At 60.8% G+C, this 42,336-nt stretch carries 37 protein-coding genes, 1 tRNA gene and 2 pseudogenes; 22 read left to right on the top strand and 18 right to left on the bottom strand.

What is annotated here, in order from left to right; translation table 11 throughout:
* Positions 1-193 precede the first annotated feature (193 nt).
* Positions 194-1,714: a threonine ammonia-lyase, biosynthetic gene (gene ilvA, locus RIFP1SYM_RS04140; RefSeq protein WP_005959872.1), complete on the bottom strand. Its 1,521-nt coding sequence runs from the start codon at positions 1,712-1,714 to the stop codon at positions 194-196.
* Between the two features lie 245 nt (positions 1,715-1,959).
* On the opposite strand from ilvA, the gene rpiA reads away from it, so the two are divergent.
* Entirely contained in the window at positions 1,960-2,616 is a 657-nt protein-coding gene (gene rpiA, locus RIFP1SYM_RS04135) for a ribose-5-phosphate isomerase RpiA (protein WP_005959871.1), read from the top strand.
* Positions 2,617-2,737: 121 nt separating this feature from the next.
* Here the strand turns inward: rpiA and RIFP1SYM_RS04130 are convergent, their stop codons facing one another.
* The 4 genes from RIFP1SYM_RS04130 to rplM form a co-directional block, all read right to left on the bottom strand.
* Positions 2,738-3,694, bottom strand: coding sequence for a porin (locus RIFP1SYM_RS04130; RefSeq protein WP_005959870.1), 957 nt, complete (start codon positions 3,692-3,694; stop codon positions 2,738-2,740).
* Positions 3,695-4,290: 596 nt separating this feature from the next.
* Positions 4,291-4,364, bottom strand: a tRNA-Gln gene (locus RIFP1SYM_RS04125).
* Positions 4,365-4,404: 40 nt separating this feature from the next.
* Positions 4,405-4,794, bottom strand: a complete 390-nt coding sequence (rpsI, locus tag RIFP1SYM_RS04120; RefSeq protein WP_005959869.1) for a 30S ribosomal protein S9 — start codon at positions 4,792-4,794, stop codon at positions 4,405-4,407.
* Positions 4,795-4,820: 26 nt separating this feature from the next.
* Positions 4,821-5,249, bottom strand: coding sequence for a 50S ribosomal protein L13 (gene rplM / locus RIFP1SYM_RS04115; RefSeq protein WP_039959702.1), 429 nt, complete (start codon positions 5,247-5,249; stop codon positions 4,821-4,823).
* 349 nt (positions 5,250-5,598) lie between these two features.
* On the opposite strand from rplM, the gene RIFP1SYM_RS04110 reads away from it, so the two are divergent.
* From RIFP1SYM_RS04110 to mgtE, 16 genes and pseudogenes are all read left to right on the top strand, one after another.
* The gene (locus RIFP1SYM_RS04110) at positions 5,599-6,564 is read left to right on the top strand and encodes a calcium/sodium antiporter (RefSeq protein WP_005959867.1); all 966 of its coding nucleotides are present in this window, start codon (positions 5,599-5,601) and stop codon (positions 6,562-6,564) included.
* A 47-nt stretch (positions 6,565-6,611) separates the two neighbouring features.
* On the top strand, positions 6,612-7,610 hold the full coding sequence (locus RIFP1SYM_RS04105; protein WP_005959866.1) for a KpsF/GutQ family sugar-phosphate isomerase: 999 nt from the start codon (positions 6,612-6,614) through the stop codon (positions 7,608-7,610).
* Between the two features lie 201 nt (positions 7,611-7,811).
* A complete protein-coding gene (kdsC, locus tag RIFP1SYM_RS04100; protein WP_005959865.1) occupies positions 7,812-8,333 on the top strand; it encodes a 3-deoxy-manno-octulosonate-8-phosphatase KdsC in 522 nt (173 codons plus the stop codon).
* Positions 8,334-8,339: 6 nt separating this feature from the next.
* Positions 8,340-8,903 carry an LPS export ABC transporter periplasmic protein LptC gene (lptC, locus tag RIFP1SYM_RS04095; protein WP_005959864.1) on the top strand — a complete coding sequence of 188 codons (564 nt, stop codon included), beginning with the start codon at positions 8,340-8,342 and terminating at the stop codon, positions 8,901-8,903.
* Between the two features lie 4 nt (positions 8,904-8,907).
* Positions 8,908-9,393 (top strand): lipopolysaccharide transport periplasmic protein LptA, encoded by a 486-nt coding sequence (lptA, locus tag RIFP1SYM_RS04090; RefSeq protein ID WP_139042058.1) that lies wholly within the window; start codon positions 8,908-8,910, stop codon positions 9,391-9,393.
* The gene (gene lptB / locus RIFP1SYM_RS04085; RefSeq protein WP_005959862.1) at positions 9,390-10,115 is read left to right on the top strand and encodes an LPS export ABC transporter ATP-binding protein; all 726 of its coding nucleotides are present in this window, start codon (positions 9,390-9,392) and stop codon (positions 10,113-10,115) included. Before lptA ends, lptB begins: the two co-directional genes overlap by 4 nt.
* 164 nt (positions 10,116-10,279) lie before the next feature.
* Positions 10,280-11,755, top strand: coding sequence for an RNA polymerase factor sigma-54 (locus RIFP1SYM_RS04080; protein ID WP_005959861.1), 1,476 nt, complete (start codon positions 10,280-10,282; stop codon positions 11,753-11,755).
* A gap of 64 nt (positions 11,756-11,819) precedes the next feature.
* Complete coding sequence (gene hpf, locus RIFP1SYM_RS04075) at positions 11,820-12,149, top strand: ribosome hibernation promoting factor (RefSeq protein ID WP_006474662.1); 330 nt, start codon at positions 11,820-11,822, stop codon at positions 12,147-12,149.
* Between the two features lie 17 nt (positions 12,150-12,166).
* Positions 12,167-12,637 (top strand): PTS IIA-like nitrogen regulatory protein PtsN, encoded by a 471-nt coding sequence (gene ptsN / locus RIFP1SYM_RS04070; RefSeq protein WP_005959859.1) that lies wholly within the window; start codon positions 12,167-12,169, stop codon positions 12,635-12,637.
* Positions 12,634-13,611, top strand: a complete 978-nt coding sequence (gene hprK / locus RIFP1SYM_RS04065; protein ID WP_005959858.1) for an HPr(Ser) kinase/phosphatase — start codon at positions 12,634-12,636, stop codon at positions 13,609-13,611. Before ptsN ends, hprK begins: the two co-directional genes overlap by 4 nt.
* 85 nt (positions 13,612-13,696) lie before the next feature.
* A complete protein-coding gene (gene rapZ / locus RIFP1SYM_RS04060; RefSeq protein ID WP_039959703.1) occupies positions 13,697-14,551 on the top strand; it encodes an RNase adapter RapZ in 855 nt (284 codons plus the stop codon).
* Positions 14,548-14,961 carry a PTS sugar transporter subunit IIA gene (locus tag RIFP1SYM_RS04055; RefSeq protein WP_005959856.1) on the top strand — a complete coding sequence of 138 codons (414 nt, stop codon included), beginning with the start codon at positions 14,548-14,550 and terminating at the stop codon, positions 14,959-14,961. Before rapZ ends, RIFP1SYM_RS04055 begins: the two co-directional genes overlap by 4 nt.
* On the top strand, positions 14,958-15,227 hold the full coding sequence (locus tag RIFP1SYM_RS04050) for an HPr family phosphocarrier protein (RefSeq protein WP_005959855.1): 270 nt from the start codon (positions 14,958-14,960) through the stop codon (positions 15,225-15,227). The genes RIFP1SYM_RS04055 and RIFP1SYM_RS04050 overlap by 4 nt, the downstream gene beginning before the upstream one ends.
* Positions 15,224-16,651 (top strand): phosphoenolpyruvate--protein phosphotransferase, encoded by a 1,428-nt coding sequence (locus RIFP1SYM_RS04045; RefSeq protein WP_005959854.1) that lies wholly within the window; start codon positions 15,224-15,226, stop codon positions 16,649-16,651. Before RIFP1SYM_RS04050 ends, RIFP1SYM_RS04045 begins: the two co-directional genes overlap by 4 nt.
* Complete coding sequence (locus RIFP1SYM_RS17325) at positions 16,533-16,961, top strand: putative PEP-binding protein (RefSeq protein ID WP_005959853.1); 429 nt, start codon at positions 16,533-16,535, stop codon at positions 16,959-16,961. Before RIFP1SYM_RS04045 ends, RIFP1SYM_RS17325 begins: the two co-directional genes overlap by 119 nt.
* A gap of 115 nt (positions 16,962-17,076) precedes the next feature.
* A pseudogene (gene mgtE, locus RIFP1SYM_RS04040) lies at positions 17,077-18,439 on the top strand (magnesium transporter).
* A 337-nt stretch (positions 18,440-18,776) separates the two neighbouring features.
* Here mgtE and pmbA read toward each other — a convergent pair.
* The 9 genes from pmbA to RIFP1SYM_RS03995 all read right to left on the bottom strand — a co-directional run bounded on the left by pmbA (position 18,777) and on the right by RIFP1SYM_RS03995 (position 30,401).
* The gene (pmbA, locus tag RIFP1SYM_RS04035; protein ID WP_006474655.1) at positions 18,777-20,111 is read right to left on the bottom strand and encodes a metalloprotease PmbA; all 1,335 of its coding nucleotides are present in this window, start codon (positions 20,109-20,111) and stop codon (positions 18,777-18,779) included.
* Positions 20,112-20,167: 56 nt separating this feature from the next.
* Positions 20,168-21,610, bottom strand: coding sequence for a metalloprotease TldD (gene tldD / locus RIFP1SYM_RS04030; protein WP_006474653.1), 1,443 nt, complete (start codon positions 21,608-21,610; stop codon positions 20,168-20,170).
* 72 nt (positions 21,611-21,682) lie between these two features.
* Positions 21,683-22,513, bottom strand: a complete 831-nt coding sequence (locus RIFP1SYM_RS04025; RefSeq protein WP_005959848.1) for a carbon-nitrogen hydrolase family protein — start codon at positions 22,511-22,513, stop codon at positions 21,683-21,685.
* Between the two features lie 190 nt (positions 22,514-22,703).
* A complete protein-coding gene (locus RIFP1SYM_RS04020) occupies positions 22,704-24,200 on the bottom strand; it encodes a YhdP family phospholipid transporter (protein ID WP_039959698.1) in 1,497 nt (498 codons plus the stop codon).
* A 16-nt stretch (positions 24,201-24,216) separates the two neighbouring features.
* Positions 24,217-26,568: a YhdP family phospholipid transporter gene (locus tag RIFP1SYM_RS04015; RefSeq protein WP_005959846.1), complete on the bottom strand. Its 2,352-nt coding sequence runs from the start codon at positions 26,566-26,568 to the stop codon at positions 24,217-24,219.
* A 10-nt stretch (positions 26,569-26,578) separates the two neighbouring features.
* Complete coding sequence (gene rng / locus RIFP1SYM_RS04010; RefSeq protein ID WP_005959845.1) at positions 26,579-28,051, bottom strand: ribonuclease G; 1,473 nt, start codon at positions 28,049-28,051, stop codon at positions 26,579-26,581.
* 9 nt (positions 28,052-28,060) lie between these two features.
* The gene (locus tag RIFP1SYM_RS04005) at positions 28,061-28,666 is read right to left on the bottom strand and encodes a Maf family protein (protein WP_005959844.1); all 606 of its coding nucleotides are present in this window, start codon (positions 28,664-28,666) and stop codon (positions 28,061-28,063) included.
* A 269-nt stretch (positions 28,667-28,935) separates the two neighbouring features.
* The gene (rlmH, locus tag RIFP1SYM_RS04000; RefSeq protein WP_006474648.1) at positions 28,936-29,406 is read right to left on the bottom strand and encodes a 23S rRNA (pseudouridine(1915)-N(3))-methyltransferase RlmH; all 471 of its coding nucleotides are present in this window, start codon (positions 29,404-29,406) and stop codon (positions 28,936-28,938) included.
* 113 nt (positions 29,407-29,519) lie between these two features.
* Positions 29,520-30,401: a fructosamine kinase family protein gene (locus tag RIFP1SYM_RS03995; protein WP_006474646.1), complete on the bottom strand. Its 882-nt coding sequence runs from the start codon at positions 30,399-30,401 to the stop codon at positions 29,520-29,522.
* Between the two features lie 438 nt (positions 30,402-30,839).
* Here RIFP1SYM_RS03995 and RIFP1SYM_RS03990 point away from each other — a divergent pair, with 438 nt between their 5' ends.
* On the top strand, positions 30,840-33,044 hold the full coding sequence (locus RIFP1SYM_RS03990) for a primosomal protein N' (RefSeq protein ID WP_039959696.1): 2,205 nt from the start codon (positions 30,840-30,842) through the stop codon (positions 33,042-33,044).
* Between the two features lie 117 nt (positions 33,045-33,161).
* Complete coding sequence (locus RIFP1SYM_RS03985; protein WP_005959840.1) at positions 33,162-34,787, top strand: methyl-accepting chemotaxis protein; 1,626 nt, start codon at positions 33,162-33,164, stop codon at positions 34,785-34,787.
* Positions 34,788-34,797: 10 nt separating this feature from the next.
* On the opposite strand, the gene RIFP1SYM_RS17850 is transcribed toward RIFP1SYM_RS03985, so the two are convergent.
* On the bottom strand, positions 34,798-34,956 hold the full coding sequence (locus tag RIFP1SYM_RS17850) for a hypothetical protein (RefSeq protein ID WP_006474643.1): 159 nt from the start codon (positions 34,954-34,956) through the stop codon (positions 34,798-34,800).
* A gap of 170 nt (positions 34,957-35,126) precedes the next feature.
* On the opposite strand from RIFP1SYM_RS17850, the gene RIFP1SYM_RS03980 reads away from it, so the two are divergent.
* The 3 genes from RIFP1SYM_RS03980 (at position 35,127) to RIFP1SYM_RS03970 (ending at position 39,393) form a co-directional block, all read left to right on the top strand.
* Positions 35,127-36,815, top strand: a complete 1,689-nt coding sequence (locus tag RIFP1SYM_RS03980) for a methyl-accepting chemotaxis protein (RefSeq protein ID WP_005959838.1) — start codon at positions 35,127-35,129, stop codon at positions 36,813-36,815.
* Positions 36,816-37,023: 208 nt separating this feature from the next.
* Entirely contained in the window at positions 37,024-38,784 is a 1,761-nt protein-coding gene (gene argS, locus RIFP1SYM_RS03975; protein ID WP_005959837.1) for an arginine--tRNA ligase, read from the top strand.
* Positions 38,785-38,787: 3 nt separating this feature from the next.
* Positions 38,788-39,393: an SPOR domain-containing protein gene (locus tag RIFP1SYM_RS03970; RefSeq protein WP_005959836.1), complete on the top strand. Its 606-nt coding sequence runs from the start codon at positions 38,788-38,790 to the stop codon at positions 39,391-39,393.
* 27 nt (positions 39,394-39,420) lie between these two features.
* On the opposite strand, the gene RIFP1SYM_RS03965 is transcribed toward RIFP1SYM_RS03970, so the two are convergent.
* From RIFP1SYM_RS03965 to RIFP1SYM_RS03955, 3 genes and pseudogenes are all read right to left on the bottom strand, one after another.
* On the bottom strand, positions 39,421-39,699 hold the full coding sequence (locus tag RIFP1SYM_RS03965; RefSeq protein WP_005959835.1) for a FeoC-like transcriptional regulator: 279 nt from the start codon (positions 39,697-39,699) through the stop codon (positions 39,421-39,423).
* Positions 39,696-42,058: pseudogene (gene feoB / locus RIFP1SYM_RS03960) on the bottom strand (Fe(2+) transporter permease subunit FeoB). Before feoB ends, RIFP1SYM_RS03965 begins: the two are co-directional and overlap by 4 nt.
* Before the next feature lie 19 nt (positions 42,059-42,077).
* Positions 42,078-42,335 carry a FeoA family protein gene (locus RIFP1SYM_RS03955; protein ID WP_005959832.1) on the bottom strand — a complete coding sequence of 86 codons (258 nt, stop codon included), beginning with the start codon at positions 42,333-42,335 and terminating at the stop codon, positions 42,078-42,080.
* Position 42,336: the final 1 nt, after the last annotated feature.

Here is a 42,336-nt window from a genome sequence, read left to right as displayed (position 1 = left end):
GAAGGTAGCAAAGAAAAGCGCTAAGAAGAAGGCGACAAAGAAGGGAACGGATCAACGATTTTCCAAACCGAGGAAAGTAAAACCTCGCAAAAAGGCTTCAGCAAAGAACCGATAGTCTGTGGCGGCTCAACATCCACACAGGCAGCCTATAGCCCCCCATTAAAACGGGGGGCTGATGAGCAAGCCAGAAAGCTCAATCCACCCCCGCGAACAATCTATAGGCCGGATTCTCGGTCTCCTTCCAAAAAGGATAACCCAGGCCATTAAGCAGACGCTTAAACTCCGCCCTTTCACGAGTGGGTACTTGTATGCCCATCAGCACTCGCCCAAATGCAGAACCATGATTGCGGTAATGGAACAGGCTGATATTCCACCGGCGCCCAAGGCTGCTTAGAAAAAACAGCAACGCGCCAGGACGCTCGGGAAACTCGAATCGCACTAACTGCTCATCCACTATACCGTGGGCATGCCCACCCACCATATAGCGAATATGTAACTTGGCCGTCTCATTGTCAGTCATATCGACGATAGCATAACCACTACCACGAAACCGCTCCAGGAGATCCTCCCGCTCCTGGTCGCCGCCTGATAATTCTATGCCAACGAAGATCTGTGCCGTTGTGGCATCGGAATAACGGTAGTTGAACTCGGTGATGCTACGCTTGCCAAGCATCTTGCAGAAACGCAGAAAACTCCCAGCACGCTCAGGAATCTGGACGGCAAACAGCGCCTCGCGCCGCTCACCCACTTCAGCCCTCTCCGCCACATGCCGCAAGCGATCAAAGTTGATATTTGCGCCACTCTCGATGGCTACCAGCGACTTACCTTCTATCCCATGCTGCTTCACATAGGCCTTCATGCCGGCAACCGATAGCGCACCAGCAGGCTCGGCAATCGCGCGCGTATCATCAAAAATATCTTTGATGGCCGCACAGATCTCATCTGAACTGACCAGCACAACCTCATCCACTACCTGCTTGGCGATGCGAAAGGTCTCTTTGCCAATCTGTCTGACTGCCACACCATCAGCGAAAATCCCCACCTGCTTGAGAGTGACCCGACGATTAGCCTCTAGCGCTTTATAAAGCGTCGGTGCATCATTGGGCTCTACACCGATCACCTTCACCTCGGGACGCACATACTTCACATAGGCGCCAATTCCCGCGATCAGGCCACCACCACCGACCGGCACAAAGATCGCCTCCGGCGGTTGCGGATGTTGTCGAAGCACTTCCATCGCAATCGTCCCCTGCCCTGCAATCACGTCTGGATCATCAAACGGATGGATAAAGACTAACCCCTTCTCTTTTACAAGCTCCTGGGAGTGTGCATAGGCATCATCGTAGGAATCACCGATCAATACCGTCTTTGCACCGAGGTTTTTAACCGCCTGCACCTTTATCGGCGGGGTCGTTAGTGGCATCACGATCAATGCCTGAATATTCAACTTTTGTGCAGCGAGCGCCACGCCCTGTGCATGATTGCCCGCCGAAGCAGCAATCACCCCGCGCTCCCGCTCCTTCGGAGTCAGATTGAAAATCTTGTTATACGCCCCGCGCAGCTTGAAAGAAAAAACCGGCTGCAGATCCTCCCGCTTAAGAAACACGCTGTTGTTCAAACGGGACGACAGCAGCTTCGCTCTCTCCAGCGGGGTCTCTTGGGCGACATCATAGACACGCGCCCGCAGGATTCTCTCAATGTATTTCTGAGGCATAATTTACTTCCAAATCTACAACACACCTGACATGGCAGGATTGCGCCGGTATCATATTTTTCCAAAGTTGCACAAGCAACAGCGCTGATCAAGATGACACAAGCGCCAAACCTCGTGCTAGCAGATTACAGGCAAGATGGTCGAACCGTATACAGGCAGACCAATGCTGAGTCGCCCTCTCCTATAGGGAGACCTCAGTTTTTGCCGCCTCCCAACCTTTTAGCCTCTCGACAGGAGACCCCTAAATGAATGCAGATGATATGAAAAAACTCGCGGCCAAGGCCGCACTGGAGTACGTGGATGGAGGTATCATCGGCGTCGGCACCGGATCAACAGTCAATCATTTCATTGACTATCTGGCCACCATCAAGAGCAAGATCGATGGTGCCGTTTCCAGCTCTGAAGTCTCCACCGAACGCATGAAATCGCACGGCATACCGGTGATGGACCTGAACGCCGCCGGCGAACTCGAGCTCTACGTTGATGGCGCGGATGAATCCGACCACAACCTCGCCCTAATCAAGGGCGGCGGTGGTGCGCTGACCCGAGAAAAGATCGTCGCCGGTGCCAGCAAGAAGTTCGTCTGCATAGCCGACGGCAGCAAGCTGGTCGACATTCTTGGCAGATTCCCGCTGCCGGTTGAGGTGATTCCGATGGCGCGCAGCCATGTGGCACGTCAGCTGGTCAAGCTCGGCGGCACCCCGGTTTGGCGCGAAGACTTCATCACCGATAACGGCAATGTCATCCTCGATGTGCACAACCTGGAGATCATGAAGCCGATCGAGATGGAACAGCGCATCAATAACATCGCTGGGGTGGTCACCGCTGGCATCTTCGCCCTACGCCCGGCCGATGTACTGATCCTTGGTACCGAAGAGGGCACAAAGACAATTACCGCCTGACTGCCCACGCCTAATCCGAGCAACCGGCGCATCCCGCCGGTTTTTTTGTCCGCCAATCAATCTTGCGGCAATAAAAAACGGGGCCCGAAGGCCCCGTCTTCAACACAAGACTAAGTCAGACTTAGAACTTGGTGTTCAGCTGCAGGCTGAACTTGGACATGTCGTTGGCAGTAGCCGCGTCGAAGTCCTTGTTGGTGTAGAGCACCTGGGCATCGGTACGCTTGGAGAAGTTGAACTGGTAGCCCAGCGCGTAACCGTCAGCGTCAGCACCACTGGAAGCGCCATCACCGTCGATGCTGTTGTAAGCAGCCTTGATGGTGTGAGCACCCATCTTGTAGGCACCGTTGAGGGTGTAGGCAGTGGTATCGGAATCAGCAGTACCACCGATATCACTACGCGTCTCATAGACCAGAGTAGCGGAGAAACCGCTCATGCCCAGCATGCCCAGACCGATACGGGTCTGCTTCTCGTCGTTACCGCCGGTCAGATCGCCGTCCAGCGCCTCGTAGGCCAAGGAACCGTACCAAGGACCATTGCTGTACATGGCAGCCACAGAGATGGCATCCTGGAAGTCATCGGTAGCAGTGGTCTGAACTACAGCACCGGCAACGGTGAAGCCGCTCATGGAAGGAGAGACATAGGCGATGGCGCCGTCAACACGACGATCCATAATGATGCCCATGTGGGTGCCGCCCATGTCGTTGTCACCAATGGTGTCGGCGAACAGGTCCAGCTTGCCGGTGGACATCTTCATAGGAGTGTCGTGACGGCCAGCCAGAGCGGTACCAAAACCACCAGCCAGACCGACATAGGCATTACGACCGCTCAGGCCGCCGAAAGCTGAACCGGTAGCAACACCGAACTCCATCTTATAGATGGCTTTCAGGCCGTCGCCCAGATCCTCAGAGCCCTTGATGCCCAGACGGGAAGATTCGTCGTACATGCCCCAAGAATCGGCAACATCGGCATCGATCTTGGTGGAGGCAACACGAACCTTGCCGTAAACGGTGGCGTCAGCCATGGCAGCCATAGGAGCGACCAGAGCAGCGGCGATAGCCAGAGAGAGGACTTTCTTCATTTGTATAACTCCCGCGAGTTGTTGTTAAAAACTGTTTGCGTGGGGAAATACTATGCCGACAAAAAACCGAATGCAAGGCTTTTTTTGCTTTTTTACTACACTTTTATCCAGCTGTTGCAAAAAAGACACAACCAGATGCCAAGAGCTATTTAACAAAGGACATCAATTAGATAGCAAATATTCCGCATAAAATATCTAAAGATATTCATCGACATAAGAAAGCATTCCAACAAAAAAACCGGCGCAAAAACCCACAAGTCCCTCCAACACCAACCCTAGCACACACACCTGGCAAGCGACCCGCAGCAACTCAGGATGCAGCAAACCAAGCGATCCGCATCGATCACAGCCGATGCGCCTCACTACGCTCAGCACATCCTACATCTCTATATTTACGGGATTCCGAGGCGGATAATAGCCTTGAGCCATTAACCATGTAGGCAACATGGATATAGAGACAACCCGTGGCCACCACATGCAAGCAATTAAAATCACAGATAATGTCGGGCACAGCCCGATCTATACATGCGTCATATCTAAATTGGCGGGTTAATAACGCCAGACAAGAAAAACCCGCCGAAGCGGGCTTTTGGTGTTGGCTGGGGATGGAGGATTCGAACCTCCACATACGGAGTCAGAGTCCGCTGTCCTGCCGTTAGACGAATCCCCAGTAGACGGAATGCAGCCCCCAGAAGAAGGGGGCTGAAAAATCAGCGCTTGGAGAACTGCGGACGTTTACGCGCCTTGTGCAGACCAACCTTCTTACGCTCGACGGCACGAGCATCACGGGTCAGAAAGCCCGCCTTGCGCAATGCGACATGCAGAGACTCATCATAAGAGTTCAGGGCACGTGCGATACCATGACGGATAGCGCCTGCCTGGCCGGTGGTACCACCGCCGCGGACAGTTACTTTCACATCAACCTTGTCCGCCATCTCCGCCATCTCAAGCGGCTGACGCACCACCATACGCGCTGTCTCACGGCCAAAATATTCGTCAAGCGGACGATTGTTGACCACGATCTTACCGCTGCCAGCGGAGAGAAATACGCGGGCGGCGGAGCTTTTGCGGCGCCCGGTGCTGTTTTGAGTCTCTGACATTCTATATATACCTGGGCTTCTAGCTATCAGACTTCCAGCGGCTGTGGCTGCTGAGCCTGATGTGGGTGTTCTGGGCCTGCGAAAACACGCAGCTTCTTGAACATGGCGCGACCCAGCGTATTCTTGGGCATCATGCCTTTGACTGCGTGCTCAATCGCCCTTTCAGGCGCCTTCTGCAGCAGTTTCTCAAGGCTGATGGACTTCAGGTTACCAATGTATCCCGTGTGATGGTGATACATCTTATCCTTCAGCTTGTTGCCGGTCACACGGATCTTCTCGGCGTTGACTACAACGATGTAGTCGCCAGTATCCACATGGGGCGTGTATTCCGGCTTATGCTTGCCGCGCAGGCGGCGCGCAATCTCGCTGGACAAGCGACCAAGGGTCTTATCGGTCGCATCGATCAGGTACCAGTTACGACGTACCTCATCCGGCTTTGCACTAACGGTTGTCATTCCAAGTTGCTCCAGTGGAGAAACAATTGTCATCTGAAAAAGAGCGCGAATCTTACAGCAACATATCGCGCCACACAACCCCATCCTTCTGCCTTCGCAAAAAAAAAGCGCAACGAGTGACGTTGCGCCTTAATAATAACCACCAAAAGGAGGATGGAGGAGTCTGATTCCGTATACACAAAATCAGCATTGCTAATTATCTAATTATAATGCCCGCCCCGTCAACCCCAAATACGACAACAATTATCACCCCTGCCGATAGCTGCAGCCGCCAGCTTGGACTTTCCCTGCGGGGTCTGGAAAAATCCCCACTGATTTCCACTCCCGACCCTCAATACTATAGAAACAGATGCTGCTCGACCTTACCGCCATCTTCATCGGCCTTGCCATCCTCGTCTGGGGCGCCGACCGGTTCGTCTCAGGCGCAGCTGCCCTCGCCAGCAACCTGGGCGTCGCCCCCATGCTGATCGGCCTGACCATCGTCGGCTTCGGCACCTCCGCCCCGGAGATCATCGTCTCCGCCGTCTCCACCCTGGATGGCAACCCGGGCCTCGCCATCGGCAACGCACTCGGCTCCAATATCGCCAACATCGGACTGATCCTCGGCGTCACCGCACTGATTGTGCCGCTCACCGTCCACTCCGGCGTACTCAGGCGCGAATACCCGGTGCTGCTGGCGGTCAGCCTACTGTCGTTCCTACTGATGCTCGACGGCGAGCTGAGCCAGTTTGATGGCATGATCCTGCTGGGCGGACTGGTGTTGCTGCTTGCCTGGATGATCCACACCGCCAGGACCGGCTCCGCCAGTGATCCGATGGTGGGCGAGTTCGACGCCGAAATCCCTCACGACATGCCCACTAAGATGGCGCTGCTGTGGCTCGCGCTGGGGCTGATGGCACTCCTAATCAGTTCACGCATGCTGGTGTGGGGGGCGGTCAACATCGCCACCGCCTTCGGTATCAGCGACCTGGTGATCGGCCTCACCATCGTCGCCCTGGGCACCAGCCTGCCGGAACTGGCAGCCAGCATCACCAGTGCCCTCAAGGGCGAAGACGACCTGGCCATCGGCAACGTGGTCGGCTCCAACCTCTACAACCTGCTGGCGGTACTCTGCCTGCCCGGCCTACTCGCCCCCGGCCCGTTTGACCCGGCCGCCCTGACCCGCGATCAGCCGATGATGCTCGGCCTGACCGTGGCGCTGTTCGCCCTGGGCTACAGCTTTGGCAAGAACGGCCGACTCACCCGCTTCGAAGGCTTGCTGTTGGTGGCGGCATTTGTCGGCTATCAACTCTTCATATTTAATAGCCTGCGATAAGCCCTCCCGACCGGCAGACAGCAGAACGATTTCCAACAGGATCAGGTATGCGAGACAATCGACCGCTCCCCCGCGAGGATGCAGAAAAGCTGCGCCAGCTGGCCTTGGCAGTGATCGAGACCGAGGCCGACGCAGTGACCGCACTGGCCGGGCGCATCGACACCGCCTTCGAGCGCGCCTGCACCTTCATCCTCGACTGCCGTGGCCGGGTAGTGGTGACTGGCATGGGCAAATCGGGGCACATCGGCAGCAAGATCGCCGCCACCCTTGCTAGCACCGGCAGCCCCGCCTTCTTCGTCCACCCCGGCGAGGCGAGCCACGGCGACCTCGGCATGATCACCCCACAGGACGTAGTGCTGGCCCTCTCTAACTCCGGAGAGACCGGCGAACTGCTCACCATCCTGCCACTGATCAAACGCCTCGGCGCACCGCTAATCGCGATGACCGGCAACCCCAGCTCGACCCTGGCACGGGAGGCGAACGTGCACCTCGATGTCGGCGTCGACAAAGAGGCCTGCCCGCTCGGCCTGGCGCCTACCGCCAGCACCACCGTGGCGCTGGTAATGGGTGACGCCCTCGCAGTCGCGCTGCTTGAGACACGCGGCTTCACCGCCGAGGATTTCGCCCTGTCGCACCCCGGCGGCAGCCTGGGGCGACGCCTGCTGTTGCACGTTGGCGATATCATGCACCGCGACCAGGCGATCCCGAAGGTGGCCGCCAACGCCAGCCTGCAGCAGGCGCTGATCGAGATGTCAGAGAAGGGGCTTGGCATGACCGCCGTAGTGGATGCCGAGCAACGGCTGATTGGCATCTTCACCGACGGCGATCTGCGACGCACCCTGAACAGACCGCTGAACATCCGCGATACACTGGTGTCGGAGGTGATGACCCCGCACGGTGCCACCGTGCCGGCCGAGATGCTGGCAGCAGAGGCACTGCAGATCATGGATGAGAAGAAAATCAACGGTTTTTTTGTGGTCGACGCTGCCGCGCGACTGATCGGCGCATTCAACATGCACGACCTGCTACGAGCCGGCGTCGTTTAGGGTGCCTCCGGATGAATCTGAGCGAGCAGGATTGTGAGGCTAAATTTTCCGCTGCAAGCAGAAATTGCAGATAATAGCTGGTCTATTGCCAAGATTCTGCCCCGCAAGGAACGCCCTTGGGGTACAACGCAGCAGCGGGGAACTTGGACCACAAGGCTGCCGCCCATGATTCAGTCAGCGGCTCCCTGAAGGAGAAAACAGGTGCAAGACATTCAGGAAAAGGCGCGCAGGATCAGACTGGTCATCTTCGATGTAGACGGAGTGCTCACCGATGGCAGCCTGTTCCTCGGTGACGACGGCCAGGAGTATAAAGCCTTCAACTCCCGCGACGGCCACGGCATCAAGATGCTGCAGCAGAGCGGCATCGAGATAGGCATCATCACCGGACGCAGCTCCGAGGTGGTGCGCCTGCGAATGCAAAGCCTGGGCATCAAACATGTCTACCAGGGCCAGCTCGACAAGCGCCCCGCCTACCAGGAGCTGCGTGATAAACTCGGCCTCAGCGATGCCGAGATCGCCTATGTCGGAGATGATGTGGTGGATCTGCCGATCATGCGCCTGGTAGGGCTGGCAATCGCGGTCAACGACGCCCACCCGTTTGTCACTCAACACGCCCACTGGCTGACCCCGCATGCCGGCGGTCGCGGCGCGGCACGGGATGTCTGCGAACTGCTGATGGATGCCCAGGGGCATCTACAGCGTGTCCTGCAGAGCTATCTCTGACGTCTTGTGAAATATCCACTGCTCACCAGCCTGCTACTGATCGTCGCACTCGCCGGTTTTGGCTGGTGGCTAAGCAACATCGGCGAACAGGAGAGCCGCCCGGAACAGGCCGAACTCCACTACCCCGACTACTACGCCAGCGATCTGGTCTCTGTCAGATACGACCAGGATGGCCTGCCACAGCATCGTCTGAAAAGCGCAGCGATGCGCCACTTCGCCGATGATGACACTACCGAACTCGAGCACCCCATATTCTGGCAATACGCAGCCGGCGCAGCGCCGTGGAGAGTCACCGCAACCAGCGCCACCCTCTACGGCGATAACAACAAGATCTTCATGCCCGGCGAGGTACAGATCGATCGCGCTGCGGGCAACGGCAAACGCCCCTACCAGATCACTACCAGCGACCTGTGGGCCCATCCCGACAGCGGCTATGTCAGCACCAAACAGCGGGTACAGATTACCAGCCAGGGCGACTGGCTGCGTGGTGTCGGGCTACAAGGGCAACTTCTGGAACCGGTTAAGATCAAGCTACTCTCCGAGGTACGTGGCTATCATGAAATCGATTAACAGCGTGTCACTTCTGCTTCTGCTACTCCTGCTACCGTTGCAGGCCAGGGCACTGAGCGGTGACCGGGAGCAACCGATCTATCTTGAGGCCGACAGCGTGGAAATCGACGAGGCCAGCGGCGTCAGCGTCTACATCGGCAACGTGGTGGTCAGCCAGGGCAGCATGCGTCTGGAGGCCGACAAGATGTGGATCCACCGCCGCCAGGGTGAAACCGAAAAAATCGTCGCCGTCGGCAAGCCGGTGCGCTTCCGCCAGCAGATGGACAAGAGCCACGAAGAGGCCCGCGGCCACGCCCTAAAGATCACCTACTTCATCAAGAAAGATGAGATCTACCTGTTTGACGAAGCAGTACTGCAGCAGGGCAAGGATGAGTTCAGCAGCGACCGCATCACCTACCTGCGCAGCCGCAGCCTGGTCAAGGCCGGCGCCAGCGCACAGGGCAAACAGCGGGTCCGGGTGGTGATCGAATCACAAAAGCACGACCAATGACACGCCTCTACGCCGAAAACCTGGCCAAACAGTACCGTGGCCGGCGCGTGGTCGATGATATCTCCCTGGAGGTCGCCAGTGGCGAGGTGGTTGGACTGCTTGGGCCAAACGGTGCTGGCAAGACCACCAGCTTCTACATGATCGTCGGCCTGGTGCCCGCCGACGGTGGGAGTGTTCGCATTAACGGAAAGGATCTCACCGACCTGCCGATGCACACCCGCGCCCGCCTCGGCATCAGTTACCTCGCCCAGGAGCCCTCAGTGTTCCGCCGTCTCTCGGTAGAGGAGAACATCCTTGCCATCCTCGAGAGCCGCAAGGAACTGTCGCGTAGCGCACGCAACAAGCGCTGCGACCAACTGCTGCAGGAGTTCGGCATCACCCACCTGCGCAACAGCCAGGCGATGAGCCTCTCCGGCGGCGAGCGTCGCCGCCTGGAGATCGCCCGCGCGCTCTCCATCAAACCCCGCTTCGTGCTGCTCGACGAGCCCTTCGCCGGCATCGACCCGCTCGCCGTCATCGACATAAAAGCGGTGATCAACCACCTCAAGGAGCGTGATATCGGGGTGCTCATCACCGACCACAATGTGCGCGAAACCCTCGACATCTGCAACCGCGCCTACATCATCAACAACGGCAAGGTGCTCGAAGAGGGCACCCCGGAGGCGATCCTTGAGCACCCCGAGGTGCGCGCCGTCTATCTCGGCGAAAACTTCACCATGTAGCATGGCGCAGGGCCGACCGCACCTCCTTTGCCGGGCCGGTTTACAAATACATGACCCACGGCAACTCTCGATCAAGCCGAGGTTCCACCTACGATTGCTTTTGACTAAAATGAAACCGAAAAGGCACATAAATTGCGTACGAGAACCAACTTGACCATGGATAGATGAAGCAGACACTTCAGCTTCGACTCGGCCAACACCTCACCATGACGCCTCAGCTGCAGCAGGCGATCCGTCTGCTACAGCTCTCCGCGCTCGATCTCAATCAGGAGATACAGGAGGCCCTCGACACCAACCCGATGCTGGAAGCCGAAGAGGAGTTTGAGCAAACCGCCACAGAGCGCAAGGAGAATCCCAGCAGCGAAAGCGCGCAGCAAACTCCGGCGGATGGCAACGACATCAACAACGAACGGGAGGTCAAGACCGACAGCCCCGAGATGCCCGAGGATCTCCCGGTCGACACCGAGTGGAGCGATGTCTACGACAGCTACTCGCCACCAGCTCCCGCCGGCGGCGAGGGCAGCGATACCGACTTCCTCAGCCAGCGCAGCAAATCTGATTCACTGCAGGACCACCTGCTGTGGCAACTCAACCTGACCCGCCTCTGCCCCTCGGACCAGGCGATCGCGCTGACCATCATCGACAGCATCAGCCCCGACGGCTATCTGCAGGCCAGCATCGAGGAGATCCACTCCACGGTCGATCTGGAGGAGGTGACCCTAGAGGATGTGGAGGCAGTGCTGCACCGCGTTCAGGCCTTCGACCCCCCCGGTATCGCCGCCCGCGGCCCGCAGGAGTGCTTGCTGATCCAGCTCGATCAGCTGCCCCCGGAGACTGCCTATCTGGAGCAGGCGATCCAGCTGTGTAGCACACATTTTAAGCTGCTGGCGGCCCAGGACCAGGCGCAGATCAAGCGCAAGATGAAGATCGATGACCATGAATTGTCGGCGATCAACCAGCTGATCCGCTCACTCCACCCGCGCCCCGGCACCCTGATTGCCGATACCGAGCCGGAGTATGTCATCCCAGAGGTGTTTGTCACCAAGCGCAACAACAGCTGGCATGTGGAGCTCAACCCGGAGACCATGCCACGCCTGCGGGTCAACGCCGAATACGCCAAACTGATCCGCCGCGCCGATCAGAGCGACGACAATACCTTCCTGAAGAACCACCTGCAGGAGGCGCGCTGGTTCCTGAAGAGCCTGCTGAGCCGCAACGAAACCATCCTGCGGGTCGCCAGCAAGATCGTCGAATACCAGCAGGCCTTTTTTGAACATGGCGAGGAGGCGATGAAACCGCTGGTGCTGCGCGACATCGCCGAAGCCCTGGAGATGCACGAATCGACCATCTCCCGGGTTACCACCCAGAAATATATGCACACGCCCCGCGGCACCCTGGAGTTCAAATATTTCTTCTCCAGCCATGTCAGTACCAGTGTCGGCGGCGAGTGCTCGGCTACCGCAATACGTGCCATCATTAAGAAACTGGTTGCCGCCGAAACACCCAACAAGCCGCTCAGCGACAACAAGATTGCCACGATACTCAGCGAGCAGGGTATCAATGTCGCCCGCCGCACTGTGGCCAAATACCGCGAATCGATGGGCATACCCCCATCGAATGAGCGAAAGCGTCTGGTGTGACAACCAGACAAATAAGAGGATGCTCCGCATCTCCGGCGCATCCCTCCCGAAACAGGAGTTAATTATGCAAATCAACCTGACCGGTCACCATATCGATATCACCGATTCGATGCGTAACTATGTTGACAGCAAGTTTGAGCGCTTGGAGCGCCATTTCGACAACGTCACCAATGTGCATGTGATCCTCAGCGTAGAGAAACTCAGGCAGAAAGCGGAAGCCACCCTCCACCTCAACGGCGGCAACGTGTTTGCCGACTCGGTCCAAGAGGACATGTACGCGGCCATCGACGCACTGATCGACAAGCTCGACCGACAGGTCATCAAGCATAAAGAGAAGCTGCAAAGCCATCGTGGCAATAACATCAACAAGTACGCTGACGCAGAGCAGCCCTGAACAGGGACAAGGCCAAGATGTTTCCCGAAGGGTTCATCGACCCACAGCGTATCCTGTGCGGCGTCGAAATCAGCAGTAAAAAACGCAGCCTGGAGATGCTTGGCGGGCTATTCGCCGCCACCGATTCCGGGCTTAGCCAGGACATGGTGTTCGATGCCCTGCTACAACGGGAGCGCCTTGGCAGCACGGGGCTGGGGCGGGGCATCGCCCTCCCCCACGCCCGCATGGCACAGATCAAGCGAGCGGTCGGTGCCTTCATCCAGACCACCCAGGGGGTCGACTTCGACGCCATCGACAACCAGCCGGTCGACCTCGCCTTCGCCATGCTGGTACCCGAGGAAGCCACCGAGGAGCATCTACAGCTACTGTCGAAGCTCGCCAGCCTGTTCGGAGATAAGACATTCTGCGATCGTCTGCGCCAGTGCCGCAGCCCAGACGAGGTGATCGAGCTGATCCAGCAGCCAAGCCCCGAACCCAGCCAGCAATGACACCCGCCACCACCATCCGCGAACTGTTCGCCCAGCTGAGTGCGGAACTCAATCTCACCTGGTACAGCGATGGTGAGGAACGGGCCATCCAGGCAGAGGGCGACGCCCCCCTGGTGGGGCCGCTCAACCTGGCCCGCCCACAGCCGATCCAGGTGATCGGCCCGCCTGAGCGTCATCTGCTCGAGTCCCTCGGCAGCAAGGGCTACCGCCACTACCTTGAACTGCTGTTTGCCAGCCGCCCGGCTGCCCTGATCTTTACCGACGGCTTAGTCCCCACCGACGCCTGCCGCACCCTCGCCGCCGACAGCAACACCCCAATCATCTATACAAGCGAACCCGACGCCCAGGTTATCCAGCGCCTACTGGCGCATCTCCAGCCGTCTTTCCAGCAGGCCCAGCCCTCCCATGCCGAGCCCAAAAACATCCATGGCGTGTTCATCGAGGTGCTGGGTAAAGGGGTGCTGCTCAGCGGCGATGCCTCAATCGGCAAGAGCGAACTGGCGCTGGCGCTGATCTCTCGCGGACATCGCTTGATCGCCGACGATATCACCGAGTTCACTCGCATCAACGCCCACACCCTGCAGGGACGCTGCCCACCGGTGCTGCAGGATTTTCTCGAGGTACGCGGACTGGGACTGCTCAACGTTCGCGCCATGTTTGGCAACAGCGCGGTGAAGCCGGTCAAAAACCTCCACTTGATCATCGATCTGCAGCAGATGAATGAACAGGAACTCTCACACCTGGACCGACTCGAAGGCAGCCATTCAACCCAGCGCCTGCTCGGCGTCGAAATTCCACAGACTACCCTGCCAGTGGCCGCTGGTCGCAATCTTGCAATCCTGGCGGAGACAGCGGTGCGCCAACACCTGCTACGGGTCACCGGCTACGATGCGGCAGCAGAGTTCAGCGAGCGCCAACGCGGCTATATCGAAGCTAACCAGCAGAGTTCCGCTAGCCCACCTGAAAAGGGCTAACTCCTTTTCAAAATTGCCCCGGATTGCGCTAACCTAGCCGCCTGCCATTCAAAATTTCCAGATGTTAAGAAACATGGCTACCGGTATTAGACTGCTCATCATCACCGGCCTCTCGGGGTCGGGTAAAACCATCGCCCTGCACACCCTTGAGGATCTCGGCTACTACTGTATCGACAACCTGCCGATCTGCCTGCTGGAGGCTTTCTCTAACCACCTGGTGGAAGACCCAGAGCCGATTTTCCGCCATACTGCAGTCGGCATCGACGCCCGCAGCCAGCCATCTCACATTGCCAAACTGCCTGAGATGGTCGCCAAGATGCGCGAGCAGGGCATCGACTGCGAGATGATCTTCCTTGAGGCGCAACAGGAGACCCTGATCAAGCGCTTCAGCGAGACTCGCCGCAAACACCCGCTCTCCGACGACGACCACTCACTCGACGAGGCGATCCGCCAAGAGCAGGAGGTGCTCGAACCCCTCGCCAGCACCGCCGACCTGCGCATCGACACCACCCACACCAACTTGCATGAACTGCGCGACCTGATCCGCGGCCGAGTCACCGGAGGCAGCCGCCAGGTCTCCCTGCTGTTTGAATCGTTTGGCTTCAAACACGGTGTGCCGCGGGACGTGGATTTTGTCTTCGACGTGCGCTGCCTGCCTAACCCCCACTGGCAGACCGAGTTGCGGCCACTCACCGGCCTCGACGGCCCGGTCGCCAATTTTCTCGAAAGCAGCGAGGAGAGCAGCCAGATGCAGGCGGATCTGACCCGCTTCCTCGAATCTTGGATCCCCCGCTTCGAGGCCGATGGCCGCAGCTACCTAACCATCGCCATCGGCTGCACCGGCGGTCAACACCGCTCGGTCTACATCACCGATCAGCTCTACCGCCACTTCAAACAACAGGGGCGCAACGTGCTGAGCCGCCATCGGGAACTGTCATGAGCATCGGCCTGCTGATCATCACCCACAACGAGATCGGCCGTGCGCTGCTCAAGACCACCACCAACATGATGGAGGTCTGCCCGCTCGCCACCGCCACCCTCGAGGTCGGCACCGAGAGCGATCCCGACGCTATGCGGCAGCGCGCACAGCAGCTGATACAGCAGCTCAACCAGGGCGACGGGGTGCTGATCCTCACCGACATGTACGGCTCCACCCCCAGCAACATCGCCTACAAACTGCGCCGTGAAGACCAGGTGCAGGTGATCGCCGGGATCAATCTACCGATGCTGGTGCGCGTCTTCAACTACGCTACCATGAACCTCAAAGAGCTGACCAGAAAGGCGGTCAGCGGCGGCATCGACGGCATCGTTTGCTGCCCCGAGCGCAAGCCGGAGAACCCCAATCAATGATCCACAAGGAGATCACCATCATCAACCGCCTTGGTCTGCACGCCCGTGCCGCCGCCAAGCTGGTCAACTGCGCCAGCCGCTACGGCAGTAGCATCCAGCTGCTGCGCAACGGCCAGCGGGTCAACGGCAAGAGCATCATGGGGGTGATGATGCTCGCCGCCAGCCAGGGCACCGCGCTGGAGGTCGAGGTCAACGGCGAGGACGAGACAGAGGCGATAGCCGCTCTGGAGTTACTGATCAATGAGCGGTTCGGGGAGAGTGAGTGACCTTCTCCAGTCACGGCATCGGCATCAGCACCACCCGCCAGGTGGCCATAGGCGCCGCCTTCCTGCTGCAGCGCGGGCCACTCGATATCGCACCGCGACTGATCCCCGAGGAGATGGTCGAAGCCGAGGTAGAACGCTTCCGCAAGGCGCTCAATACCGCCCGTGACCGACTGCGCGCCGTGCGCCAGCACCTCCCCACCGGCACCGCGGAGGACATCTCCTCATTTATCGACACCCATCTGCTGATGCTCGACGACAGCGCCATCAGCCAGGCCCCGATCGAGCTGATCCGCACTCACCAGTACGCCGCCGAGTGGGCGCTGCAGCGCCGCCGCAACGAGCTGGTGCGGGTCTTCGACGAGATGGACGACCCCTACCTGCGCACCCGCAGGGACGATGTCGAGCATGTGGTGGGACAGATCCAGATCGCCTTGCAGCAGGGTACCGGACGGGATGAGGCGCCGAGCGACCTGACCAACCACATCGTGGTGGCGCGGGATCTGACCCCAGCCGACATCATCATGCTGAAAAACCGCGGCGTGATCGCCTTTGTCACCGAGTATGGCGGACCACTGTCACACACTGCGATCCTCGCCCGCAGCCTCGGCATCGCCGCAGTGCTCGGCGTGCACCACGCCAGTCAACTGCTGCGCGCCGGCGAAACCCTGATCGTCGACGGCGAGGCCGGCGTGGTACTTGCTGACCCCACCCGGGAGATCCTGCAGCACTACCAGCAGCGCATCATCGCCCAGGCGGCCCGCGAGGCTGAGCTGCGGCGCAACCTCGATCTGCCCGCGATCACCCGCGACGGCCAGCGCATCCTGCTGCTGGCCAATATCGAGCTGCCGGAAGATATCACCGCCACCCTCGCCAACCGCGCTGATGGCGTCGGCCTGTTCCGCACTGAATTCCTCTACATGAACCGCACCACCCCGCCCAGCGAGGAGGAGCAGCTCGAAACCTATCTGAGCGCGGTGCATGGCCTCAACGGCGCTCCCCTCACCATCCGCACCCTCGACCTGGGCGCCGACAAGACCATCGAGTGCAGCGACCCCAACTGTCCACCCTCCAACAATCCTGCCCTCGGCCTGCGCGCCATTCGCCTCTGCCTGAAGGAGCCCGATCTGTTTCTACCGCAGCTGCGGGCAATCCTGCGCGCCTCCGCCGAGGGGCAGGTGCGGCTGATGATCCCGATGCTCTCCTGCATCGCCGAGCTGCAGGAGACCCTGGCGCTGCTCGAACAGACCAAGCAGGAGCTGAGCCGCGAGGGCTTGCGGTTCAACGCGACAATGCCTGGTCGGCGGCATGATCGAAATTCCCGCCGCTGCCATTGCCGCCGCCAGCTTCGCTCGCCAGCTCGACTTCCTCTCCATCGGCACCAACGACCTGATCCAGTACACCCTAGCGGTGGACCGCATGGATGAGTCGGTCAACTACCTGTTCGACCCGCTCCACCCATCGGTGCTGCAACTGATCCAGATGACCATCCACGCCGCCAATAACGCTGGCATCCCGATCAGTATGTGCGGCGAGATGGCTGGCGACCCGCTGTTCACCCAGCTACTGCTCGGCATGGGACTGCGCGAGCTGAGCATGCAACCCGGCGCCCTGCTAGAGACCCGCCAGGTCGTCCGCGCCAGCGATCTGCCGCGCCTCACCCGCCAGGCCCAGGCATTTCTGCAGCAGATGCACAGCAAACCAGCCGCCACCCTCTTCGCAGAACTGTTTCACTAGCTCAGATACACCTTCTATTTGTAAGGTTTCACCCCGCGACGGCCCTTGTTAAACTGCGCCCCGGCCTTCCGGGTCATCCGGATTGATCTAGCCTCCAGCCCGAGCTGACGTCCTCATGCCACCAAGCCTGCAGAACAATTCAGACAACAACCGCCTGCTGTTCCTGCAGGACGTGCTCGATAGTGGCGCGCTACAGCAGGCGGCGCGCATGCTGAATGCGTTGCGTCCCGCCGAGGTGGCACACCTGCTGGAGTCGCTGCCGCTGCCACAACGCGAGATCGTCTGGGAGCTGCTCGATGACACCACCGATGGCGAGATCCTGCTACAGGTCACCGATGAGGTTCGCGACGATCTGATCAGCCGCATGGACTCCGCTGAGCTGGTGGCCGCCACCGCTGGCCTCGACACCGACGATCTGGCTGACCTGGTCAAGGAACTGCCGCGCCACATCACCTGGGAGGTGCTCGACTCCCTCGATCAGCAACACCGGGAACGTCTCGAGACGGTACTCGCCTACCCCGAAGAGAGCGCTGGCGGCCTGATGAACGTCGATACCGTGACGGTACGCGCCGAGGTCACCCTCGACGTGGTGCAGCGCTACCTGCGCCACATCGGCGAGCATGTACCACGGGACACCGACAAAGTATTCGTGGTCAATCGCGACCATCGTTACCTCGGCGTTTTGCACCTCTCCACTATCCTCACCCACGATCTGGACGACAGCGTGGCCGAGGTGATGTCCCTCGACATGCAGCCGATCCCGGCTCACTGGAGCAAACGCGAGGTGGCCAACCGCTTTGAACAGCACGACCTGATCTCGGCGCCGGTAGGTGGACGAGAACGGCCGACTGCTCGGCCGTATCACTATCGACGACGTGGTCGACGTGATCCGTGAGGAGGGGGAGCACCAGTTCATGGGCCAGGCCGGCCTCTCTGAAGACGAGGATATGTTTGCACCGGTGATGGTCAGCGCCAAGCGCCGCGCGCTGTGGCTCGGCGTCAACCTGCTTACCGCCTTCCTCGCTTCTTGGGTGATCCGTCAGTTCGAGGCGACCCTCGACCAGATCGTGGCGTTGGCGGTGCTAATGCCGATCGTCGCCAGCATGGGCGGCATTGCCGGCACCCAGACCCTGACCCTGGCGATCCGTGGCCTGGCGCTAGGGCAGCTCTCCCACAAAAATGCCCGCTGGCTGCTGGCCAAGGAACTGGCGGTGGGCACCATCAACAGCGCCATCTGGGCGGTGGTGGTGGGGGTGGCCGCCGGCCTCTGGTTTAATGACAGCAGCATCGCGCTGCTGATTGCCGCGGCGATGACCATCAACCTGATCTTCGCCGCCCTGGCCGGGGCGATACTGCCGATTGCTCTGGAGAAACTCGGCATCGACCCAGCGCTAGCCGGCGGCGTACTACTCACCACCGTCACCGATGTAGTGGGATTCCTGGCGTTTCTCGGGTTGGCGACAATCTATCTGCTCTGAGCGGGCGACAGCCAGCCGAGCCGGGAACAGCGGAGTGTGATCTCTGACAAACCGCCCTACAGATAGCGGCCCTTGAAGAGGACCAGTGCCAGCATCATTAAAAGGCAATCAAACCCCGTGACAACACGCCATCGCCCGGCCTCGGCAGTAGACTGCGAAAGATGTAATAGCTGACCCACAGCCCTGATCGATAAATCGCGATCTCGAGGACTGATTCAAACATCCCTGTCCTCCTGTGATCTTTCCTGATCCGTTATCGGGCAGGCAGCAGCTCAACCCATCCCAAGCAACCCGGCACTCCAGTATCCCAAACCGGGCTATTTGATTATCGTTTTTGCTATTCGCCGGCGATCATCATCCGCTCAATCAGCCAGGAGCCACTCTGTACCGAGGTGCGGGTCTCTACATCGGTACCCACCTCCAGCAACCCCATGAACATCTCCCGCAGGTTGCCGGCGATGGTGATCTCCTCTACCGGGTATTGGATCACTCCGCCCTCGACCCAGAAGCCGGCAGCACCGCGCGAGTAGTCGCCGGTAACGGTGTTGACACCCTGCCCCATCAGCTCGGTGACCAGCAGGCCCGTATCCATCTTCTGCAGCAGTCCCTGCCGATCCAGGCTACCGCTGCTAATGCGCAGGTTGCGCACGCCGCCGGCATTGCCGGTAGTCTGCATCCCCAGCTTGCGCGCCGCGTAGCTGTCGAGCACGTAGCTGCGCAGGATGCCATCGCTGACGAAGTCCCGCTCGCGGGTAGCGACGCCCTCGTTGTCGAAGGCGCTGCTAGCGAGACCGCCACGCAAGCGGGGCAGTTCATGGATACGGATATTCTCTGGAAAGACCTGGCGATCGAGATGATCGAGCAGGAAACTCGCCTTACGATAGAGCGCCGAGCCGCGGATCGCGCCGATGAAGCTGCGCAGCAGCCCCACCGCCACGTCGGCCTGAAACAGCACCGCAGCCTGCTGGGTCGGGATACGCCGCGCCCCAAGTCGCGCCAGGGTGCGATCGGCGGCTGTCTCGCCGACCTGCTGGGGGGAATCGAGCTGGGTGGCATCGCGGGCCAGGGTGTACCAATAGTTGCGCTGCATCTCGCCATCCTGCTCCCCCACCACCGCGCAGCTGAGGCTGTGGCGGGTGCCGGCGTAGCCGCCGATAAAGCCATGGCTGTTGCCGTAGACCTGCACCCCCAGCTGGCTATCGAGGCTCGCCCCCTCGGAGTTGCTGATGCGCGGGTCGCGCTGGCGGGCGGCATTCTCGCAGGCCAAGGCGATCTCGATCGCCTGCTCCACCGGCAGCTCCCAAGGGTGGCAGAGATCCAGCTCGGGCAGCTCGCTGGCCATCAGCTCGGCATCGGCCAGACCGGTGCACTCATCCTTCGAGGTGTAGCGGGCAAAGTTGCAGGCGGCACTGACTGTCTCGCGCAGAGCCGCCGGACTCATGTCCGAGGTACTGGCGGAGCCCTTACGCTGGCCGAAATAGACGGTCACCCCCATGCCGTTGTCGCGGGTGTGCTCGATGGTCTCCGGCTCACCCAGGCGCACCGTCAGGGAGAGCCCCGCGTCGCTGCTGACACCCGCCTCGGCGGCGCTGGCCCCCTGGCGTTTGGCCTCGGCCAATACCTCCTGGACGGTGGCTTCCAGGCGCTGCTGACGTTGTTCAATATCATTCATCTGCTTAGATCTGATTCTGTCTGTTTCGATAGGATCGGCAAGTGCTGGCACTGCATTCAGGTACCGGTCCCGCCCACGGTCAGCTCATCCAGCTTGAGGGTCGGCTGGCCAACGCCCACCGGCACACTCTGCCCCTCTTTGCCGCAGACTCCGATGCCTGGATCGAGCTCCAGGTCGTTGCCGACCATGCTGATCCGGGTCATCGCCTCCGGGCCGTTGCCGATCAGGGTGGCGCCCTTCACTGGCACGGTCACCTTGCCGTTTTCGATCAGGTAGGCCTCGCTGGCGGAGAACACAAAGCGCCCTGAGGTGATGTCCACCTGGCCGCCACCGAAGTTGACCGCATACAGCCCCCGCTCCACCGAGGCGATGATCTCCTGCGGATCGTGCTCACCGGGCAGCATATAGGTGTTGGTCATGCGCGGCATCGGCAGATGGGCGTAGGATTCGCGTCGGCCGTTGCCGGTCGATTCCACCCCCATCAGGCGGGCGTTGTGGCGATCTTGCATATAGCCCTTGAGGATACCGTTTTCGATCAGCACCGTGTTCTGGCTCTCCACCCCCTCGTCATCGATGGAGAGCGAGCCGCGCCGCCCCGGCAGGGTGCCATCGTCCACGACCGTGCAACAGCTGGAGGCGACCTGTTCGCCAAGCCGACCGCTGAAGGCGGAGGTGCCCTTGCGATTGAAATCCCCCTCCAGACCGTGGCCCACTGCCTCGTGCAGCAACACCCCGGGCCAGCCAGGACCGAGCACCACCGGCAGGACGCCGGCCGGCGCGGCCACCGCCTCCAGGTTAACCAGCGCCTGGCGCACCGCCTCACGGGCGTAACCAAGCGCGCGCTCCTCATCCAGCAGGAACTGGAAACTAGCGCGGGCGCCGCCACCGCTGGAGCCCTGCTCGCGACGCTCGCCCTGCTCGACGATGACGTGCACATTGAGCCTGACCAACGGCCGCACGTCTGCGTTCAGGCGACCCTCGAGATCGGCCACCATCACCACGTCGTGGGCCCCCACCAGGCTGACGATCACCTGCTTGACCCGCGGATCTTGCTTCCTCGCCTCGGCATCGACCCGCCGCAGCAGATCGATCTTCTCTGCCTCGCTGAGGCTCGGCAGCGGATTGATCGGCGCATAGAGCTGCCGCGACACCGGCACACTGCTGACCTTCACCGAGCCCTCGGTGCCGCTGCGCACGATCGCCCGGGCCGCCTTGGCGGCATTAATCAGAGCCGGAAACTGCAGCTCATCGGAGTAGGCAAAGCCGGTCTTCTCTCCGCTGATGGCGCGGATGCCTGCACCCTGGGAGATGTTGTGGGCGCCCTCCTTGATCAGCCCATCCTCCAGCACCCAGGACTCCAGTCGGCTCGACTGAAAGTAGATGTCAGCGGCATCCACGCCGCTGCCGCTCAGCTCTGCCAGCATCCGTTCGAGATCCCGCTCGGCCAGGCCGGCAGGTTCGAGGATCGACTGGTTGGCGATTTGAATCAGTTCAGACATGCTTCTCCGACGGCCTGCGACGCATCGCCGAGGCACTCAAGCTGTAGTGAAAGAGAGAGGTGGGGCGGCAGCTCAAACAATCTCGTCGCGACGGTGTTTGATGGTCGGAAAGCTGCGGCGGATTGTATCCTGATAGTCCCGGTCGAGCACGCAGCTCACCGAGCCGGTGCCGCGCGGCACCTGGGCCAGGATCGTGCCCCAGGGATCGACGATCATGCTGTGGCCGTGGGTCTCGCGGCCATTCACATGGTATCCGCCCTGGGCCGCGGCCACGACAAATGCGAGGTTTTCGATGGCGCGGGCGCGCACCAGGGTCTGCCAGTGAGCCTTGCCGGTGATCGCGGTGAAGGCGGAAGGGATGACAAATACCTCCGCCCCCAGTTCAAGCAGACGGCGGAACAGTTCGGGAAAGCGCAGATCGTAACAGACCGCCACGCCGAGCCGGCCAAATGGGCTATCTACCACCACCGCCCGCTCACCGGCCTCAATGGTGGCCGACTCCTGATAATGCTCGTCTGCCTCCAGCAGGTCCACATCAAACAGGTGAATCTTGTCGTAGTGCGCCACCTGTTGGCCCGCGCTGTTGAAGACGATACAGGCGGCGCGCACCTTGGAGGCCACCTTAGCGCGCATCGGGATGGTGCCGCCGACAATCCAGACCCCATAGCGGCTCGCCATCTGGCTGAGAAATTCCTGCAGTGGACCGTCACCCTGCGCCTCAGCAAGGGTGCACATATCCCGATCGTGCTCGCCCATGAAGGCAAAGTTCTCCGGCAACACAACCAGACCGGCACCACTCTCTGCCGCCTCTGCGATCAGGCGCTCAGCCTCCAGCAGGTTGGCGCTGACATTTGGACTGGTTGCCATCTGGATGGCGGCGATCTTGCTTCTGTTCTGACTCATAAACTACCTGTGAAACGCTCTCTCCTGCCGTGCCCCGGCAGACAGGCGGTTGTCCAGTGGCCGGGCCGGCAGACCAGATTATCTCTGGTCATGTTGCGGGTCTCCCCGAAAAGCCCGCAGGATAGCATCATTGGCTTGAGGCGAACCAGCACAGGCCCAGGCCGATGGCAGATTAGAGGCTACCGGCCCCCTATGGCAACTCTGTCTCATCAAATTCCGCTACCGGAGTACGTTCGATCTTCTCGAAACGAGGCTTGTCCCAGCTGCCGCTGACCCGGTACTCCACCCGGGCAATCCTGTCGACCCCCTCGCCGATCAGCGGCTGCGCAATCATCAGGGCGATCCCCACCGACGGATTGAGTGCCAGCGCCCCGAACAGCGGCAGGGTCGAACTGACCCGCGGTGTGACCCTCACCAGCTGCTCATAGTCCTGTGTCTTCAGTCCGGTACGACCGCTGATGTCGATACGCGCCACCGGGCTCTCGAGCCGCAGGTTTTCAGTATAGGCATTGCCCTGTTTCAGGTCGAACTGACCGCTGATGCCCTCAAAGATAAAGCCCCCAGGTGTGATGTCACTGAAATCGAGGGTCAGACGGTTGATCAGGCCGCGCAGACTGAATAGCGCAATCACCCCTCCCATGCCAGGGTCCACATCCAGCACCGAGCCTGGCCCCACATTCAGGGAAAACTCACCCTCCAGATCCGCCAACGAAAGGTCCAGCGGTGACCGTTCTGCCCGCAGATTGGCCTGCAGTGCCAGCGAGGCCTTCTCGATGGTGGCACTGATCCCCAGATCCGACAGCAGCTGCCCCAGATTGGCGGCATTCCCGGTCACCTGATAGGCGCTGCTGTCTCTGCTGCCGCGCCTCGACCAGTGGCCGGTGGCGAGCAGTTCCAGGCGCTCACCGTTCAGCGCAAAGCGATCAAGCTGCAGCCCATCCGGGGTCTTGCTCCACTTCATCTCTACCCGACCAAACGCTCGTCCGTTGATCTGCAGCTGCTCCACCTCCAGATTGAGCCCCGGCAATTGTCGCGGGTCGACCACTGCAGAGGGCGCTGCCGACACCTGCTCTGCCTCCGGCTCATCAGCAAACCAGTGCGAGGTCTCGAGGCTCCACAGCTTGAATCGCCCATACAATGGCTCGCTCTCCAACACCGTGGGGATGCGCAGGCCGCCATCCATCTTGTCCGACTGCAACTGCAACCACCAGGCATCATCCATCTGTGTGATCTGCAGATGGGCATCGTGCTGTTCAACTCCCGCCAGCTTGAGCTGCTCGATCTGCAGGTCGAGGGATTCGAGCAAGCCTTCCTGATGTCCGGGACTCTGCCAGTGGGACGACAGTTGCCGCATCCACTGATCGAGATCAAGCTCGTTGAGCCGGCCTCGCACCTGCAGCCCCGGCTGTGCTGGCAGGCGTGGCGCTGCACCACCCACGACGATCTCGCCGCGCTCGATCCGCCCCTCCGCCCCCCCCGCCAGATGCGCCTTCAGTCTGGGGCCATACTCCGCCTGCAGTTCAAACCGTTCATCGGCCTGAAACTCAAACAACAACTTGAGCGGGCGACGCTCTCCGGCCTGCTTGCCCAGCGGCTGCGGCTGATCGACAGCCAGGCCTCGCAGTTCCGACTCAAGCGACAGGCGCAGTGGCGTTTCGGCAGCCTCGGCGTGGGCGATATCGAGCACCAGACGAGCCTCGCTGCTACCTGTGAGTGGGTAGTCCNGCCAGCTGCGGAAACTGTCGTTGCAATTGTTCCACCCGCAGCGGCAGGGCGATCTCGACGCGGCTGCGCGGCCCATCTGCATCCGTCTGTGGCAACACGTTGACCTGTACCGACTCGCCAAACAGCCGCGCCTGGATATCCTGCCCCTGTAGCTTGTGCTGATCGATGATCAGGCGCCCCTCGACCGACTCCAGCGCCAGATCCCACTGTTCCACACCCAGCCTGGCGTTTTCCAGATCGACCACGCCGTTGAAACGAAACGGTTTGCTCTCCAGCAACGGCACGTTGAAATTGAGGCTCAAACGACACTCTCCACCCAGCTTCAGCTGCTTGAGAAATCGCTCGAAATGAGCCTTCAAGGGAGTTTCGCCCAACACCCGGGCGGCATCATTGAAGGGCCCCTCCAGGCTCACGCGAATCTGCACCTCGTCGGCCCGATCCAGCTCATCAATCACCACCCGGCCGGTGGTGAGCTGGCTGTCGAGCAGGCGCCCCTCGTAGAGTCGAATCTTCAGGCTATTGTTGAGGAAGTGTACCTCGGCAGTGGCCTCTTCGATGCGCGGCCACTCCGGCATATAGTCCAGCACCGCCTGTTCAACACCGAACAGCACCTCGAAGCGCCCCTCCTGGCCGGTAAAAGGGAAGCGATCGAGCGGCCCATAGAGCAGAAACGAGCCAGCAGTCACCTGACCGCCGACGATGGCTCGGTCGAGCCAATCGGTCAGTTCCGGCGGCATGATCCGGGTCGGCAGGTAGCGACTCTTCTCCGCCCCATCACCATTCCAGAAGTCGGCCTGCATATCGAGCAGCGGCACACCGCCCGCCAAGGGCACCTGAATATCGAGTCGAGAGAGTGTCTCAACATGAGGGGTTTTCATGTAGAGATGGGAGCTGCTGAGGCGCAGCATCTCACCGGGGCGGAGGTGCCATTCCAGTTCGCCCTTGAGTCGGCTCGCCTGCAGCGGGGTGCGGAACAGGTCACCGAAATCGGCGCTGAACTGGTCCGACTCCAGCCACACCCTGCCACCTTGGTCACCACCGGCGAACTCCAGCCGCAGCCCCTCCAGCCCCGGTATCTGCTGCCAGGCAGTATGTCTGTAGCTAGTCAGGCGGCCTCGGGTCTGCCAACGTGGTGGGCCCTGATCGGGCAGATCCAGCGCAAAGCGGAAGCGGCTCATATCACCCTGTGGAGAGAGCCCAAGCAGCACCTTGAATGCCTCGGCATCGGGCGCCAGAAACAGCGCAGCAAACTCCGACACATCTTTTACAGAGAGATAGTCGGCCCCGGCGCGTAATCGCACCGCCTGCCGGTCGCGTACCCACTCAAGACTGTACCGACCCGGCGGCCAGAGCCGACTGTTACGCACCAGGGTCAAATGATTCAGGTCGAGGCGCCAGCCCTGCGGCAACTTCCGCCAGTCGATTTTGGCCGAGAGGTTTTCCAGCCCCAGATGCTGAATTGGCTCTCCTCCGGAGATCAGCAGATCCCGCAGCTCCCAGTCACCCGTCACCTGCTGCAGCCGGCTCTGCTCCACATCGCCCCACAACTGCAGTCGCAGCGCCCCATCCCCCACCTGGTAACCAGCCGGCTGCAGCGCAGCCGGTAGATGCGCCAAGTTCAACCCCTCTGCTAGCAGGTAGATCTGGCCATCCAGGAGGAGCTGCTTTCCGCCCCGCTCATGCAGGTCGGCGATCAGGCGGATCTCACCCCGGCTCTTGCTGTCGAGCCCGGCCCTGAGGATGAACTGGTGCTCCCTGCCCCGGTTACGCAGCTCCATATCGATATCGTAGATGCGCAGCGGCGGGACTGAACCGCTCTCCTTGACCCAGTAGAATTCTGACTCTAGCAGGCGCAGGCTGCTGTGGCGCAGAAACGGCAACCTCAGGTCGCCCTGCCCAGACGCCGAGGATGTGAGCCCACCCTGCAGCTCAATCCGGCCATCCGATCGCTCCACCAACAGCAGGCGGGTGTCGCGCAGCTCCACATGGCCGAGGCGTATCTCACCCGCCAGCAGACTGCCGACCAGATCGAGGTCGACCCGTACCTCACCGACCCGCAGCAGGGTCTCGCGCCCCTGCTCATCCATCAGATCGACCTGCCTGAGAACCAGCGCAAGATGGGGACCAAGGATCTTCACGTTGACCTGCTCGAACTGCACCGGCACCCCGGCCGTCTCGCTCACCAGCGCCTGGATATCCTCCCGCAAGGGCTCCAAGTCGAGCTGCGGCAGAATCAGGCGCAGCAGACTAAGCAGGATCGCCAGCGCGATGATTACGCTGCAGCCGAGATAGGAGATGGGAGAGGCGAGGATTTTTAGGCGCTTGGGCATCGCACAGGCGTCAAATCAGGACCACATCGAAGTGTTCCTGGCCATAGAGTACTTCCGCCTGTAGTCTGATCGGTCGTCCAATGAACTGCTCCAGCTCCGCCAGATGGCTCGCCTCCTCGTCGAGCAGCCGGTCGATCACCTCCTGAGAGGCGAGCACCAGTAGCGACTCCACATCGAACTGCCGCGCCTCGCGCAGAATCTCGCGAAAGATCTCGTAACAGATCGTCTCCGCGGTCTTGGTCGAACCACGTCCGGCACAGCAGGGGCAGGGCTGGCAGAGGATGTGCTCGAGGGACTCACGGGTGCGCTTACGGGTCATCTCCACCAGTCCCAGGGAGGAGACCTCGGTGATGTGGGTGCGCGCATGATCGTGGGAGAGACAGCGTTCCAACGCCCGCAGTACCTGACGGCGATGCTCCGGGTCGGTCATGTCGATAAAGTCGATGATGATGATGCCGCCCAAGTTGCGCAGCCGTAGCTGGCGGCAGATCGCCTGGGCCGCCTCCAGGTTGGTCTTGAAGATGGTCTCCTCGAGGTTGCGATGGCCGACAAAGGCGCCGGTATTGACATCGATGGTGGTCATCGCCTCGGTCTGGTCGATCACCAGATGCCCGCCCGACTTGAGCTGCACCTTACGCTCCAGCGCCTTCTGGATCTCATCCTCCACGCCGTAGAGCTCGAACACCGGACGCTCGCCAGGATAGTATTCGACCTGCCGCTTGATCTCCGGGATGAACTGCTGCACAAACTCGATCGCCTTGCCGTGCGTCGAGCGGGAGTCGATGCGCACCTTCTCCACATCGGGCCCGACCAGATCACGCAGCGAGCGCAGCGCCAGCGGCAGATCCTCATGCACCAGTTCGACGCCCTGGACGTTGCGCACCCGCTCCTGGATCGAGGCCCACAGCCGCGAGAGAAAACGCATGTCGGCCTGCAACGCCTCGCTGGAGGCCCCCTCCGCCGCGGTGCGGGCAATGAAGCCGCCTTGCCGTTCCTCGTCCGGCAAGGCGCTGAGCTGCTCGCGCAAGCGGGCGCGCTCCGCCTCATCCTCGATCTTCTGGGAGATGCCAACAGTACCCAGTGAGGGCATGAAGACCAGATAGCGGGATGGGATCGAGATGTTGGTGGTGAGGCGCGCGCCCTTGGTACCAAGTGGGTCCTTTAGCACCTGCACGATGACCGGCTGCCCCTCCCGCAGCAGCTCGCTGATCGACTCATAACGCGACTCGCCGTTACCATTGCCTCTGCCACCATTGGCATGGTTAATGTCGGAGGCGTGCAGAAAGGCGGCGCGCTCCAGGCCGATATCAACAAACGCCGCCTGCATGCCCGGCAGCACTCGGCACACCTTGCCTTTATAGATGTTGCCGACCAGCCCCCGATTGCCGGTGCGCTCGATGATGATTTCCTGCACCACGCCGTTTTCGATCACCGCCACGCGGGTCTCAGGGGGTGTCACATTGATCAGGATCTCTTCACTCATATTCAGACACTACCCGTTACTATTATTGTTGCCCAACAGAGGCAGCGCTGCTTGCCGCAGCAGCTCACCGGTCTCATGGAGCGGTAGCCCCATCACCCCGGAGTAGCTACCCTGCAGCTCGGTGATAAACAGTGCGGCCAGGCCCTGGATCCCGTAGGCCCCGGCCTTATCCAGCGGCTCGCCGGTCTCCCAATAGGCCTCAATCTCTGACAGCGCCAACGCGCGGAAGGTCACCCGGCTCTGGCTGAGCATCGCCTGTTCGCCCCGCGCATCGGCCAACGCCACCCCGCTGAGGACCAGGTGACTGCGCGCCGAGAGCCGCTGCAACATGGCGATGCCATCGGCTCGGTCGACCGGCTTGCCAAGGATCTGCCCATCGACGATCACTGCCGTGTCGGCAGCCAATACCGGCAGCTCCAGCTGCTGGCCCTGGGCGCGGCGCGCCGCAACCACCTTCTGCCGCGCCAGACGCAACACATACGCTTGCGGGGCCTCGTCGGCCAACGGTGTCTCGTCGATCTCCACATCGATCTGTTCAAAATCGACGCCGATCTGCCGCAGCAGTTCCGCGCGCCGTGGTGAGCGGGAGGCGAGAATAATCTGCGCTGCCGCCACCCTAGGGCCTATTCACACTAAGAAAATCACCGCAACGGTGGCCATTTTTTCGCAAGACAAAGCACCGCGAATGCCGTGTGGTTAGTCTGCACAAATGAGTGGTAACGCCGAATTGCGGAAAAATGGCCCCGTCCCTTCGGGTTGCGCCTGAAATCAGGCCAGGCATTGCTCGTCGCTCATTTAGTCTCACTAAACTTCTCTCCTTGCGCCTTGCCTGGCCTGATTTCAGGTGGCAACGCGACGATTTTCTTAGTGTGAACAGGCCCTAATCAAGCCCGGTGGTAGGGGTGGTTGCGCAACAGGCTCCAGCCGCGGTAGAGCTGCTCTGCCAGCAGCACCCGCACCAACGGATGGGGCAGGGTCAGGGCGGAGAGCGACCAGCGTTGCTCGGCACACGCCTGACATGCCGGCGCCAACCCCTCCGGACCGCCCACCAGCAGCGCCAGATCCCGGCCATCGGCCATCCAACGCTCCATCTGCTGCGACAGCGCCTCGGTGCTCCAGCTACGCCCCCCCACTTCCAGCGCCACCACCCGGCACCCCTTGGGGATCGCCTTCAGCATGCGCTCACCCTCATCTCTCAAGGTGCGGCGAATATCCGCCCCCTTGCCGCGGTGGCCTGGGGCGATCTCCACCAGTTTGAGCGCACACTCGCCCGGCAGGCGGCGAGCATACTCCTGGTAACCCTCATCCACCCAACGGGGCATGCGGTTGCCCACAGCGATCAAATAAATATTCATGGCGGACCCTATTCTATTGGAGTTGCTCGCTTTGATCCGGAGTTTTTGCCCATTTTCCGCCCCGAAACCTTGAAATGGCAGGGACACTGCCAGCACCGGACGCAACTTTGGAGCTAGCCGATCTCAGCCAGCAGACCCTCCATCATCCCCGCCGCCTGTCCCAGATAACCACCACCAAACATGTTGAGATGGTTGAGGATGTGGTAGAGGTTGTAGAGGCGCTTGCGCACCGGATAGCCTGGATCGAGGGGCCAGGCCTCCTGATAGGCGGCGTAAAAATCCCGGCTGAACCCGCCAAACAGCCCAGTCATCGCCAGATCCGCCTCACGATCACCGTAGTAGACCGCTGGATCGAAGATCACCGGATTGCCTGCCTGATCGTAGGCGAGGTTGCCGCCCCACAGGTCGCCATGCAGCAGGGAGGGGACCGGGGCATGCTCGATCAGCACCGGAAACTGCTCCAGCAGACGTTCGCCCAGCGGCTGCAGGACCCGACCGTAGCCGTTCTGCTCCGCCAGCTGAAGTTGAAAGCCGAGGCGCTGCGCCCGCCAGAAATGGATCCAGTCGTGGTGCGGGGCATTCTGCTGCGGGGTGGAGCCGATGGTGTTGTCCCTGATCCAGCCGAAGCGGGCATCGCTGCAGCGATGCATCTGCGCCAGCTGACGCCCGGCTAGGGCGGCACTACTGCCGCCAGCATGGCCCATCTCGATATATTCCAATACCAGATAAGCCTGCCCAGAGGCGACGCCGTGACAGATCGGGCGCGGCACCCGAAGCGTATCGCTGGCTGCCAGCGCCTGCAGACCGTCAGCCTCCGCCTCGAACATGGCGATCAGGGAGGCGCTATTGAGTTTGAGAAAAAAGCTGCGCTCGCCGTCGCGCAGCCGTTGCGTAGTGTTGATACAGCCTCCGCCGATACCATTCGGCGGCAGCGGATCGAAGGCTTCACCTGTGACCTGGGCGATCTGTTCTGCAATCTGCTGCCAGGCTGACATCAATCACCTCAAAAGTGCGGATTAAAGATGAAAAAACCACCACGGAGCACTTTTTGTGCTCCTCGCTGGCAGCGAAGCATATTCCCACAGGGGTCATAAGTTGTCTAACAACAACAAGATAGGGAACGCAGCCGAATACGCCTTGAGGATCGGATGAGGGTGTTTATTCACACGCCATTCCACAACAGCCTCGCATTTGTCAATAGATTGACGCATACTGCGATTGGTCGATCTATCTCATTGATATTTATGGATTTAACACTTTTGACCAATAATCGAGCAATTTCCCGAAAGCCTTTGTTTTCGCGACCTTAGGAGTTTTTCACAGAGAAAATCCACAACTTTATCCACAGGAAGTGTGGATAAGCGTCCTCTCGACACTCAAGCGTGGCGAGGTTTTTTGGCGAAAAAACAACAGGCCATGCTAGGCTCCGCCTCATGCAACCTCAGCGCTTTCTCCGCGTCGTCCTGCCCGGTCCGCTCGATCAGAGCTTCGACTATCTCCCGCCAGACCCTGCCCCCTTCCAGGCGCAACCTGGGGTGCGTCTTCTGGTGCCATTTGGCCGCCAAAAGCGCTGCGCCATCCTGCTTGAGAACAGCAGCGAATCGGCGGTCGACCACTCACGGCTGAAGCCCGCCCTGCAACAGCTTGACGAGAGCCCCCTGCTGCTGGAGCCGGATCTCAAGCTGCTGCGCTGGGCCGCCAGCTACTACCAGCACCCATTGGGCGATGTGATCTTTCACGCCCTGCCAAGCCGCTTGCGCAGCGGCCGCAGTATCCAACGCGCTCAACCGGAGGGTTGGCGAATCTCCGCACTGGGAGAGCAGCAAGATCCCGACTTACTCACTCGGGCACCACGTCAGCGGCAACTGCTAAAGCTGTTTGCTGCACATCCCGCAGGGCTTAGCAGAGAGCAGCTGAAGCGGCAGTTCGGTGAGGCGCTCTCGGCATTGCGCAGCCTGCAGCAGAAGGCCTGGATCGAACCCTGCACCCTGCATCCCACGCAGCCGCCAGACACTCCAATCAGCGGCCCAACGCTCACCTCCTATCAACAGCAGGCGGTGGAGAGGGTCAGCAGCGCCTTCGGGGGGTTTCAGGCCTTTCTGCTCGATGGGGTCACCGGCAGCGGCAAGACAGAGGTCTATCTCAAACTGATCGAACAGCTGCTCACCGGGGATGGCCAGGTGCTGGTGCTGGTGCCAGAGATCGGCCTCACGCCGCAGCTGACACGCCGCTTCGAGCGACGCCTTGGATGTCGCATCACCCGCCTCCACTCCGCTCTCTCCGAGGGCGAGCGGGAGGAGGGCTGGCACGCCGCACGGCTCGGCGAGAGCCAGCTGATCATCGGCACTCGCTCGGCGATCTTCGTCCCGCTGCCCCGGCTGCGCCTGATCATCGTCGACGAGGAGCACGATCTTTCACTCAAGCAGCAGGAGGGGTTCCGCTACTCCGCCCGGGATCTGGCCGTAGTACGGGCACAGCAGAACAACTGTCCGCTGCTGCTGGGCTCCGCCACCCCCTCCCTGGAGAGCCTGCAAAATGTCGAGCTGGGACGCTATCAACAGCTGTCACTGCCGACCCGCGCCGGCAGCGCGCAGTTGCCTGAGATCCGCCTGCTCGACACCAGCCGCATCAGGCTCGAGGCCGGCCTCTCGCCCCAGCTGATCGAGCAGATCGCAGCGACACTCGAACAGGGCAATCAGGCGATGCTGTTTCTCAATCGGCGTGGCTTCGCCCCGGTGATCACCTGCCATGCCTGTGGCTGGATCTCCGATTGTCCGCGCTGTGATGCCCGCATGACCCTACACAAGTCATCCAACCTGCTCTGGTGTCACCACTGCGGTCATCAACATCGCCAGCCAGCCCACTGCCCCGACTGCGGCAGCAGCGAGCTACGCCCACTGGGGCAGGGCACAGAGCGCATCGAAGATCTCCTGCAGAGACGTTTTCCCGAGGTTGCACTGGCGCGCATCGACCGTGACTCAACTCGCCGCAAGGGCAGCCTGGAGCACTATCTCAAGGCGATCCGGCGGGGCGACTATCCGTTGCTGATCGGCACCCAGATGTTGGCTAAAGGGCACCACTTTCCGAACGTCGCACTAGTCGGGATCATTGATGTGGACCAGGGGCTGTTCAGCGCCGACTATCGTGCTCCCGAGCGCACCGCCCAGCTGATCATCCAGGTCGCGGGCCGCGCCGGTCGCGGCGACCACCCAGGACGGGTGTTGATCCAGACCCGTTACCCGGACCATCCACTGCTGCAGACGCTGGTGCAGCAAGGCTATGCCGCGTTTGCCCGGGAGGCGCTGCAAGAGCGCCAGCTGGCACAGCTACCGCCGTTCAGCCACCAGGCACTGCTACGCGCTGAGGCGAATCAGGCCGAGCTGCCGCTCGCTTTTCTACAGCGTGCGGCCGAACTGGAGCGACAGGCAGCACAGAGCCGAGGCATCGAGCTGTGGGGGCCGGTACCCGCGCCGATGGAGCGGCGCGCCGGCCGCACTCGCGCCCAGCTGCTGATCCAGGCGGGCGAGCGTCGTCTGCTGCAGGGGTGGCTGAGCGGCTGGCTGAAGCAGCTCCGCGATCTCCCCGAAGCCAGGCGGGTACGCTGGTCGATCGATGTGGATCCGCAGGAGATGCTCTGACCACCCACCAAGCGCACATCTCAAACACCATTCAAGGGTACTACTCAAGAAAAAGCCCCATCAGACGCCAATGATTGGCAACTTCTGCTTCATCTCCAGCGAAAACGGGACCTCCTGATGCCATTCAATCTCCATAGCCTGAAAACCCGCATGATCCTGTTGCTAAGCCTCGGCGCTATACTTATCGGAGTGGCGACAACGTACGGTTTTTTTACCCTTTCACATGTGCTCAACGCCTACGATCACGCCATCAGTGTGCAGTTCAGAAATGAACGTGAGGCACTGCTTCTGCAGTCCGATTTCAAAAAACAGGTGCAGGAGTGGAAAAACGTACTGCTGCGCGGCCACCAGTCCGACTCCATGAGTAAATACTGGGGCCGGTTTGAGGCATTGGAGAAACAGATCAGCGAACGCGCCCACAAGCTCGCCAAATCGTTACAAAATCCACAGGCCCAGCGCCTGATCCAGGCCTTTATTGAAGACCATCAAGCCCTCCGCTCCACCTATCGAAATGGCCTTGCACAATTCAAGGCAACTGGCTTCGACCCCAAGGCGGGCGACATGGCAGTCAAGGGGATAGACAGGCCTCCCACCAACCGACTGATAGAGGCCGCCAAACTGATCGCAGCCGATGCACAGGACAAGACCCAGACGCTCAAGGCGGATGGAGAGTCGGCCATGGTCTGGAGCCTGATTTTATCTGGAATCACCACCGCTATGGTCGCGATTGCAATGCTCCTGATCATCCAGCAGACCGTCGTCAGACCAACCCGGCAGCTCTCTATCTGTCTGCAACGTTTTGCCAGTGGCGACTTCACCCCCGTCACCATCGAGCCGCGTAATGACGAGTTTGGCGATCTGGCAACCTCCGCGTCTGAGTTGCGCACGCAGATGGGAAATCTGATTAGCCAGGTCCACAGCTCCATCAGCGAACTCTCTGACTCTGCTAGCCAACTCTCTCAAGCCACCCGTGAGTCTGGCGAGGGCATGCAACGTCAGCAGGCGAAAACCGCCCAGGTCGCCCAGGCGATGGATCAGATGGCAGTCAGTGTGCAGCAGGTTGCGACCAGCGCCGTCAACGCAGCCGAGGCGGCACGTCAGGCCAACAGTGCCGTCGACGAAGGCAGAAATGTTGTCGAGAAATCCATCCAATGCATCAGTGGACTCGCCTCCGAAGTTGAATCTGCCTCTGCGGTAATCCACCGACTGGAAACGGATGCAGGCAATATTGGCTCTGTGCTCGACGTGATCAAGGGAATCGCTGAACAGACCAACCTGCTGGCCCTGAATGCCGCTATCGAAGCGGCTCGGGCAGGCGAGCAGGGACGGGGCTTTGCGGTAGTGGCGGATGAGGTGCGCACCCTAGCGGGACGTACGCAGGAGTCCACCAGCGAGATCCAGGCGATGATCGAACAACTGCAGAACGGCACCAGCGAGGCAGTACGAGTCATGGAAGAGAGCCGCGAAAGAGCAGAACAGAGTGTCGATCAGGCCGCCCGCACCGGCGAATCCCTGACAGCGATCGCCGACTCGGTCCACTCGATAACCGAGATGAACAACCAGATCGCCACCAGTGCCGAACAGCAGAGCATTGCGACCAACGAGATCCACCAACACATCAGCTCCATCAATCAGGTGGCCGAACAGAGCGCGCGCATTGCTCAGGAGACCGCCCGCTCTGGCGCAGGATTGGTAGGGGTGGCGCAACGGCTCGAGACCCTGACGACAAACTTCAGGACCTGAATCCACCGCCTCATCTGGCGTTATGGATCTGCCTGTCATCGCCTCGCAGCTCTTCTTGCAGATCATAGCGCTGGGTGAAGATCTGCTCGATCTCGCCCACCTCGATCACTCTACGCTGTTGCAAATAGGCGGTGCATTGCGAGGTGCGGACCACCTTTTCTTTTTTCATCTCATCTGGGTGTGAGTAACTTAGGGAGCCCCTGATCAAGTCTGGACAGCAAACTGGCGACGCTTCACTGCACCCTTTTTTATCCATTCGCACCCGACCAGTTTAAGAATACGCTGCCGCTGCCGACCATATGAGGTGCATAAACCTGTGGGGCGGGGAGGAGCGTTGCCATGAGAAAAAGCCTGTTTTGGGGACTCTTTTTTCCGATTCTAGGTGTCTTCGCCATTGGACTGGCACTGGTCACTTGGTACATCCCGATATTGGTAAAACAGAATGCCGAAATGGAAGCCCTGGCGGTGGCCAAGACCATGGTCAACCAGTTCAAGACCCTGCGCAGCTACTACACCCGCAACGTAATCGGAAAGGTAGTGGGCAAGGGCGGACTCAATGCCTCCATCAATCACCACAGCGAGTCCGATAGCATTCCCCTGCCCGCCACCATGATCCACGACCTCAGCGCCCTGCTGAAAGACCAGGGCACCCAAATCAAACTCTACTCGGCTTTCCCCTTTCCCAACCGGAAGAGCCGCACCCTGGATAGTTTCCAACGGGATGCCTGGGAGCGCTTGATCAAGACCCCTGACACACCGGTCACACGCACCGAACAACGGGGCGACCGTACATTCGTCCGGGTCGGCATCGCCGATCTCATGGTTGCCGACGCCTGTGTTGCCTGCCACAACTCCCATCCGGACACCCCGAAAAACGACTGGCGCAAGGGCGATGTCCGCGGCGTGCTCGAGATCGAGATGCCCATCGACGAGCAACTCGCCAACGGTGCCCGCATTAGCAACTACCTGACGCTCACACTGCTCCTGCTGGCCACGGTTATGCTCGGTACCCTCTACTTGGTGTATCGCGCCACCATCGGCAACAAGCTCGAAGCCGTGATCGACGCATTGCAGGAGATCGCCGCCGGTGATGGCGATCTGAGCCGACGACTCGACACCGAAGGTGAACACGAAACAGCTCGCATCGGGCAGGCATTCAATCTCTTTGTGGAAAAGCTGCAGCACACCGTCGGCAACATCACCTCTCTCGGCGACCAGCTTACCGGCAGTGCGCAGCAGTTGGCAGATGTCAGCCGGACCAGCAGCGCCACCTTGGCACAACAGGAACAGGAGACGGTCCAGGTGGCCAATGCAGTTGAGCAGATGTCCATGGCCACCCAGGAAATTGCCCGCAGTGCTACCAGCGCCGCCGATGCAACGGACGACACGCTTAACGCGACCCGAGCCGGGCAGGATCTGATGCAGAAAAACATGCAGGTAACGCAACAATTGTCACAAGAGATTCAGCAAGCGACCGAAGCACTCTACCAACTGACGACCGATAGTAAAGAGATCGGTAGTGTGCTGGCAGTCATTCGCAGTATTGCCGAACAAACCAATCTACTGGCCCTGAACGCTGCTATCGAAGCGGCACGGGCCGGCGACCAGGGCCGGGGGTTTGCAGTGGTGGCGGACGAGGTGCGGACCCTGGCCGGCCGCACCCAGGAGTCCACAGAGGAGATCCAGCAGATGACCACCCGCCTACAGGAGGCGACCGGCGCCACGGTACAGGCTATGGACAAGAGCCGTTCCAGCGCTGACGCCACACTTGCCCTGGCCGGCGAAGTTGCCGATCACCTGACCCATATCACGGAATCGGTGGAAACCATCACCAGCCTGAACACCCAGGTCGCTGCCGCCTCCGAACAGCAGGGCCAGATGGTGGGCGCGGTCAACCGGAGCCTCACCGGGATCAGCCAATTGTCCCAGACCTCGGCTAAAAACGCCTGCCAGGTCGACGCCGAGGTGAATACACTGCACCAGCTGACCAATCAGCTGAAAGAACTGACCAACCATTTCAAACTTTGACCGAAACACGCGGTGGCCAGCGATATTACCGGCCACCAGAATCCGGTTTTGTGTCGCCCCGCCACACCTCATTCCTGCTATTATTGATCGTTTGATCTCAAAGGGTTCGGGGCCGTGATCGACTCCACGAGAGGGACCGACAAAACGCCGCCCTCCACCGCTCCGTCCCCGGGTCGACTCCGACCCCTTTCATACAGACAGGAAGAAGATGAAGCACCAGATCCAGCAGTTGGTCTCCACCGCCTTGGCACAACTCGCCAACCATGGCGTGATCCCCGCCGACGCAGTGCCCTCCCCCACCATCGAGCGCGCGCGCGATCCCCGCCATGGCGACTTCGCCACCAACGTCGCGCTGGTGCTGGCCAAGCCCGCCCGCAGTAAGCCCCGGGATCTGGCGGAGAAGCTGATGGCTGCCCTGCCCGCCTCGGCAATGATCGAAAAGACCGAGATCGCCGGGCCCGGCTTTATTAACTTTTACCTCAGCGCCGACGCCTATCACGCCCTGGTGCCGGCAATCCTGGAGCAGGGACCGGACTACGGTCGCAGCGACTTGGGCCAGGGCAAGAGGGTGCAGGTGGAATTCGTCTCCGCCAACCCAACCGGCCCACTGCACGTCGGCCACGGCCGCGGCGCCGCCTACGGCTCGGTGGTAGCGGATCTGCTCGCTGCAGTCGGTTTCGACGTGCATCGCGAATACTATGTCAACGATGCCGGCCGGCAGATGGATATCCTCGGCACCTCGGTCTGGCTGCGCTACCTGGAACTCTGCGATGAGCAGCTGACCTTCCCCTCGAATGGTTACAAAGGCGACTACGTCTGGGACATCGCTGCCACCCTGCACCGGGATCACGGCGAGACATACAAGCAGAGCGCCGACGACGTGTTTGCCGATATCCCCGCCGACGAACCCGACGGCGGCGACAAAGAAACGCATATCGATGCCCTGATCGCCCGCGCCAAACAGCTGTTGGGCGACAACCGCTACCGTTTCGTCTTCGAACTGGGGCTCAACACCATCCTTGACGACATCCGTGACGACCTCTCGCTGTTCGGCGTCAACTACGACGAGTGGTACTCCGAACGCAGCCTTACCGAGTCCGGCGCAGTGAATAAGGCGATCGAGCGCCTGCGTGGTTCCGGTCACGTCTATGAAAAGAACGGCGCACTCTGGTTCAAGTCCACCGACTACGGCGACGAAAAGGACCGGGTGGTGGTGCGGGACAACGGCCAGACCACCTACTTCGCCTCCGACATCGCCTACCACATGGACAAGCTGGAGCGCGGCTTCGAGCGGGTAATCGATATCTGGGGCGCCGACCACCACGGCTATGTGCCGCGAGTGAAGGCTGCGATGCAGGCAGTGGGGGATGACCCCAGCAAGCTCGACGTACTGCTGGTGCAGTTCGCGATCCTCTACCGGGGCGGTGAGAAGGCCCAGATGTCGACCCGCTCCGGCGAGTTCGTCACCCTGCGCGAGCTGCGCAAAGAGGTGGGGACCGACGCTGCGCGCTTCTTCTACGTGATGCGTAAGTGCGAGCAGCACCTCGACTTCGACCTGGATCTGGCCAAGTCCCAGTCTAGCGACAACCCGGTCTACTATGTGCAGTACGCCCATGCCCGGGTCTGCAGTGTGCTGAAGCAGGCCGCCGACAAGGAGATCTCTGTCGAGCCCAGCGCCGGCACCGAGAACCTGGAGCGGCTCAGCGAGGCTCACGAGCAGGCCCTGCTCAGCAGCCTCTCCCGCTACCCGGAGGTGGTGGAGACGGCGGCTCTCAACGAGGAGCCTCACCTACTGACCCACTATCTGCGGGAGCTGGCCAACGACTTCCACACCTACTACAACGCCCACAAGTTCCTGATCGAGGACGAGGCACTGCGTGACGCCCGTATCAAGCTGATCCTGGCGGCACGCCAGGTACTGCGCAACGGACTCAACCTGCTGGGAGTCTCGGCTCCAGAGAGCATGTAGACGATGGCGGACTTCAAGCATCGGGCCACTCCCAAGGAGCGGAAAAGGTCAGAGCGAAGCTGTGGACTCTGGTTCTTCTCCGGCCTGATCAGTGGCGCCTTCGTGATGGGGCTGGTATGGCTGCAGTATGGTCCGCAGATGGCGGCCGGGCAGATCCCTGGGGTTAGCAAGCAACCGGTCGCCGAGCCCAGATCAGCACCAGCGAAGCCGCCAGAGACACCCAAACCCCACTTCGATTTCTACACCATCCTGCCGGAGATGGAGGTGTTGATCCCGGAGGAGGAGATCAACGCCCCGGAGCCCGCACCTGCGGCCATACCACCCCCAGTGCAGAAGGCGCATGTTGAAACGCGCCCAGTGGCAAAAGACAAAAGCGCCTACATCCTGCAGATGGGTTCATTTCGCAAGTTCGCCGACGCCGACCGGATGAAAGCACGACTGGCGCTGATCGGCATCGAGGCAGAGATCCAGCGGGTCAGCATCAACAACAATCAGACCTACCACCGGGTGCGTAGTCGCCCCTACCCGAACCGTCAGGCGCTCAATCACGACCTGGCGCTGGCGCGACAGAATCAGATCAAGACCCTGATAATCAAGCTGAAACGTTAGCGCTGCGCCGCGGGCGACGCAGGCACCTCATTGTGAAGGGCAGCCTGGATTGAAACGGATCGGCTCGGCAGCCGGCCGATCCGCCGCATCCTTCCAAAGATAGAGCTCAGTGGTAGCCGGATCACACTTGCTGCAGCTCGAACCGCAGGCCGCCTGCGCACTAAGCCGTTCCACCTTGCCCTTGCGAATCCACTGCTCCAGCATGCCACGCGCCGCATCCGGCTCAATATCGAAATGCAGCGCAATGTCGGCCAGGCTCGCCTGCCGACGCTGCTTCAGATAGGTCTTGATCTCGGCGAGGATCATGCCCGTACCCGCCGCAACAGCGCCCTCAGATCCCGTCGCGCCCAGATCCGCAGGCCGCCAATCACCATCGCCACCAGCAACAACAGTGAGCTGATCCAGGCGATCGAACTGGCAGGGTGCAGCGAATAGCTGGCGATCTGATAGAAGAGGCTGGCACTGACATAGGCGACACCCGTGGTCCAGGCCGCAACAAAAGCGGCCCAGGCACTGCCCGCCTCACGTACGATCGCGCCGATAGTCGCCACGCAGGGAAAGTAGAGCAGAATGAACAGCAGATAGGCGAAGGCTCCAGCCTGGCCATCGAAGCGGGCCGCCATCGCGCCGAATACATCCACCTCCACCTCCTGCTTCTGCGCTGCTCCACGGGCATCGCTCAGGTCGCCCACTTGCAGGCCGAGCGGATCAAGCAGCTGATTCTTCACCTCGCCCAGGTTCTCCGGCACTGTGGCGGCGGCCTCAGCGATCGCCGCCCAGAAGTCGAACGGCTCCCCGCCGCCAGTATCCCCCGCCTCCTGCCGAGCCAGGCTAGTGTAGATCGAGTCGAGGGTGCCCACCACCGCCTCCTTCGCCAGCACGCCGGTGAATATACCCACCGTGGCTGGCCAGTTCTCCTGCTCGATCCCCATTGGTGAAAACAGCGGGGTGAGCGTCTTGCTGACTGCCGAGAGGGCCGAGTGCTCACTATCCTCGTTGCCGAATGAACCGTCGGTGCCCAAGGAATTGAGCACGTTGATCGCCAGCACCATCAGCACAATCACCCGCCCCGCCTCTTTGATGAAGAGGCGTACCCGATCCCAGGTGCGGAGCGCCACACCCTTGAGGGTCGGCAGATGGTAGGGGGGCAACTCCATCATGAAGCCAGTGCTCTCACCGGAGAGCAGGGTCTTCTTCATGATCAGGCCGGTGAGAATCGCAACAACTATGCCGATCAGGTAGAGGCCGAACACCAGGTTCTGGCCGTTGTCCGGGAAAAAGGCGGTGGCGAACAGCACATAGACCGGTAGCCGTGCGCCACAGGACATGAAGGGATTCATCAGGATGGTGAGCTTGCGCTCGCGCTCGTTCTCCAGGGTGCGGGTTGCCATCACCGCCGGTACATTGCAGCCAAAGCCGACGATTAACGGCACAAAGGCCTTGCCCGGCAGGCCGATGGAACGCATGAAACGATCCATGACAAACGCAGCGCGCGCCATGTAGCCGGTATCCTCCACCACCGAAAGGAACAGGTAGAGGGCGGCGATGATCGGAATAAAGGTTGCCACCACTTGGATGCCGCCGCCAGCGCCATCGCGAGCACCACCACCAGCCACTCGGGCAGCCCGAGCTGGCTCAACCAGTGGCCCAGGCCATCGACGAAGATGGCACCGGCAATGCCATCGAAGAAGTCGATAAAGGCCCCGCCGATGTTGATCGCGAAGAGGAACATCAGGTACATCACCGCAAGAAAAACCGGGATGCCCAGGATGCGGCTCAATACGACCCGGTCGATGCGATCACTCAGAGTCTTGCCAACCCGGCCCTGCTCCTTCAAGACCGTCTGCGACAGCGCGTGGGCATGACCGTAACGGCTGTCGGCAATATGGATGTCGGTCTCTTCACCGGCGCGCTGCTCAATCGCCTGCTGCCATTCGGCGACCTTTTGTGTCAGTGCATCATCCGCCTGATCGAGGGCGAAGCTGTCTCCTTCCAACATCTTCAGCAGCAGCCAGCGCCGCTTGGCGGTCTTATGTTGGTCGAGCATCAGGGGATCAAGATCGCTCAGCGCCTGCTCCACTGCCTCATCATGAGCCAGCGCAAAGCCACCACTCAGCTCGCCCCGGCGTAGCTGTGTCACCCCCTGCTTGAGCTGCTCCAGACCTTCACCGCTGACCGCAACGATCGGTATCACTGGACAGCCGGTCTCCTCACTCAACTTTTCGGTATCGATGCAGATACCGCGCTTGCGCGCCACATCCATCATGTTGAGCGCAATCAGCACCGGCACGCCCATCTCGAGCATCTGCACGGTGAAGTAGAGGTTACGCTCCAGGTTGGAGGCGTCGATGATATTGACGATCAGGTCGGCATCGCCAGACAACAGGTAGTCCCGCGTGACCTGTTCATCCAGGGTGGTGGCGTCCAGCGAATAGATGCCTGGCAGGTCAATGACGCTGACCTCCTCGCCATCGAGACTGAAGCGCCCCTCCTTACGATCCACTGTCACGCCGGGCCAATTGCCGGTCTTCTGACGGATCCCGGTCAGGGCGTTGAAGAGGGCTGATTTGCCGCAGTTGGGATTGCCCGCCAACGCGATAGTCAACCGAGACTCGCCCCCAGAGCGGGGTTTGCTCCGCCCGTCACCACATTCACTACAGCCCATCGCTCAGTTCCAGCCCTTCTCAGTCGGCATCCAGAGGCGCCATCATCAGCTTATCGGCGATGCCACTTCCCAGCGCCACCCGGATACCCCCGTTTGCCACCACGACACCCCGCCCACGTTGCTGTAATACCGATATCTCGGCGCCCAACGGCAGACCCAGGCTGATCAGGCGACGCAACAGCTGCCGGCCTCCCTCGACACGTTTGATCCTGGCGCGCGCCCCCACCGGCAGCGAGGCTAGGCTAATCGATTGATTGTCACACTCTCTCTCAACCATC

It is taken from the genome of endosymbiont of Riftia pachyptila (vent Ph05) (assembly GCF_000224455.1).
Lineage (GTDB): Bacteria > Pseudomonadota > Gammaproteobacteria > Chromatiales > Chromatiaceae > Endoriftia > Endoriftia persephonae.
This window is presented reverse-complemented; position numbering and strand designations above follow the sequence as displayed.

Excerpts from the sequence above, each read along its gene's own strand:
- RIFP1SYM_RS17325 (WP_005959853.1), top strand. The coding sequence starts at position 16,533 with ATGATCGAAATTCCCGCCGCTGCCATTGCCGCCGCCAGCTTCGCTCGC.
- rplM (WP_039959702.1), bottom strand. The coding sequence starts at position 5,249 with ATGACAACCGTTAGTGCAAAGCCGGATGAGGTACGTCGTAACTGGTAC.
- hpf (WP_006474662.1), top strand. The coding sequence starts at position 11,820 with ATGCAAATCAACCTGACCGGTCACCATATCGATATCACCGATTCGATG.
- rpiA (WP_005959871.1), top strand. The coding sequence starts at position 1,960 with ATGAATGCAGATGATATGAAAAAACTCGCGGCCAAGGCCGCACTGGAG.
- rpsI (WP_005959869.1), bottom strand. The coding sequence starts at position 4,794 with ATGTCAGAGACTCAAAACAGCACCGGGCGCCGCAAAAGCTCCGCCGCC.
- tldD (WP_006474653.1), bottom strand. The coding sequence starts at position 21,610 with ATGTCTGAACTGATTCAAATCGCCAACCAGTCGATCCTCGAACCTGCC.
- RIFP1SYM_RS03985 (WP_005959840.1), top strand. The coding sequence starts at position 33,162 with ATGCCATTCAATCTCCATAGCCTGAAAACCCGCATGATCCTGTTGCTA.
- RIFP1SYM_RS03955 (WP_005959832.1), bottom strand. The coding sequence starts at position 42,335 with ATGGTTGAGAGAGAGTGTGACAATCAATCGATTAGCCTAGCCTCGCTG.
- RIFP1SYM_RS04050 (WP_005959855.1), top strand. The coding sequence starts at position 14,958 with ATGATCCACAAGGAGATCACCATCATCAACCGCCTTGGTCTGCACGCC.
- RIFP1SYM_RS03965 (WP_005959835.1), bottom strand. The coding sequence starts at position 39,699 with ATGATCCTCGCCGAGATCAAGACCTATCTGAAGCAGCGTCGGCAGGCG.
- rlmH (WP_006474648.1), bottom strand. The coding sequence starts at position 29,406 with ATGAATATTTATTTGATCGCTGTGGGCAACCGCATGCCCCGTTGGGTG.
- RIFP1SYM_RS04080 (WP_005959861.1), top strand. The coding sequence starts at position 10,280 with ATGAAGCAGACACTTCAGCTTCGACTCGGCCAACACCTCACCATGACG.
- ptsN (WP_005959859.1), top strand. The coding sequence starts at position 12,167 with ATGTTTCCCGAAGGGTTCATCGACCCACAGCGTATCCTGTGCGGCGTC.
- RIFP1SYM_RS03980 (WP_005959838.1), top strand. The coding sequence starts at position 35,127 with ATGAGAAAAAGCCTGTTTTGGGGACTCTTTTTTCCGATTCTAGGTGTC.
- RIFP1SYM_RS04110 (WP_005959867.1), top strand. The coding sequence starts at position 5,599 with ATGCTGCTCGACCTTACCGCCATCTTCATCGGCCTTGCCATCCTCGTC.
- pmbA (WP_006474655.1), bottom strand. The coding sequence starts at position 20,111 with ATGAATGATATTGAACAACGTCAGCAGCGCCTGGAAGCCACCGTCCAG.
- RIFP1SYM_RS17850 (WP_006474643.1), bottom strand. The coding sequence starts at position 34,956 with ATGAAAAAAGAAAAGGTGGTCCGCACCTCGCAATGCACCGCCTATTTG.
- RIFP1SYM_RS04105 (WP_005959866.1), top strand. The coding sequence starts at position 6,612 with ATGCGAGACAATCGACCGCTCCCCCGCGAGGATGCAGAAAAGCTGCGC.
- RIFP1SYM_RS04055 (WP_005959856.1), top strand. The coding sequence starts at position 14,548 with ATGAGCATCGGCCTGCTGATCATCACCCACAACGAGATCGGCCGTGCG.
- RIFP1SYM_RS03990 (WP_039959696.1), top strand. The coding sequence starts at position 30,840 with ATGCAACCTCAGCGCTTTCTCCGCGTCGTCCTGCCCGGTCCGCTCGAT.
- argS (WP_005959837.1), top strand. The coding sequence starts at position 37,024 with ATGAAGCACCAGATCCAGCAGTTGGTCTCCACCGCCTTGGCACAACTC.
- RIFP1SYM_RS03970 (WP_005959836.1), top strand. The coding sequence starts at position 38,788 with ATGGCGGACTTCAAGCATCGGGCCACTCCCAAGGAGCGGAAAAGGTCA.
- RIFP1SYM_RS04130 (WP_005959870.1), bottom strand. The coding sequence starts at position 3,694 with ATGAAGAAAGTCCTCTCTCTGGCTATCGCCGCTGCTCTGGTCGCTCCT.
- RIFP1SYM_RS03995 (WP_006474646.1), bottom strand. The coding sequence starts at position 30,401 with ATGTCAGCCTGGCAGCAGATTGCAGAACAGATCGCCCAGGTCACAGGT.
- hprK (WP_005959858.1), top strand. The coding sequence starts at position 12,634 with ATGACACCCGCCACCACCATCCGCGAACTGTTCGCCCAGCTGAGTGCG.
- ilvA (WP_005959872.1), bottom strand. The coding sequence starts at position 1,714 with ATGCCTCAGAAATACATTGAGAGAATCCTGCGGGCGCGTGTCTATGAT.
- lptB (WP_005959862.1), top strand. The coding sequence starts at position 9,390 with ATGACACGCCTCTACGCCGAAAACCTGGCCAAACAGTACCGTGGCCGG.
- rng (WP_005959845.1), bottom strand. The coding sequence starts at position 28,051 with ATGAGTGAAGAGATCCTGATCAATGTGACACCCCCTGAGACCCGCGTG.
- RIFP1SYM_RS04025 (WP_005959848.1), bottom strand. The coding sequence starts at position 22,513 with ATGAGTCAGAACAGAAGCAAGATCGCCGCCATCCAGATGGCAACCAGT.